Raw genomic sequence first — 57,671 nt, 5'->3', positions numbered from 1 at the left:
AACGCGCGATGAAGGATCGAGGATAAAATCTCATTCCAAAAACTGGATTTTGAAAATAACACTCGAATGTGATATACTTATCTTGTCGCTAAACAAGGCGACGACAATTGAATAGATAGAACTTCTTGAGCGTCTATCTCTTTCGATTCGTTTCTCTTATATGGGGACGTTTCGGATTCGACAGGGGTAGGTCGAGCTTAGGTTGCGAGTCGAGAGGTAACTCGTTAAAAGGCCAACTCGCCTAAATATAACTGGCAAAGAAAACAATTTCGCTTTAGCAGCGTAAGCTAGCTAAAGGATCCTTCCTATCATCTCCCGTGTGCTAGATGAAGGGTCTCAAATTCAGCGGGATACGCGTTTATCCAGCCGTCTGAGGGTGAACGAAGAGATTAATCAGACTAGTTCCTTAAGAAGCCTGTTGGTAGGCCGATGAGTGAGCGAATGATAATATACCAACTACACTCGTAGACGCTTGGGTGCCGATATCTCTGGACGTGGGTTCGATTAGTAACGTAGTCGCCTTATGTGGTAACACATAAGTGAAAATTCGGCTTAATCGGTGAAACCTAAGTCACTTTAATAGTGATAAGGCAATACCGAGCGGTGTGTGGAGCGATCCAACTGCCGTGTATCGACTTATAGGCTGCCATCTTGGTAGTACTAGGATGCAAAATTCTACCTTGTAAAAGGTAAATCTAGATTTTGCATAAGACGCCGAAGGACCTGTTTCGACATCAGGTTCAAGATATAGTCAGTGCCATGACGAAAGCATGGAACAGCACGTCCCACCGTCTCCACCATACATAATATGGTGGTTTTTATTTTGTCTATGTGACGTAAAGCATATAATTTCCGTTTGGAAGCTTTATGCTTTATTTTTTTTTAGGAAATTTTATGCTTGATTCTTCAACTTTCATAGCTAATATATATTACGAATTCATCATTTATATCGACAATTAATTTTCAAAGTGAAATTGTAAATAACTTTGCACTTATTATTGTGGTTCAATTCATTATGGACACGAAAAATATTTATTGGTAATTTTCAATGTTGTGATCCTTGTGCATCGGTATAATTAAACCATCTGGCGCTGTTCGCAAACATTAATGTTGGAAACTCTCTAATTAATAAATGGTGAGAAGTGATCTATTTATTTAGTCTTCATAGAAGGAATCGGTATCGTATCTGTTACGATTTCCGATTCCTTTTGTGTCCTCACCTAAATGCCTTTTCCTTTAGTGAAAAGTCGGTATCCACTGTTACTGTGGCTTTGAAATAAAGTTTGATAATTTATAAAAGGGTTTGATACAATTACATTGATCTATCCGATTGGAACAATCTAACAAACGGCCTGATTGTTAAATAAAATAAGGAGGATTATCCTAGATTATATAGGATAGTCTTTATTTTTACTTTTTTTCCTTGTGAAAAGTAAAGCTTGCGAAACTATGGCAAGTACAGGTAATTCAATTAACGGCCCAATAACTAAAGCCAAAGCAATAAGAGGTTGATCAGGGAATGCTGTCACAGCTATAGCCAAAGACACTGGTGAATTCCTAGCAATAATTGTCATATTTAAGCTAACTGTATCTTCATAGGAAAACTTTAAAAACCTTCCAACAAAGCGTCCTACTACATAGTTAATAACAAAGAATGATAAAACTGGAATAATTAAAATGTAAATGACTTCTAGGTTTTCAAGTAAGTAAGAACCTTGGGAAGCAAACATTGCCATAATAGCTAATGATAAAAAGAAAATTTGGGCATTGCCGAAAAAAAGAATAATCTTGTTGTTTAAATTAGATTTTTTTCTTAATAAGAATCGTGTAAGATGAGCAAGTATAAATGGAATAACTAATACAATTACTATACTTTCTATAAGCGTGGACATGGGTATCGATTCAATAGTTCCAGCAAATATTAACAAATATACTGGCAAAAGTACGACTTGCAAAATTAAATTAATCGGCAAAACAGATGTTGAAAGGGACACATTTCCTTTTGCTATACCAGTAAACGCTAGATACCAATCTGTACAAGGTGTCACCATAAGCATGATAAAACCAATCCATAAAGCAGGATAATCATATAAGAAAACGGAACCTAAACCCCAAGCTATTGTTGGTGTCCAGATAAAATTAATGATCGTGCTGGACCCTAGAAATTTAATATTTGAAAAAGCCCTATTTAATTGTTGTAATGGAATAGTTAAAAACAATCCGTATAGCATTAACAATAGAAAGGGTGTAATGAGATTTTCCGCATATTGTTCAATTACGTTTACCTGTCCTAATATGAGACCTAAACCAACAGCAAATAATATAATAAAGGTTTGTAGTTTATCTAATATCCCCATAAAAATTCAATCCTTCTTAAAACTATATAATCCAATTACTAGTAAGTATAGTATAATTACATTTCTATTGCATTCTTTCCATTCCACAATCGGCGCGATTGTGGAAGATTAGCAGTGAAAAATGATCACACTTTTTTATAAAAGTTGTATAACATCTCACAAAGAGATAACCAGTTTTGATCAATCTTTTTTTCAAAACTGGTTCTTTGAATTACCATAAAAAGTGAGTTTGGGATATTTTTAATCAAACTTTATTTAAGAGCCACAGTTATAAGAGTTGGCTTCCATGTTAAAAAGTTCTTATCTACTGCTAAATAGTTGTACATTGGAGGTAAGAGTATAGAGAAAACAGAGGGCATTATTCAATACGAATTCAATAGCTTTTTAATCATAGATCAAACGCTTATTTTAAATAAATTTCAATATTAAATTCAGGCTGATTCCAATATTGATTCAGTTTGGTATTATAATAAGTTGAATTTACGATTTAAAGTATTCTTTACTCAATGTACTTGCATGATTGACAATCATTGGTATCATCCTTTTCTATGAGTAATTAAAGCAAAAAGGCCTCTAAACGAAGCCCTTTTGCAATAATTGCGAGTTTTGACCTTCCTTATTAAGCCTCTTTCCGTTGCTTATTAGTGTTCTCCTTTGAGGATCCGCAACAGCTGTTGTTTTCAGTCGGTTTGACTTCTTCAATTTCAACGCTGCAGCAAGCTTGATTGGGTTTAGAGAACAACTTTTTAAGACCAGACTTTTTTTCTGCCATGAATATCACCTCCTTAAAAGGATAATTTGATGATGCAAGCGCAACAACTATTTTCTCTTTAAACCTAAAGAATTAAATTAACAATAAGACCTGTACTTATAGCCACAATTAAAATAGCTGAAATAAATGCAACTAAAAATTTCTTCTTAAATAGTTTAGACAACATAACTACTTCTGGAATACTTGCACCTGCACCACCAATAACTAAAGCAATTACAGTACCCATTGACATACCTTTTGAAACAAGTGCTTCTGCAATAGGTAACATTGTTTCAGGTCTAATATACATTGGAATACCAATGACCGAAGCAATCATTACAGAGAAAATGCCGTCACCACTTGCATATTTTGTAATAAACTCTGCCGGAACAAATCCATAAATAAATGCACCAATAAAGACCCCTATGAATAAGTAAGGAAGCATTGGATAAAGAAATGCCCATGCATCATTTAAAGCTTGCTTAACTCTGGACCCTTGTTTATTACTGAAAAAGCCATCACCTTTAACAGTTACACCTTTATACGTCCCTACTAAATTAAGTTTCGAGAATACAAACCCTACTAAAATACTAAAAACACCTAGCACGATAAAATATAATAGTGCAATTTTCCAACCTAAAAGTACCCAAAGCATGAAAATAATAAGCGGATTCATTAATGGTGAAGCAATTAAAAAACTCATTGAAGGTCCAAATGGTACTTTGGCATTTAATAATCCTGCTAGCACAGGTATTGTTGAACAGGAGCAAAATGGTGTAATTGCACCAAATAATGTACCAAGTAAATAATTAACAGCTTTGTTTGGACGACTTAAAAATTTTTTAATTTTTACCTCTGATACTACTTGTTGAATTAAACTCACAATAAAACTCACTACAATAAATAAGGCAAGCAATTCAAAAAATAGCATGAAAAAGGTTTTTATAAATTCTAAAATTGAATCTGTCATAAGTATAACTCCTTCACCTTTAAATAAACTTTTTTTGATATATAAATCAAAAAAAGTTTATTTATATAATAAATAACTAAGATACCTGTTAGAAAATTTTACAACAAGTATCTTCAGATAAGACAACCTGTATTTGTTCTTCATTAATTTTATAATAGTTCCATGTACCATGTTTTTCGGGTATAAGTATATTGGCTTTTACTAATTTCTTTAAGTGATAAGATAGTTTTGATTGCTTTAACTCTAATTTTTCTTCTAAATCACAGACACACAAAGATTTATTTGGACTTTTACTAATTTCATTTATAATTTTTAATCTTATTTTATCAGCTAAAGCATTAAACATATTTTCATAAAAATCAAGTGCCTCATCTTCGCCTAATTCATTTACTTTTTTAATTAATTCCATTATTTCACCTCCAACTAATACATCAATTTTTTTTGATTTATCAACAGTATATTATCCATAAAATTAAATTGCAACCTTTTTAATCAAATTTATTTGCTGAATTCCCCATAACTCCCTTTTAACACGATGTTCCGCATGAGAGTTGTTCGAAAAGGACTATAAAATTGGCTTTGTTTTCAACACTAGGATTTTAGAAAAGCCTGCTGGATTACAGGAACGGTGGGGAAAAGTTAGAAAACGCATCAAATTAAATATGAAGTTAAAAATCCAATAATTAATACATGCATATAAGGATTCTAACCTAAAGAATAGTAGTAGTAGGGAATAAAATAAAATGATTTCTTAAAATTTCATGTTTCTGTAGGTTAATCCATTGAACATATAAGCAAATAGTTATATACTATTTTCATAATAAATAATAATAAGGAGGGATATAGATGCTGCAAAAATCTTTTGAAATAGACAAAGCTGCGAACATTTTAAAACTGCTTGGTGACAAGACACGTCTAACGATGATGAAATTAATGGATAATCACGCTTGTTGTGTATGTGAATTTGTAGAAATATTTCAGTTCAGTCAGCCAGCTGTTAGTCAACACTTGCGTAAGCTTAAAGATTTAGGACTGGTAGTGGAAGAAAGGAAAGGACAATGGATTTTCTACTCGGTAAATAAAAATAATGAGTATTATTCATTCATCAAACCGATTCTGGATCAATTGCCAAGTCAAGAAGATAAACTAAAAGAGTTGGAAGAAAAGGGTACACGAATTACTTGTTGTTAATTGGAGGTAAAAACATTGTCATCAACGCTTATACTCGCAATACTCATATTTGTAGCAACCCTCGTCCTAGTCATTTGGCAACCAAAAGGTTTAAATATTGGTTGGTCTGCAATGGGAGGAGCAGTTATAGCTCTAATTGTAGGAGTCGTAGGGTTTAGTGATGTAATCGAAGTAACACAAATCGTTTGGAACGCCACATTGGCATTCGTAGCAATCATTCTTATTTCTTTAATTTTGGATGAAATTGGATTTTTCGAATGGGCTGCCTTACATATGGCCCGTTTTGCAAAGGGTAATGGAATAAAAATGTTTGTCTATATCAGTATATTAGGTGCGATTGTTGCTGCCTTGTTTGCGAATGATGGTGCAGCGTTAATTCTTACACCAATCGTACTTGCTATGGTACGTAATTTAAATTTTAAAGAAAAAATGATTTTTCCGTTTATTATGGCAAGTGGGTTTATCGCTGATACAACATCATTGCCATTCATTGTAAGTAACTTAGTAAATATTGTGTCTGCAGACTTCTTTGGTATCGGATTTGTTGAATATGCTTCACGAATGATTATTCCAAATTTATTTTCATTAGTTGCAACCATTTCCGTGTTACTGATTTATTTTAGAAAAAGTATTCCAAGGTCGTATGATGTTTCTAAATTAACCGAACCTAGAAATGCTATTAAAGATCATAAAATGTTTCGTCTATCTTGGTATGTCCTTGGCTTATTAGTAATTGGATACTTTACCAGCGAATTTATCAATATACCTGTTTCCGTTATTGCAGGAACCATTGCTATCTTCTTCATAATTATGGGTAGACAAAGTTCTGCAGTAAATACAAAAAAAGCTATTAAGGGTGCGCCGTGGGATATTGTGTTCTTTTCCATCGGAATGTATGTCGTAGTATATGGATTAGGAAATGCGGGACTCACCACTGCTCTAGCAAGTGTCATTCAAACGGTTGCCGAAGAAGGCTTATTTATTGCTACTGTTGGAATGGGGTTCATTGCTGCTTTTCTATCATCCATTATGAATAATATGCCAACAGTAATGATTGACGCCCTAGCAATTGCGGAAACAAATACTACTGGCGTATTAAGAGAAGCACTTGTTTATGCAAACGTTGTTGGATCAGACTTAGGTCCAAAAATCACACCAATTGGTTCTTTGGCAACATTAGTATGGCTTCATGTTCTTTCACAAAAAGGAATTAAGATTTCTTGGGGAACATATTTCAAGACGGGTATTATTTTAACAATACCAATCCTATTTATCACGTTACTAGGTCTATATTTAACATTAACTATATTTTGATAAAGGAGTATTTATATGGCTAAAAAAACTATTTATTTCTTATGCACAGGAAATTCATGTCGAAGTCAAATGGCAGAAGGCTGGGCAAAAAAGTATCTTGGAGATGAGTGGGAAGTAAGAAGTGCAGGTATTGAAGCACATGGACTAAACCCAAATGCTGTTAAAGCAATGAAGGAAGTTGGAATTGATATTTCTGACCAAAAATCGGAAACCATTGACAAAGAATTTTTAGACAACGCAACAATTGCAGTAACCTTATGTGGTGATGCAAAAGATCGTTGCCCAATGACGCCACCGCATGTAAAAAGAGAACATTGGGGCTTTGATGATCCAGCTAAAGCAGAAGGTACAGAAGAGGAAGTGTGGAAAGTATTTCAGCGTGTTCGTGATGAAATTGGTGAACGAATCAAACGTTTTGCTGAAACGGGAGAATATCAAGAAGTTAAGCCATGAGAATATCCTCAAGGCTTAACTATCTGTTAACATATAAGTATATAGTTATATACAAATAATTGGAGGGTATAACGTATGAAAAAAGTAGAAATCTTTGACCCAGCTATGTGCTGTTCAACAGGTGTTTGCGGACCAAGTGTTGACCCAAATTTAACAAGGGTAGCTTCAGCCGTTTATTCACTGGGACAGAAAGATGTAGACATTAAGCGATTTAATTTAGCTAATGAACCTGCTGCTTTTGCTGAAAATGAAACGGTTAATCAGGTTCTTCAAGAAAAAGGAGCAGATGCACTTCCGGTCACACTTTTAGATGGGGAAGTAGTTAAAGTGGGTGAATATCCAACCAATGAAGAATTTGCGGAATGGTTGGAAGTACGTGCAAAGGAATTGACTCAGAAACCTCGTGTACGTGTTTCCGTAAAACTCGACTAAAGGAGATCTTAAAATGTATACACTTTATAATCCGAAACAGCATGTTGAAACACCTTATCTATTTTTCACTGGCAAAGGTGGAGTTGGAAAAACATCTGTAGCATGTGCAACAGCAGTTGCACTTGCTGATCAAGGAAAAAAGGTTTTGCTTGTCAGCACGGATCCTGCTTCTAATTTGCAGGACGTATTTGAAATCGAGTTATCTCGTGAACCTGTTGAAATTCCAAGTGTGAAAAACTTATTTGCCAGTAATATTGATCCAGAAGAAGCTTCAAGAGCATATCGAGAAAAGACAGTTGGCCCATATAGAGATAAACTTCCTGAATCGGTAGTCAATCAGATGGAAGAACAGCTTTCTGGAGCGTGTACCGTAGAAATTGCTGCATTCGATGAATTCTCTCATTTATTAGCAGATGATGGGATATTTAGCGAATACGACCATGTTTTATTTGATACAGCTCCAACGGGCCATACGCTTCGTTTATTATCTCTGCCGACAGCATGGTCTGGTTATTTGGAGGAAGCAACACATGGGGCTTCTTGTTTGGGACCATTATCAGGCCTTGGTGATAAGAAGGCTATGTATCAAAAAGCAGTTGAATCCCTTTCTGATGGTGACAAAACAACACTAATTTTAGTTGCCAGACCAGAGGAATCCACCCTGATTGAAGCGAACCGTGCATCATTAGAACTTGGAGACATTGGCATCCAAAAACAAATGCTTATCATAAATGGGTTATTGCAGTCTTATGAAAAAAATGATGAGGTATCTACTGCTTTTTACGAAGGGCAGCATGAAGCATTGACGAAAACACCAGAGGAATCGAAAAAGATTCAAACCTTCTCATTACCTTTTGTATCGTATTCGTTAACTGGTATTGATCGCCTTCGTCAGATTGTGAGTGATGCTCCTTTAGTTAAATTCAAGGAGGACGATCAGGGTACTGAATTTGCACCACTTTCTGAACTAAAGGATGTAATTGATGATTTTTCATCTAAAAATACTCGTGTTATTTTTACAATGGGTAAAGGTGGAGTTGGAAAAACATCTGTTGCTGCAGCAATTGCAGTTGGATTGACGGAAAAAGGGCATAAAGTTCATTTAACAACAACTGACCCAGCAGCACATCTGGATTATATGTTCCAAAACGGTACTGTTAATGAGAATCTATCCATCAGCAGTATTAACCCAGAAGTAGAAGTGGAAGCCTACAAAAAAGAAGTAATCACTAATGCTGGTGAATTGAATGATGACGAACTTGCCTACTTACAGGAAGACCTTGAGTCTCCATGTACGGAAGAGATTGCGGTGTTCCGTGCTTTTGCCGATGTAGTAGAAAGGTCTGAACAAGAAATTGTTGTTATCGATACTGCACCAACCGGGCATACGTTGCTTTTACTTGATTCATCGGAGGCTTATCACAGGGAAATGAGCCGTTCTACTGGTGAAATTCCAGAAAGTGTGAAAAAGTTATTGCCAAGACTGCGTAACCCAGAAGAGACAGGGGTAGTCGTTGTTACATTGCCAGAAGCAACTCCTGTTTTTGAGGCAACACGCTTGCAGGATGACTTAAAGCGAGCAGAGATAACTCCAAAATGGTGGGTCATCAATCGAAGTTTATATGCAACAGGAACAACAGATAAAGTATTAAAAGCACGTGCAGCATCGGAAAGGCAATGGATTAAGAAAGTACAAGAAGAATTAGCTGATAATAGTGCGTTAATCCCTTGGATGAAGGAAGTAAAAATAGGCTATGACCAATTGAAGGAATTTGTTCAACTTTAAAAAATAAGGGGGAATTATAATGAATATCACAGAAAAGGCTAAAAATAAATTACAGGTTATTTTTCAAGAAAAGGGTGCAGAAGGTATTCGCTTTTATTCGATGGGAGCAGGATGTTGTGGACCGCAATTAGGAATTTCTTTAGATGCGCCTGAAGAAAACGATATTGTTGAAGAAATTGATGGAATTAAAGTGTCCATTGATAAAGATGTTAAAGATACAGTAGAAGGATTAACATTAGATGACGATGAAACACCAAACGGTTCGCAATTTGTGTTACTAGGAATGGATCAGTGCTGCTAAGAATAGACATCAAGATAAGATCTGGAGGATTATAAACATATGAAGATAATTATTATTGGTTCCGTTGCAGCTGGTACATCTGTTGCTGCAAAGGCACGCAGAAACGACGGAAACGCAGAAATTACGTTATATAATGCAGATTATGATATCTCCTATTCTATTTGTGGAATCCCCTACTTTTTAGGAGGGGAAGTAGACGAGTTAGAGACACTAACACCTAGAAGTGCTGCATGGTTTAAAAAACGTTACAACGTGGATATTCAAACACGTCATGAAGTGATAAAGATAGATCCAGATAAGAAAGTAATTACAGTTAAAAATCTAGATACAAGCGAGACGAAAGAAGACAGTTACGATACCTTGGTATTTGCAACTGGTGCGACTCCAATTACTCCACCAATTAAAGGGGTGGAGATGGAGCATGTCTTTCATGTCCGCAATATCCAAAACACAGCATCTATCAACTCGTTTATGGTTTCAAATAACCCGAAAAAGGTCACCATTATTGGTGCTGGCTTCATCAGTCTTGAAATGGCAGAACAATTGACTCATAAAGGATTAGAAGTAACGATTGTTCAGCGCAGTAATCAGATTATGCCACATTTGGATAAAGATATGGCTTTCCGTGTAGAGGAGCATATCCGAGATAACGGAGTAAACTTGTTATTAAACGAAGAAGCAACTGTGATTACGGAGAATACTGTGGAAACGAAAAGTGGCAATGTCATTGATTCCGATATGGTCATTTTAGCCACTGGTGTTAGACCAAATACGAAACTAGCAAGAGATTTAGGCGTGGAATTAGGCACATCTGGAACGATTAAAGTTAATACCAAGATGCAAACGAATCTACCTGATATTTATGCCGTTGGGGACGTAGCAGAAAGTTTTTCGGTTATAACTGGAAAACCTATATACCGTCCGTTAGGCTCTACAGCTAATAAAATGGGACGTATCGCTGGTGATGTTATTACTGGTGGAGATTTGGAACATCGGGGCATTTTAGGGACAGGAATTTTAAGAGTATTTGACTTAGCGGTAGGCTATACCGGGTTAAGTGAAAAAGAGGCTAAGGCAGAAGGTTTTGATCTTGAAGTATTACACAATATTAAACCAGCAAGAGCAGAATATCTGGGTGGTAAAGAATTAGTAATTAAGGCAATTGCCGATAGGAAAACAAGCCAAATTTTAGGTGTGCAAATCGTAGGTGAAGATGGTGTTGATAAGCGAATCGATGTATTTGTAACAGCCATTTCCTTTAAAGCAAAAGCAAAAGACTTGTTCCATCTAGATTTAGCATATGCACCACCATTTAGTACAACGAAAGATCCGGTAATGTATACAGGTATGGCTTTACAAAATGCGATTGATAAGAAAAATAAACTGATTACCCCACAAGAATTAACGGACCGAATCGAGAACGGTGAGCAAATACAAATTATCGATACAAGAGCAACGAAGCAGTATGAGGTATCGAAAGTGGATGGAGCAGTAAATATGCCACTAGCAAAGTTGCGTAAGGAAGCGAAGAATTTGGATCCTAATATCCCTACCGTAACGTACTGTAACAAAGGTGTAACTGGAAATGCTGCGCAAAATGTGTTAATAAATATGGGATTTAAGGATGTATTTAATCTTTCTGGTGGGAATAAGAATTATCAGAGTTTTAATAAAGGGAAACAATAAAATTTATAGAATGTAGATAAATATAATAAAGGGTCTTCAGAATATATAGTGGAATTACTATTTTAATGCCTTTAAAACAATTAATGTTTAAATTGGATTATTTGGTGGAATGTTAAGTTGTGAAAAAATTAAAATGGTCCGAACCAAGAGGGATATTCAAATTATTGTATAGAAGAATTTAAATGTTATCTTGTAACTAATGACTCATATTAATTGAACAAGAAATAGAAAAGTTTGATAATATATTTACTTGACCGTGTACTATGGTACACGGTTTATAATTTTTATGGGGTGAAATAAGGTGATTTATCGAATTAGTGAGTTCGCAAATAAATGTGGAGTTAACAAAGAAACTATTAGATATTACGAACGAAAAAATTTATTACAAGAGCCTTACCGAACGGAAGCTGGTTATCGGATGTATTCAGATGATGAAGTGAAGCGTGTTGGGTTTATTAAGCGAATACAGGAACTTGGTTTTTCTTTAAGTGAGATTTATAAATTACTTGGCGTTGTAGATAAAGATGAAGTTCGTTGTCAAGATATGTTCGAATTTGTTTCTAAAAAACAAGAGGAAGTTCAAAAGCAAATAGAGGATTTAAAACGTATTGAAACTATGTTAGATGACTTAAAACAACGATGTCCAGATGAAAAGCAATTACATTCGTGTCCAATAATAGAAACATTAACATGAGAGATTAACGAAGGGAGCTTTATTATGATTAAATTTAAGGTAAACATTCAAGGAATGACTTGTACGGGTTGTGAAAAACACGTGGCATCAGCACTTGGAAATATAGGTGCTAAAAATATTGAGTCTAGTTTTCGTCGTGGTGAAGTCGTATTTGAATTGCCCGATGATATTGAGGTTGAAAGTGCAAAAAAGGCGATTGATGAAGCAAATTATCAAACTGGAGAAATTGAGGAAGTATCATCTCAAGAAAACGTGGCTTTAAGTAATGAGGACAACTATGACCTTCTTATTATTGGTTCTGGCGCTGCTGCTTTTTCTTCGGCAATTAAAGCTATTGAATATGGTGCAAAAGTTGGAATGATTGAGTGTGGAACGGTTGGGGGAACCTGTGTGAATATTGGCTGTGTTCCATCAAAGACTCTTCTTAGGGCAGGGGAAATCAATCATTTATCAAAAGAAAATCCGTTTATAGGTTTACAAACATCTGCTGGAGAAGTGGATTTAGCTAGTTTAATCACGCAAAAGAATAAATTGGTGAGTGAACTTCGGAATCAAAAATATGTGGATTTAATTGATGAATATGGCTTTGATTTAATTGAAGGTGAAGCAAAATTCGTTGATGCTAGTACGATTGAGGTCAATGGGGCAAAGTTATCTGCAAAACGCTTTTTAATTGCAACAGGTGCATCTCCCTCGTTACCACGAATTTCAGGACTTGAAGAAGTGGACTATTTAACTAGTACAACTCTACTTGAATTAAAGAAAGTACCAAAACGGTTAACGGTGATTGGTTCAGGATACATTGGAATGGAGCTTGGACAACTATTTTATCATCTAGGTTCAGAAATAACACTAATCCAAAGAAGTGAGCGACTTTTAAAAGAATATGATCCTGAGATTTCAGAGACAGTTGAAAAAGCCTTGATTGAACAGGGAATAAAACTTGTCAAAGGGGCAACTTTTGAGCGTGTTGAACAAAGTGGAGAGATAAAAAAGGTTTACGTAACAGTGGATGGCAGTAAAAAAGTCATTGAATCAGATCAGTTACTTGTTGCTACTGGAAGAAAACCAAATACGGATTCTTTAAATTTAAGTGCTGCAGATGTTGAAATTGGAAAAAATAATGAAATCCTGATCAATGATTTTGGTCAAACAAGTAATCAAAAGATTTATGCAGCAGGAGATGTGACGTTAGGACCGCAATTTGTATATGTAGCAGGCTATGAAGGTGGAATTGCTACTGATAATGCTATCGGTGGGTTAAACAAAAATATAGATTTATCAATTGTTCCTGCTGTTACGTTTACGAATCCATCGGTTGCAACGGTTGGTTTAACAGAAGAACAAGCAAAAGGGAAAGGGTATGATGTGAAGACATCTGTATTACCCTTAGATGCTGTTCCAAGAGCAATTGTAAACCGTGAAACCACCGGTGTATTTAAACTAGTAGCAGATGCAAAAACATTGAAAGTATTAGGGGTCCATATTGTATCTGAGAATGCAGGAGATGTCATCTATGCAGCGACATTAGCTGTTAAATTTGGCTTAACGATAGAAGATTTAACAGAAACCCTATCACCATATTTAACAATGGCTGAAGGGCTAAAATTAGCTGCACTTACGTTCGATAAAGATGTATCGAAATTATCTTGTTGTGCAGGCTAAGGCAACCTTTTTACAACTTCTTATTCAAGTAAACCGGCTAATAATTACTAAAGGGTGCAGTAGTTAAGCAAAGTCTACAAAAGGATTCCATAAACTATTTTCCAATCACCTATTATATTAATGCTTTAAGGAATTTCTAAGAGCATTTGTGGTCACAAAAATAATTTAGTACTGTACGTCTTTAAGGCCATGTGGCATTCAAAGAACAAGAATATCAAATCGAGACTCCTAAATGGCTTGGAATAGATGAAATACACATTATCCTTAAACCTCGTCTTCTTGTACTGACTAATATCGAACGGAATCTTATAAAGATGCAGCAAATCTTATTATTTTAAGTGGGCAAACTATCAACGAGAGAGGACAAAAAATAAGGAAGTAAATACTTCCTTATTTTTATGTCTGAAATACAAGTTGCACTAACATATTTTATTATTTCCAAAGATATATAATTTATTCAAAGAAGGCAATCTAAAATTCAATTTAGCTGTTTCCAATCATCATCGTATTGATCCATGTGCATCGGCATAATTAAACCATCTGACGCACTTTTCTTTCTAAGTTCCTCTACGTGTACACCCATAGTCAATAATATAATTCCTTCACGTACATAAGAAAGTAGTTTCATTGCAGCATCATTAAATTCATCAACCGTAATGGAATAGGCCAACGGATCATCCTTATTTTCTCGTAATTCCTCTGTAATTGGATACAAAAGAGTGTCATGAACCTTTAAATAACGATGCTCTAAATGATGTCGTATTTTCGAAATATGTACGATAGCTGGTTCTATATAGTGATGTTCTACCTTTTGCTTTCCAATATCTTTGCATAACCAGTACAGACCGATTAATGGGAGATTAAATGTATCTTTTTCTGTCATCCTATTCTTTAAATCGACTTTTAAGTTGTAGGAGTTTTTCCCTTTTCTAACTTTGTCCTGCCAGATTGTTCGATAAGATACATCTCTTTCCTTGATTCCAATTTCAAAATAATCATTTATAAAAAAGGAAATACGGTCAAATAATGAATATAAACTTCTATAGGCATATTTCAATTTCTCAATTGAAATGCCATATACCGGATAATCTAATGTATTGACAAGGTGAACATCTCTATCCGAAAAATGAGACCCTTGAAATGAAATGGCATCAAAAATCATGAATCTAGCAGATACATATTCTTGTTTTATTTGATTAAACAAACCATGAAATCTTGGTCCCTCATCGATTTTTGTAATAATATTAGGCAGATGAAGGATATCATGTGCAGAGATGGAATAAGGAAAGGCATCGTTTAAAGTATTCAGAAACAATGTATTTTTAATACACCATTTTCGGTAATTGATTTCATCATCGGAATCCCCTAATGAGTATTCTTCAAATTCGTAAGGTTTCTCTAGATATTCTATTGGATACCATTGTTTTAAACTAGCTTTTAAACTTTTATAATGCTCAGTTGCATACTCTTCTATATCATTGAATTCCAATACTTCTTTTAATAATTGATAGGATTCATTAGCAAGAACTGAACGATGACCATTATCATAGTCGAGCGAAGCATAATCCATTAAAAATCCAGCAAAGTTTCCTATAGCCATTGGAAAACCACTACCAACTCCAATTTTTAAATATGATAGTGCCTTAATAATCCTACCGCATGTATTCAATACGTTTGCATAGTTAGTATATGCCATTAATAAATAATTTCCAAGGTGATAAGATTCCTCTGAATCTTCTTTTATTTCGTCTCTTTCCTGATATGAAGTTAAATTTTCTATAGATAATCGAAACAATAATAAACACATTTCAAAGTCTTCTTCGTTATTACTCTTCTCAGAATAAATTAATAAACCTTTATACTTTAGGTGGATATAGTTACTGTAGGAAGTAGCCCCATGGTAAGCTAAAATTCCTTTCTCAAGGCGATTATACTTTCCTGTTTCAACTCGGTTTAAACAATCCTCCGCTATTTTGTGTAAAGTGTCTATATCTCCCTCATCGAAAGCTTTATCGGCAAACATTCCTAAAGTATGCACATCATCGTTAATCATAACTTTCTCCCCCGTTTAGTTAGATAAAATATTTTATTACATTTGCTCATTCTATAATTATAACCTCTTATTAAATTTTGAATAGAAGTTCATGGCTATATATCAACCAATTATGACTACAAAATAACTATTTATGGGATAAATGAATAAACTAATATCTTATTTGGCATAAATTGATAAAAAGGAAATGATTTTTAAAACGAATATTATAGAAGATAACTTACCATGAATCCTCTGTGTGTCAGATGATAAACTGTTGTTCAAGGCTTAGTTATGCTTTGAAAGTTATCATACTCAACATAAAGCAAGCGTCTCAATTTATGAAGCAATAGTTTTATCACATGGATATACTTATACATTTCTATTTTTTAAATTATTAACCACAATAAGGCGGTGTGACATATGGACAATATGGATATTGAACATATCATAAAAAATGCCTCTTTTGAGGAATTACAGGAAGCTACCTCATTCAGAGAAAACCAATTATATTGGATAGATTATATTGTAAGTTCCATTGAAAAAAGAAGGGTGGCGGAAATCTTATTTTCAAAAGGATACACAATTAAAAAGGTTGAGAATGTTTTAGTTTTGGGGGACGGAGAAGCTGCGCTCATAAAGAAGCATTTAGATCAATATGGGATAATCGATAGTCAATCCATTCTAAAAATATTAACAAAGACTTATCGGAGAGCGACTTTAGTAATGGTCATTGAACAAATGATAGATAAGAAGTGTGACAAGGATGTAATAGAAGATGTTATAAGTTTATTAAAAGAATAGTTTTTGAAGTTGTTTTATAACTAAGAATTTAATCAAAAAAGTAATATGTATTGTAATAATATTTAATGATAAAAAACATAATAAGATACATTAGTATCTTTAAATTACTATTACAAACCCTTACGTGGTAAGGAATTGAATAGTTTTTATGATAATTAATTTTATTGATACTATAAATTAAATGTCTATAATATAAAATTAATAAATCTAACAAAAAATTTTATCTTAAAATATAAATATTAAACAGATACTATAAAAATTTGCTGGTGTAATTGGACTTTATTCTTTAAAAAAAAGCTTTATTGAGAAAGAATACAATACAGAAACAAGAGAATCGTCCTATACATTTTTATAAAAAGGTATTGTTTGAAAAATGGTCATGCCAAATAACCCTTCTCCACTAGGATAGAAAGGCAGAATTTATATTTTATATTTTTAAAAAAATTATTATTAGGTAGTTCCCGCATTTTGGATCTTAAAAAAACAGTAATAATAATTTTTTAAAAAGATCCGATATTACTCGGTAATTGCTACGTAAGGATTGTAAAGTAATTTTTCTCTTCTTTCTCTTTTATAGTTACTGTCCCGTTTGATTTTAGAGATAGTACGTTCTTTTTGATTTAATTGCCTTTGGATAGCAAGATAAAATACTTTATTCCTATCATTACCATGAGCTTCGGCCTCATCTTTATAGATTTTTTCTACTTTTTCTTTAAATTCATACCAAGACTTATCTACCTGTGTAAATTGGCTATATATGAAGCTATATGCTGCTTCTAATTCACGGTCTAATATGATAAGGTTGTCGTTATATGATTCTTCCATAATGTAAGATATAAATGGTTTACTATCTTTAATAGCATGTTTTAAATTTAAGGATTGATATGGCAATGTTTTTACTTTAGTAAAATAATCATTTTTCACCTCTTCGAATAAGGTTTTAAGTCTTTGTTCAATTCTAGGAATAACATAAAAGTTTTTAATTGTATTACCAAAATTACCATTTTCCATCAGATTTTGAAAAGAATGGCTTCTATTTTTGAAAAAATCTTTTAAGCCTTCACGATATAATTGTATTCCTACATCACCGAATTCCTTATATATTTTTGCCTTTACCATATGGACCTTCTCTAAAGCTTTTACATCAAAGCTGTCTAAACTACATCCAAAATCTTTTGCGATAGATTTTAAATCCTGCAACGTTGCCAATCTTGTCATATCATAAATGTCACAAATTTGATCTTTTGTAACTAAATCTTTTGCTATACGAATATGAATGATATGATGTTTTTCTTCTTTATGACTCATTCGTTTCTTTCTTTTACCAGTTTTTTCAGCAAATGTATTTAATCTTTCTCTAAGATTTTTAGTATTTTTATTTAGTACTTCTCTGTTCGCTCCAAGTCGCACTTCAAAAAAACCTTTGTTAATTAAATCTAAAAGGTTGGATATCATATCTTCAAAACTAATAAAAAAGTCTAACTTTACATGCTTTGCATTTGTCCGGTTTTGATAAAGGTGTTCAATAGCTAAAGAATGTTCGTGGCCCGGTAGTTTTGCTGTTAGAATATAAAATAGGAATTGTAATTGGCGCTTGTATGATTTTTTAAATTCATCAGATTGAAAGAATTTATACAAGTTTATATAGTAGAAATTATGGTTCTCAGCTGTTGAAATAGTATTGAATTTACTATATAAGTAACCATCTTTACCCCGATAGATCCACTCAACTTTCTCCAGTCTTCCTAATGCTTCCTTTATTAGTCGCGGAGTCATAATATTAGCTGCTTCAATTTGTTCTAATGTTACATTAATTCGTTTGTCTAAATCTGTATTTGCCGCTAAAAATGGGATTAGACGAAGAGAAACAGATGAAAGACTCTTTAATATTTTTTGTTGTTTTAGCATTTCTCTACTTAACATTGTCATTACTTAACCCTCCAAAACTTGTGCAAAAAGAAAAGAACCCCAAATCTAAGTACGCCTTTGAACTAACAAAGACCTAACATAGATTTGGGGTTCTCCCTTTTTTATTATGAAATTTTGATTTAATCTTATAAAGTTTAGTATAGTTATTATATAGTAAACAATATAGAAATAGCAAGATGGATACTAAAAATAAAATTAATACTTTACATTATAACTACATTTACCATCTAAAGCAAATATATAAAAACAGTATCAACACTAATATAATGAGAAATCCCATCCTTATTTTAATTGATCTGCTAAAATCAAAATAAGGACGGGATTCTATAAAGAAATACAACCTAAACATCTTTATCACGCTAGTATAGAATGTTGGGTTATTCTAATCTTAGTATAACCAACTTTTTGTTATTTAAGTCATATTTGAGAAACTTAGCTTTATTGAGCAAAGAATAATATTCGCTCTTTCTTGAACTATTATTTGGACTATCGAAATTTTTATGGGTATACGCTCTTATTGAGGCTAATAAATGAAAGTTCAAGAAGATGTTATCAGAATTGGGAAATCTCAGTTCTTTTTTAAAATCATTCAAGTAATTGCTTGAATATGTAATGGAAAAAAGTTATGATATATTCAAATGAATATTTGAATGAGGTGATGATTTGAATAAAAAGGATACTTGTGAAGTTTTTTGTTATGACGAGGAAAAGGTTAATAGAATACAGGGTGATTTACAAACAGTAGATATTTCTGGTATTTCTCAAATGTTAAAAGCAATTGCCGATGAAAATAGAGCAAAAATCACCTATGCTCTGTGTCAAGATGATGAGCTATGTGTTTGTGATATAGCAAATATCTTAGGAGTTACGGTTGCTAATGCTTCTCATCATTTACGAACACTTTATAAGCAAAGGATTGTCAAATATCGGAAGGAAGGAAAGCTCTCCTTTTATTCGTTAAACGATAAACATATCAAACAAATTATGATGATTGCATTAACACACAAGAAAGAGGTGGAGGTAAATGTCTGAACAAGCAGAACAATCAGAATCAGAAATGACTTCCTACCGAGTACAAGGCTTTTCATGTGCAAATTGTGCAGGAAAATTTGAAAGAAATGTTAAGAAACTACCCAATGTTCAAGACGCAAGAGTTAATTTCGGCGCATCTAAAATATCCGTGTATGGTGATGCAACTGTTGAAGAATTAGAGAAAGCAGGAGCTTTTGAAAATCTTAAAGTAATGCCTGAAAAACCAAAACGGCAAGCACCAATTGTTGTTCATCAGGATAAAAATGTGTACCGGGTTGAAGGATTTTCGTGTGCTAATTGTGCGGGTAAATTCGAAAAGAATGTAAAAAAATTATCAGGGGTTCAGGATGCAAAAGTAAATTTTGGTGCGTCTAAAATCGAGGTATATGGCGATACAAACATTGAAGAATTAGAAAAAGCCGGTGCTTTTGAAAATCTTAAAGTGACTCAAGATAAACCATTAAGGGAAGAGAAACAAGAGGTTAAAGAAGAAAAAGAGCCATTTTATAAAAAACACAGCACGTTACTATATGCTACTTTATTAATCGTTTTTGGTTATATTTCTCAGTTTGTTAATGGAGAGGAAAATATTATTACTTCCCTATTGTTTGCAGCAGCGATAGTAATTGGCGGATATTCACTCTTTAAAGTCGGGTTTCAAAACTTGCTACATTTTGAATTTGACATGAAAACCCTTATGACAGTGGCAATTATTGGAGCAGCTATTATTGGGGAATGGGCAGAAGGTGCAATTGTTGTTATTCTTTTTGCAATTAGTGAAGCTCTAGAAAGATTCTCTATGGATCGAGCAAGACAATCGATTCGATCTCTAATGGATATTGCTCCTAAAAAGGCGCTTGTTAGAAGAAATGGGCAAGAAATGATGATTCATGTTGATGATATTGCTGTTGGCGATATTATGATTGTGAAACCCGGTCAAAAGCTTGCTATGGATGGTGTAGTAGTAAATGGTTACTCTGCTGTTAATCAAGCGGCTATTACAGGCGAGTCAGTCCCTGTCGAGAAAACGATGGATGATGAAGTTTTTGCAGGAACATTAAATGAAGAGGGAATACTTGAGGTTAAAGTAACAAAGCTGGTTGAAGATACAACAATCTCCAAAATCATTCACCTTGTTGAAGAGGCTCAAGGGGAACGTGCGCCATCTCAAGCGTTTGTAGATAAATTCGCAAAATATTATACACCTATTATTATGATTATCGCAGGACTGGTTGCTGTTGTGCCACCATTATTATTTGGTGGGAGCTGGGGAACATGGGTTTACCAAGGGCTAGCTGTTCTTGTCGTTGGTTGCCCTTGTGCATTAGTTATTTCAACCCCAATTTCTATTGTCTCAGCAATTGGAAATGCAGCTAAAAAAGGTGTGCTTATCAAAGGCGGAATTTATCTAGAAGAAATGGGCGCCTTAAAAGCGATTGCCTTTGATAAAACGGGTACATTAACAAAAGGGATTCCAGTTGTAACAGATTTTAACGTATTGAATAATCAGGTAAATGCAGAAGAAATGTTATCTATCATTACTGCATTAGAATATCGTTCCGGGCATCCATTAGCTTCAGCCGTTATGAAAAAAGCAGAAGAGGAGAACATTACCTACACTCATATAATCGTGGATGATTTCTCTTCTATCACAGGAAAAGGAATTAAGGGGACTATCAGCGGCACGACTTATTACATTGGAAATCCGAAATTATTTGAGAATCTATCAGTCGATTTTAATAACGAGCAAGATCAACTTATTAAGACCCTTCAAAATCAAGGGAAAACTGCAATGGTTGTTGGAACTGAAAAAGAAATCCTTGCTGTCATTGCAGTAGCTGATGAAGTACGTGAATCCAGCAAGGAAATTATTCATAAGTTACATCAACTTGGAATCAAAAAAACCATCATGCTTACAGGTGACAACAAAGGTACAGCCAATGCAATTGGAGGTCATGTTGGGGTAACGGATATCCAAGCAGAACTATTGCCACAAGACAAATTAGAATTTATTAAACAATTGAGATCTAAATATGGCAACGTAGCGATGGTTGGAGATGGTGTCAATGATGCCCCTGCGTTAGCTGCCTCTACTGTTGGAATCGCAATGGGTGGAGCTGGTACAGATACTGCCCTTGAAACAGCAGATGTAGCTTTAATGGGAGACGATTTAAGAAAACTTCCATTTTCTGTGAAACTAAGCCGAAAAGCACTGACTATAATTAAGCAAAATATCACATTCGCATTAGCTATTAAATTCATTGCCTTATTATTGGTTATCCCCGGTTGGCTAACACTTTGGATTGCCATCCTTTCAGATATGGGAGCAACTCTTTTAGTCGCTTTAAATGGTTTAAGGTTAATGCGGGTAAAAGAAAATTAATATATAAATATGTGTGTGTAAAATTAAGGGCTTTTCTTGCCATTGAAAAGCCCTATCCAGAAGTATTGGAGATGAAATAATGATTGCAACGGCACTTACAGCAGCTGCAGTTTATGTAGCAACAGGGATTGACTATCTTATTATTTTAATCCTTTTGTTTTCGCAAATAAAAAAAGGGCAAGCAAAACATATATGGATTGGACAATACATAGGTACAGCAATTATTATAGCTGCAAGTCTATTGGTTGCCCTCGGTATTACATGGTTAATTCCTGAGCAATGGGTTTTAGGTCTCCTTGGGCTTATTCCCCTTTATTTGGGTATTAAGATTTGGATCAAGGGTGAGGAAGATGAAGATGATAGCAATATATTATCTTTATTTTCCTCCAATCGGTTTAATCAATTATATTTAACAGTTATATTTATTGTGCTGTCTTCCAGTGCAGATGACTTTTCTATTTATATACCTTATTTCACAGCATTAAACGCGGTTGAAATTCTTATTGCTAGTATTGTCTTTTTCATTATGGTTGGGGTTTTATGTTATGTCAGCTATCGCTTAGCTTCCTTGGATTTTGTATCAGAAAAAGTTGAGAAATATGAACGTTGGATTGTTCCAATTGTTTTTATAGGGCTAGGGATTTATATTATGTTTGAAAATGGCACATTAAATGCATTATTCTCATTCCAATTTTAACAAACCGGGTGCGTTGATCCAAGAAGGATTCACGCACCCTTGTTGTTGAAGTTATTATGCTACAGGGTAGTGCAATAGTGGCGTAATACGATTGAATCAAGATTTCACTTTAGCACTTATTATTTTTATTGCTACATTAATTTTCGTTATTTGGCAGCCTAAAGGATTAAATATCGGTTGGTCTGCCTGTGCTGGAGCAATCATTGCTCTTTTAGTAGGAGTTGTTGGATTTAGTGATGTCTTAGAAGTAATAGACATTACTTGGAACGCAACATTATCGTTTGTTGCAATCATCCTTATTTCATTAATATTAGATCAAATTGGTTTGTTTGAGTGGGCCGCTCTACATATGGCGAGGATTGCAAAAGGAAATGGAATTAAAATGTTTGTCTATGTGAGTATTTTAGGTGCGATTGTTGCTGCATTATTCGCCAATGATGGTGCTGCATTAATATTAACACCAATTGTACTTGCAATGGTTCGTCATTTGAAATTCAAGGAAAAAATGGTCTTTCCGTTTATTATTGCTAGTGGTTTTATTGCTGATACAACATCATTACCCTTTATCTAAGTAACTTGGTAAATATTGTTTCTGCTGATTTTTTTGGAATTGGATTCCTCGAATATGCTGTGAGGATGGTTATTCCAAACATTTTTTCACTAATTGCAACGATTACCGTCTTACTCATTTATTTCAGAAAAAGTATCCCTAAAACATACGATTTGTCTAAACTAAGAAAACCAGTAGAAGCGATCAAGGACCAAAAATTGTTCCGTTTGTCTTGGTTTGTTTTAACGGTATTATTAATTGGTTACTTTACTAGTGAATTCATTCATATTCCTGTTTCCATTGTGGCAGGTATTGTTGCGATACTTTTTATTCTGATGGCTAGAAGAAGCGAAGTAGTTGATACAAAATCAGCAATTAAAGGAGCGCCTTGGAATATTGTTTTTTTCTCAATAGGAATGTATGTCGTTGTTTATGGATTAGGGAATGCAGGACTTACTTCTGTCTTGGCAGGTGTTATTCAAGAAGTGGCTGAAGAAGGATTGTTAATTGCTACCGTTTCTATGGGCTTTATAGCAGCTATTCTATCTGCAATTATGAATAATATGCCAACTGTTATGATTGATGCTTTGGCAATTGCAGAAACAAATACATCAGGTGTAATACGAGAGGCACTTGTTTATGCGAATATTATAGGATCTGATTTAGGACCAAAAATCACTCCAATTGGGTCACTCGCCACATTGGTATGGCTTCACGTTTTATCCCAAAAAGGGGTGAAAATATCCTGGGGAACATATTTTAAAACTGGGGTTGTTTTAACGATACCCATCCTATTGATAACATTAATTGGACTTTATATTTCATTACTATTTTTCTAAAGGAGAATGAGCTATGACAAAAAAATAATCTACTTTCTATGTACTGGGAATTCGTGCCGAAGCCAAATGGCAGAGGGTTGGGCAAAAAAATACTTAAACCATGAGGAATGGGAAGTTAAAAGTGGTGGAATTGAAGCACACGGACTGAACCCGAATGCAGTTAAAGCAATGAAAGAAGCAGGAATTGACATATCAAATCAAACATCGGATATTATCGATTCTGAAATACTAAACAACGCAGCTTTAACTGTTACCCTTTGTGGTGATGCAAAAGATAAATGTCCTGTTACACCACCTAAAGTCAAAAGGGAACACTGGGGATTTGATGATCCTGCAAGAGCAGAAGGAACGGAAGAAGAAAAATGGGCAGTTTTCCAGCGTGTTCGTGATGAAATTGGCAATCGAATCAAACACTTTGCTGAGACAGGGGAATAAAAAAACACCAAGAAATCCTCTTGGTGTTTTCTCTTGTAATATATAAGTCTTTACTAATAAATATTGTGAATAATTCATTTAAACTAACGGAAGTTTGATGAAATAAGTGTTAGGATTACCTTCAATAGACAATCAATTAGACATTGGTCGTATATTGAAGGTTCTTTGATTTGCAAAATACAATCATTTCATGCATGAGTTAAAGTTTTATGTTAAACGGGTTAAACAGTAACATCGATTATCATGATTAAAAAGGAATGATCACAATTACAGTCGCTCCTTTATAAAGAGATTACGATTAAATTAATCCTTATGATAATTTTTTAATGCTAATTTGGTGGCATAATACACAACGATACCGATAGATGCAAGGTTAAGTATCCATCCAAGTAACCCATAACCCATCATATTCATCATCCCCATTATACGGGATCACCTCTTTAATCTATAAATTATACATCATATCACGGAATTCAGTATCGTTTTGCATCATACCATTGTCGCCATGACAGTTATTAAACATTTCTTCCTGCTGTTCTGATGATAAATTAGGATGCATTTCTTCAATATGCGGTTGCATTTCCTCAAAGTTGAAGATGCCATTTCCATTTGATTCGGCCGCAACAAAAGTTGCACTTCCTAATAGAACCGCTCCAGTTAATAACCCTACTACTAATTTTTTCATATAAAACATCTCCTTTCTTAACTACATCATACCTTTCATATATGGAGAATTTGTGGTGAACTTATGTGGAAGTTGTGAAGATTATCATTTTCATTTTAATTGATGATACTATATGAAAGAGGTGGTTTAACATGACTAAAATTCTTATTGTTGACGATGAAGATATGATTCTTGAAGTGTTAGAAGCTTATTTTGAAAAAGAGGGATGGGAAACCATTCTTGCCTCTAATGGAATAGAAGCATTAAAAAAAATAAAAGAAAATAATCCGGATATTATTATTTTAGATCTTATGCTACCAGATATATCAGGTGAAGAGATATGTAGATTAACGAGAAATGAAAGTGATGTTCCTATCATTATGTTAACAGCAAAATCGACAGAAGACGATTTAATTAACGGAATCGTTATTGGGGCGGATGACTATGTTACAAAGCCTTTTAGTCCAAGAGAAGTCGTAATAAGGGCTAAGGCTATTTTACGTAGGTTAAAAAGAATAAATAGTGGAAACCATTTATCGTTCAATGAAGGAAAGCTAACAATAGATCTTTTAAAGAAGGAAATTACATTGAATAATCAGATCATCCCACTAACTCCTATTGAGTATAAGCTTTTAATAGCTATGGCAAGCTACCCCGGGCGAGTTTACAGTCGTTTGGATTTACTGGAAAAGATTCAGGATGATGGAACTTATTTTGAAGGATATGAACGAAGTGTTGATACGCATATAAAAAACCTTCGGAAAAAGATTGAAACAGATTCTCGTCACCCAGAATATATTTTAACTGTTTTTGGGATGGGATATAGGTTTGGAGGAACATCTGATGCGTCGATTGACACTTCGTTCTAAAATCCTGTTTTACCTATTAGTTGTGTCACTTTGTGGTATTTTTCTTACTAGTTTCTCTATATTATGGGGGTTTGAAGATCAATTCAACGAATATTTACAAAATAATAGAGAGCAAAGCAGTAAACTTATAGAAAATGAAGCAATTAATTCTTATAAAGAAACAGGGGAACTTATTGATAACCAACTAACAAATTTAATGCATCAACAAGCTATGACGGATAATTTATTTTATAGAATTTCTGATGAAGACGGACAAATAATAGCTGATACAACGATGATGCTTGGAATGATGGATAGCATGGGGATGCATTCGGAAACCGATATGAAAACGGAATACCAGACACATTCTTATGATTTAACATTTGATGAAAGACATATAGGCAATATGGAAGTTTATTACCCAGAGGAAATGATAGGGGAAGACATTGCTTTTTTAAATACAATTAAATCGAATATTTATCTTGCTATTATTGTTACAGTTGTTTTAGCGTTCGTGTTTAGCCTATTGTTTTCTAAGCGCCTAACAACTGGGTTTCGAAAATTATCAAAAGCTATTCAAGAATTACAAGACCATAAATGGCGAACGCGTGTACCAGTTAAGGAATTGTCAAATGAAATGAAGCCACTTGGTGAATCGTTTAACCGACTTGCTGAATCATTATCAAAAGAAGAGGTGCTTCGTAAACAGTTTACTGCTGATTTTGCTCACGAAATACGAACCCCACTTGCGACACTAAGAAGTCAAATGGAAGCTTTTCAGGATGGGATATTTGAGCCAACGCCAAAAAGGTTGCAGCAAAGTCATGATGAATTGATGCGTTTAGTGCGCCTTGTCGGTGAATTAGAAGAGTTACTTGCCGCTGAAAATCCACAAATAAAGTTGAACAAAACTAATATAGAAGCAGGTGAAATATTACGTTTAATGGAAGGACAATTTTTGTCAGTATTTCAGGATAAAGGTGTTATATTAAACATTCAAAAACCTAAAAGAGAATATTGGTTTAAAGCGGATCGTGATCGTGTTGCACAGATTTTGACGAATATAATAAATAACGCTCTTCAATATACCCCAAAAGGAAAAAAGGTATCGATAAAGCTAGAGGGTTCTACTGATTATATAGGTTTCCTTGTGAAAGATGAAGGGATTGGAATTGCTGAGGAAGACATTCCTTATCTTTATGAAAGGTTTTATCGTGGGGATAAATCCAGAGATAGGAAATCAGGTGGAATAGGTATTGGATTGTCCATTGTGAAGGCATTAGTAGATGCACATCAAGGGAAAATTCAGATAGATAGTAGATTAAATATTGGAACGAAGGTTTCTATTCTTTTTCCAAAGCATTGAAGGAATGTATGTTTAATGTGATTTATTTGAAGTATTTACCAAACTATAAGACCCTAGTAACGCTCTAAGTTGAAAACTTGGAGCGTTTTTCGCTAAGTAAATATTATTATCTTAACTAAGCATAAGGAATATCTAAACTCATTAATAATGAAATTACAGTTTTATGCAGTTAACTCTTTTATGTTTATTTTTAAATACATAAACCTCCTATGGGTATATCATAATGCATGTTAACAGTGAATACAATAAAAGTGTGGACAAACTAAGATTGGGGTTGAAATAATGTCAATTTCATTATTTTTTATACTTTTGTTGTGTGCCACCCAAGTTATAACAACCATTATATATGTAGCGTATTACCGAAATTGGGTAACTAAAATGAATGGAATGTTGATTTCCATGTCATTAGGGATGTCGGCAGGAATTCTAATGGGAACTATTTTAGGAGTCATCTATCATGGTGATTTATTTAAATCAACCATTTACGCTATATTGATTGGATTGGTTGTTGGTTTTTTAGCAGGATTACCTATAGGTCTTCCTGCTGTCATTGATGGCATACTTTCTGGACTAATGGGGGGGATGATGGGAGCCATGCTTGGAGATATGGTAGCAATGACTAGGCCGAATGCAATCATTAATATTATAGCTGTGATGATAACAATGATTTTGTTACTTGTTTTATATACAGCAGAAGAATCCATACGTAAACAAGCCAACCAACAAATTCTTTCCTTTTTTAAATATCCATTCTTAATGATTTTTACCATTGCAATATTGTTTTTGGTATTGAATTACATTGGTCCACTCGATTTTCCCTTTTTAGATAAAAGTGGGCATTAATAACAGATTTTCATTAAACAGCATATATTAAAGGGAATTTATTTAATGAAAGGTGAGTTATATGTCAACTTTACCATCCGTAGACCTTGGCTTAATGGCAGAACATTTGTCTACACACGAGGGAATGATTAATAAATTAAAAGTCTATCATATTAACACTACAAATTCAGATTTGAAAAGTATTATTGCTCTCCAGATAAATGTAATGATGTCGCATGTTAGGGTAATGTTATCTTTAATTAATCCTGATAATAATGAGTATGTTGAAGTTCCGGATTTAGATATGTATGATGTAAGCAACCGAAGAGTAGAAGGTACAGGGGTTAATAAATACAACGATAAATGGATTGCATTAGAAGCACGTGCTGGAGCCAAATTGATGTCAAATGAAAATTATACTTCTGCTTTATTAATGAAAGATAGAAATGTTAGAAATGCGCATGTGGAAATGGCTTTGCAACAGTTAGAAATTCAAAAAAGATATTCTGATTTTATCAACCGTATGGGTTGGTCATTTGTCCCCAAAGCAGACACTGAGGAACAAATAAAAACCTATCAACATTTTCAACACTTGTTAAATAATTAAATATAGAAAAAGTCTTAATCATAACTTTAAACTAATAAAAACGGTGACGCAAGTTCACCGTTTTTATATTTAAGATGCCATTGTTCGGCAAATGTCTGCACATTTAAAACAGGACTCTGCACACTTTTGGCAGTGATGAGCATGGTTATGTTGTTCACACGTTTTTCCACATGCTTCACAAACTTCAGCACAAAGCTTACAAATCTGCTTAGCAAAAGGGCTATCCGATTGCATTGCTTTTGCTGCTAATGCGCAAATGTCTGCACATTCTCTATTATAGCGGATACAGTCAGCCATCATTTTTACATTCTCTTCTTTTAAACAAGCATCATAACACCCATTACAAGCTTCCATACATTCTAAACAAGCTTTAATACACTCTTCATAAGACACGGCCATCTGAAAATTCCCCTTTGCTTCAAGATTAAATACAAATTTTACTATTCCCTTGACATTGTATTTTATCCAACAAGGCTGCTTCAATATTAGTGTGAATTTTTATTTTCCATATTATTATCAGGTATTAATCTAATTCAGTTCGTTTACAGTCAGTGGTAACGAGGATAAAAGGGAGCCAAAAAATTTCTAAATAGTAAAATTAAGCAAAAAAGAATCGAGTGCTTTATCTTTGATAACACTCGATTCTAATGGGAATATTATAAAACTATATAATTTTTTTCTATTACCCTTTATTTTGTATTTTTTAATTTAAAAGATATCACGGGGAAATACGACTAGATTAATTGCATTGTTGTTATACAAGTATTATCACCTTCAAAAGTGGAAATCTCAGATTGAGTTGTCTTTCCATCGTATTGAATCGTCACGTTGTATGTTTTGTCACGTGGTAACCAAAAATCAATAAATCCATTCTTTAATGATGTCATGGTTTCATCCACAACTACATTACCTTCTTCATCTTCAATATAAACATCAAATTCTTTTTCCACTAATTCCCCTTGGCAGCCAGTTAAACTATGATTGGTACAAGGGTGTGTTGTCTCAACAAATGGTGCGATGGAAACAAAAAATTCATCTTCGGGAAGATCGTAGGTGGTTTCTTTATCACCGCTATCAGTGACAATAAGCTCTTCTGAAGTAATAGAAGCAGACACATCATCGGAATCCCCGACACTGTAATCTTGGACCATTTTCTTGATGTCTTGTGGTTCTTTTTCATTTGATGTACTTTCGCTTTCACTACAAGCAGCAACTATTAAAATAAGTAATAATCCAAAAACTGCCAATAATCCTTTTTTCATATATTGTTCGACTCCTCTTTCATCCAATTTGTTAAATGTTAATATATACTACCATGTAAAACGAGTGATATTCTACTTGTAACAAAATCTACAAGACAAATTATAATGCTTAAATATGCATTATTCGTGCAGATGTAATAGATAAATTATGGAAAATATATTTTAAAATCCATAAAAACCAAACCATCCAGCTAAGAAGGAAGTTAATTTCGTCAACCAATCAAAGAATAGTGCTACTCCCATGAAAATCATAATGTATCCACCAATTTTAATTAACTTTAGGCTATGTTTTTTAATCCATTTAATTTTACCAATAAACAATGCTAATAATAGAAAGGGAATCGAAAAACCTAAAACATAACTAATCATCATAATCATACCAACATCAGGATTTGTTGCAGCTAATGATAACACAATAGCTAGTATTGGACCGGTACAAGGAGTCCATCCCAAGGAGAATGCCATTCCAATGATGAAAGAACCAACATAACCACCGGGACGATTTTTGAATGTGATTTTTTTGTTTTTCATTAGAAATTTAAAATTAAAAATTCCGACAATCACTAGTCCAAAGAAAATGATTAAAATAGCACCAATTTGTCTAATCGCATCTTGGTAGGTTAATAAGAATTCCGATATATAAGAGGTGGTAAAACCAATCATAATAAAAATGCTTGAGAACCCTAGTAAAAATAGAACGGTATGTAAAAGAGCCTTTTTATTCATTTTTTTATTTTCTTCATTTATCTCACTTACGCTCATTCCGGTAATATAAGATAAAAATGCCGGATATAATGGTAATACACACGGTGAGATAAAAGAAAGGAAACCAGCACCAAAAGCTAGAAATATATTTATTTCATTCAAAGATTTTATCCCCCTTTTTAAAAAAATTGCGGTCTATTGTTTTGGTAATATTTCTTTAAAGTAACTCTCCAAACTTTCTAATGATAAGGCCCCATTTACAATTCTCTGAATTTTTCCATCCGGATTAATGAATATGGAACTTGGAATTGGTCCTATTTTGTATAAATCCCTGACTTCTCCTGTTTTATCATGGGGAATTGGAAAAGTTAGATCATATTTATCAATAAATCGATCTACAACCAATTCCGTATTATCTAAACTAACTGCAATTATTTCAATTCCTTTTTCTTTATATACGGGATAAAGTTCTTGCATGTAAGGCATTTCTTCCTCACATGGTTTACACCAAGTACCCCAAAAGTTTAGCATAATTCCTTTTCCTTTAAAATCACTTAGTCGTATAGATTCTAATTCATTATTTTTATTAATTTGTTTTAATTCAAAGTCAGGTGCTTCATCTCCGACTTGATAAATGGTTTTATCCGCTTGTATATTGGACACTAATGCAAATATAATAGCTCCAACCATTACAATTAATATAGAAGTTCTAAAAATTAATCGATTTTTCCTTTTATTTTTCTTCTTCTTTTTCGTTTCCTCCAAACTCATAAGTATGTATCACTCCTTATAGAAATATAGTATAACGGTGGTATTATAAAGACACTCTCTGTTAGATTACGTTACAAGTTTGCAGAAATTAAGCAGATTCTTTGTACTATTTATGAACAGAAATTTACCTACAGAAAAATAAAAGGCTAAGCAATACCATACATGCTTAGCCAATTTATTTCTATTAATCGATTTTTAATAATTGAGCGTTTATTGCACAAATAATGGTACTAAGTGACATAACTGCAGCTCCAACGGCAGGGGTTATGACAAACCCAACATTGTACAATACACCTGCAGCTAAAGGAATAGCAATGATGTTATACCCAGCAGCCCATCCTAAATTTTGAACCATTTTCCTGCGACTTGCCTTAGACAATTTAATGATATTTAAAATGTCTACTGGATTACTGTTAACTAGTATAACATCAGCTGTTTCAATCGCAACGTCTGTACCCGCACCAATAGCAATTCCCAAATCAGCTTCTGCTAAAGCGGGGGCATCATTAATTCCATCTCCAATCATCGCCACTTTTTTTCCGTTTTGTTTTAAATATTTCACATTATTTGATTTCTCATGGGGAAGTACTTCAGCGATGACTTTGGAAATACCCAGTTTTTCTCCTACATAATTTGCTACACGTGTGTTGTCACCAGTCATCATAACCGTCTCTATACCACGGTCATTTAATTCTTTAATAACTTTATAAGAAGATTCACGGATGATATCAGCTAGGGCTATCATTCCTTGTAAGACATTATCTTTAAGGACAAATATGACTGTTTTCCCCTGTAAAGCCAGTTGGTCATAAGTTTTTTCATCAAAAGAAATTTTATTTGCTTTCATAGCACCGGGACTAATAACAGCAATTTCTGCATCACCGATTTTAGCTACTAACCCTTTCCCAGTTAAATTCTGATAATCCTTAACATCAAAGGGTTTCAAATTACGATTATTTCCTTCTTTCACAATTCCTTTAGCAATTGGATGGTCTGATTGTGTTTCAACAGAATATGCTAATTTCAATAATTCTTCTTCACTAATACCCTCGCTTGGATGGATATCTGTAACACCAAAATTACCTTCCGTAAGTGTCCCTGTTTTGTCAAACACCACGCGGTCCACTTTAAATGCACTTTCAAATGCTACTCTATTCCGAATTAACAAGCCATTTTTAGCTGCAATGGAAGTAGATCTAGATGTTACTAGTGGTGTTGCCAAACCAAGGGCATGTGGACAAGCAATAATTAAAACGGTAACCATTCGTTCCAAAGCAAAGTCTAAATCCCCGTTAGTCCACCAAACTGCAAAGGTTATAATCCCTACTACAAGAGCAACATAGAATAACCATTTAGCAGCAATATCCGCAAAGCCTTGGGCCTTTGATTTCGATTTTTCTGCATCGCTTACCAATTTAATAACTTGGGATAGGTAGGTGTCATTTCCTGTTTTACTTACCTTAATTTTTAATACACCATCACCATTGACGGAACCACCTATCGCTTCCATTCCGGGCGCTTTTTCAACAGGGACAGATTCTCCAGTAAGCATCGACTCATCGACGGTAGATTCTCCTTCGTAAATTTCACCATCAATTGGAATCTTTTCACCCGATTTAACTAAAATTTGGTCACCCGGTTGTAAATCTTCGACTGTTACCTCAACAATATTTCCGGATTTGTCCAGTTTATGGGCCTCTTTTGGCATTAACTTGATTAGCTCTTCCAATGCCTTTGAAGCACCCATAAGGGATTTCATTTCTATCCAATGTCCTAACAACATAATTACAATAAGAGTAGCTAGTTCAAAGAAGAAATCACTGCCTTTTATAAAGAATGCTGTCAGTGTGCTATATACATAAGCGGCGATGATAGCTAAAGAAATTAACATCATCATTGCAGGAGATTTCTCCTTTAACTCATCCCATGCACCAAGTAAAAATGGTTTTCCACCATAGAAAAAGACAATTGTGGAAAGCAAGAAAAGTAAGAGGGTATCACCTGTGAAATTTACCTCATATCCAAACAGCATTTGAATCATTGGGGATAAGTATAAAATAGGAATTGATAAAACCAGGGATATCCAAAAACGTTTCTTAAAATCTTCTACCATATGTTCGTGATGTCCGCCGTGTCCACCATGATGCCCACTATGTCCATGACTGTGATCGTGATTTTTTTGTTCTCCATGTCCATGTTTGTGATAACCATGCATATCTTCATGTTCATGATTATGATGTTGATGGCTAAGATGTTTTTGTTCCTCATGTTGTTTATGATTATGATGGTCATGTTCTCTATGCTTATTGTGATTGTGTGGATTCCCTTCATTTCCTTTGTTCTTCATTATTACTCCTCCTTTGGTACGGATATTTAGATGAATTTCCTATTATTTTCTGTATTTTTCATCTCTCTATCCATACTATACCATACTATACCCCTGTATAGTATTAATAAGGCTTTGATTTTTGTAAAAGTTTTGTGTCAAAACAAAAGGTCTTTTTTTACATTTGTATTAAAGACCTTTTTTTATACCTATAATGAAGGCTTGTTTATCCATTTGTATCCAATACCCCAAACAGTTATTAAATAATCATCGATTGGAAATCCAGATTGCCGAATTTTATCTCGCATGTTCCGTACATGGGAATCAACTGTTCTTCCTTCTGTGTGTGAATCGTATCCCCAAATTAATTCAATTAATTGTTCTCTAGTAAACACTTGGTTTGGTTTTCTTATAAAATAACCTAGCATGGTAAATTCCTTTGGTGTTAACTTTAATGTATTATTTTTATATGATAACTCAAACTCATCTTCATTCCATAAGAGACCATTTACTTCAATCTTCTTCGCAAGTTTCATTCTACGTAATACCGCTTCTATTCTTGCTAATAGCTCATCTTCGTCAAAGGGTTTCGTTACATAATCATCTGCACCTAATTTTAACCCTTTTACAATATCCTCTTTCTGTTCACGAGCAGTTACCATGATGATAGGGATGTCCGAATCCTTTCTAATTTCTTGGCATAACTCCCAGCCGTTCATTTCAGGCATCATAATATCTATAAGTACTATGTCAAAAGTTTCTTCTTTTAAAAACGATAATGCTTCTTTAGCACTAATAGCTTTTTTACATATATAACTATGTGGTCTCAAATATAACGCTAATAAATCTAGCATTCGTTTTTCATCATCTACTAATAGAGCTTTAACCATTATATTCACCTCTTGTTAAATGAACAATAACTCTTGTACCCTTTCCAAGTTCACTTTCGATTTCAATCGTACCTCCGTGAGATTCTATAATTTCTTTTGCAATAGCTAATCCTAATCCCGTTCCACCGCTTTCTCTGGAACGCGACTTTTCTACACGGTATAACCGTTCAAATAGATAAGGTAACTCCTCTTTTGGAATTCCTTCTCCTTCATCTGAAATAGTTATAGTAATTTCTCTATCATACTGGGTTACCTCTAATGATATAGACTTTCCTTCGGGTGTATGTTTTCTGGCATTATCCAGTATATTTAATAAAACCTGTTGGATCCTATCGGGATCAATATTACCTATGATATCTACTGGGCATGAAGCAAAAAGTGTAATATTTTTTTCTTCCAGTACTGGAGAAATTCGTTCTTCAATCGTTTGGATTAGTTGTCTAAAATTAACATTTTTTCGATTAATTACAAACCTATTTTCATCCATTCTTGCAAGGTCAAATAGATTTTTAACTAGAACCGTCAAATGCTCTGTTTCTTCCCGTATAATATCCAGATATTCTTTTCTTTCTTCATCTGTTATGTCTTGCTTATTTATAATATCCGCATATCCTTTTATATAGGTTAATGGCGTTCTAAGTTCGTGAGAGATACTTGCCAAAAATTCATTTCTGTCATTTTTTAATCGTTCTAGATCACTAGATAGCCTCATGATAGAACCAGCTAATTCTCCTAGTTCATCTTTTCGTTCCTTATGTAATTCCACTTTATTTTTTCCCTTGCTTAGTTGTTCTGTGGCTTCTTTCATTTTCATTAATGGTAACGTAATAAAACGAGAAAGAATAAAGACGGTAAAAATTGTTAGAACAATGGTGATTAATCCAACTATGACAAATTGATCACTCAAATGATTAACCATATTTTTTACAATATTGGTATTAGCAAACATAAAGACATGCCCTTGATGTTCTTCATCAATAGTGATGGGGCTATCAACCGCTATATATTGTTTTTCTGACCAACGCTGTTCTACTACTTTTCCTACACTGGGTATATCCTTATAATCCGTATGAACAATTACTTCAAACATTTCCTTTTCAACAGGATCGGAATTAATGATGATGTTACCATTGGCATCGGTAATAATAACAGCAAATTCCGATTCTGACTCCATGATAGCAACATGCTCCAACGTTGATGAATCAAAGTTATTTTCCAAGACAGCACTATGTGTATTGGCACGAGCTAATAAACTATCCATCACTTCATCAATACGTTCATTTGCTATATTTGTATATAGAATAAAATAAACAAAAACCTCGATAATTAACATGAACACAAAGAATAATAGTCCAATTTTTAAGGATAATTTATTAAACATAATTGACCTCTTTTACCAGTAAGTTAAAGTATCCAAAATACCTATAATAAGAATGATAACTCCTGCAAGTTTCTGCACTAGTGACCCTATTTTTCTGCTTCTCTTTAATATAATGCCACTTGCCCCAAAATACCAAATAAGAAAAATAATTAATAAAAGTGGAAGTGAGGTTCCAATTCCAAATACAGAAGGTAATACAAATCCATATGATGTTTCTAATACAACTGGCATTAAGGTTAGTATAAATAATACAAACATAGTAGGGCAAAATGCTAACGTAAAACTCGCACCCATTAAAAAGCTTCCTAGATAACTATCTTTAAATTTAGTGGGTATTTTAAACGTTTTTCCTGTTTTTCTCCAGCTAAATAACCCTATCATAAATAAACCAACCAGTATAAGTAAAGGCCCAATTGCTTTTCTTAGAATCGGAAACATTTGTGTTAGAGTACTGTGTATTTCCTTCCCAAGTAACCAGACTACTAAACCGATTATTGAAAAAACAACTACCTTACCTAAAACAAATAGAAATACGTGTAACCAAGGGACTTTTTCGACTAATGATCTGTTACCGTAAATAGTCATTGCACTGATATTGCCTGTTAGCTGACAAGGAGCAACGGCGCCAATTAATCCAAGAAAAAATGCAAATAACAGTGGAATGTGTTCATATCCATATGCAATTTGCTGAAGTGGTCCATTTAGCATAATGCCTATTTCATTAAAAAGTTCGAACATATCAACTCACTCACTTTGAATTTAATAGTTTTATCCATTAACTAACATATAAAAAATATGTCCATTTTTTGTGCAGATTTCAGCAAAAATTAATCTAGGGTAATAACAACAATGAGGATAAAGGATCTCTTAATATTGTTTAGGATAAAATTTTGTCCACTTTTTATTACTTTACATACATTAGGGGGGTATAGTATTATATAGTGAAAGGATGATGTTTGCATCAAAATTCTGTTTAATTTGTATATAGATATATTTTATCCATTGTTACCAGAAACATTGAAAATAGGGGAGATAAGAATATGGAGAATAAAATAAAAATCGCTGTGAATGGGGGAATAGGGTTCGGTTCCAAACTCAATTCCAAACAACTTATGACAATTTCAAAATACATGAGTGAGGAAGATGAACTGGAGTTAACTACCTTTCAACAACTCTATATAGAGATTCCAGAGGATAATAAAGACGAAGTAATTAAAGAATTCGAAAGTGTCGGTTTAAAATGTTATCCAGTTGGAAATTACGTAAAGAGCTTGAGAACCTGTAATTTTTGCAAAGGGGAAGAAAGGGAAGGGATGCCAGTGGCAAAAGAAATAAATCGCCGTATAGCAGGAAAACCTGTACCATTTACCCTAAAAGTTGCTTATACAGGTTGTATCATTGGTTGTGGTGAACCAATGTTAAGTGACATAGGTGTAATGAAGTATAAAGATCATTATAATTTATATGTTGGTGGTAAAGCGAAAGGAAAAGATGCTGAGGTAGGTTCTTTACTGAAAGAAAATTTAACACCAGAAGAATTATACGATACAGTGGAAAAAATAATTGCTGTATATGCTGAAATGGGGAAAAAACGGGAGACATTCCATAAATTTTTAAAACGGATAGGTAAAGAACAATTAAAAAGCTAATAATAGACCTTGGATAACAATTTACCATTAGTGGCTATGTAAGAAAATAACTAACATCAAAAAGTGTAAAATATTAAAAGATGTTTTCAAAAGTTAAGTTTCCCCATTGACAAATATACTGTACGGGGGTATAGTAATTGTATAAAAGAAAAGGAAGTGATTCATTTGGAAGAGAGATTCTTACATGATCACCCAAGTAAACCAAGAACGAAAGATGAAATACAGAAAACGATTAATCGTTTGAAACGAATTGAGGGTCAAGTTCGTGGGATACAGAAAATGGTTGAAGATGATCGATATTGTGTAGATATTTTAGTACAAATTAGTGCCATTCAATCAGCACTAAAAAATGTAGGATTTTCTATCACAGAAAGACACATTAACCATTGTGTTAGTGATGCTATTAAACAAGGTGAAGGAAAGGAAACTATTGAGGAATTAATGACTGTCATGAAGCAATTTTCCAAGTAAGGAGGGAATTATTATGAGTGAAACAAATCATACAACACTTGGTGTAACAGGGATGACCTGTGCAGCTTGTTCTAATCGTGTTGAAAAGGTTTTGAATAAAATGGATGGGGTTAAGGCTCAGGTTAATTTAACAACTGAAAAGGCAACGATAGATTATGACCCGGAGAAAACATCTGTTGATGATATAACGAAAAAAATAGAGAATGTTGGGTATGGTGTTCTAACGGAGAAAGCGGACCTAGATGTCTTTGGGATGACTTGTGCGGCTTGCTCTACCCGTATTGAAAAAGTATTGAACAAACAAGATGGAGTAAAACTTGCAACTGTTAACCTAACGACAGAAAGTGCATCGATTGAATATAATCCGGGGTTAATTGATGTAAAATCATTGATTGATAAAATCAAAAATACTGGCTATGATGCTAAACCCAAGGCAGAGGCTAAAGAGAAGCAATCTTATAAAGAAAAACAACTAAAAGATATGAAGACCAAATTAATCGTTTCAGCTATCCTTACTTCACCTTTATTAGTTACGATGCTTGTACATTTATTAGGCATGGGTATACCAGATATCTTCATGAATCCTTGGTTCCAGTTTGCTTTAGCAACACCAGTTCAATTTATTATCGGCTGGCAGTTTTATGTTGGGGCTTATAAGAACTTAAAAAATGGTGGAGCAAACATGGATGTACTTGTTGCTTTAGGTACAAGTGCTGCTTATTTTTATAGTTTATATGAAGCATTCATGACAATTGGAAATCCAGAATATATGCCGCATTTATATTTTGAAACAAGTGCTGTAATAATCACATTAATTTTATTCGGTAAATATTTAGAAGCTAGAGCCAAAAGTCAAACAACAAATGCTTTATCTAAACTACTCAATTTGCAAGCAAAAGAAGCTCGTATAATTCGAGATGGTAAAGAAATAATGATTCCTGCCAGCGATGTAGTTGTTGGTGATCATTTAATTGTAAAACCGGGGGAGAAAATACCTGTAGATGGTATTGTTATCAAGGGAAGAACTTCTGTTGATGAATCTATGCTTACAGGTGAATCAATTCCGATTGAAAAAGATTTAGGAGAACAATTAATTGGTTCTACTATTAATAAAAATGGTTCCATTGAAATGGAAGCAACAAAAGTAGGAAAAGATACAGCATTAGCATCTATTGTTAAGGTTGTTGAAGAAGCTCAAGGATCAAAGGCTCCAATACAACGATTAGCTGACGTTATTTCAGGTTATTTCGTTCCGATAGTCGTCGGTATTGCTATCTTAACCTTTATTATATGGATTACTTTAGTACAACCCGGACAAATGGAATCTGCTTTAGTTGCGTCGATTGCTGTACTTGTTATCGCTTGTCCATGTGCTTTAGGACTCGCAACCCCAACGTCCATTATGGTTGGAACAGGAAAGGCTGCAGAAAGTGGGATTTTATTCAAAGGTGGAGAACACCTAGAGGGTACACATAAATTAGAAGCAATTGTACTTGATAAGACAGGTACAATTACAAAAGGGAAACCGGAAGTAACTGACTTTTCAGGTGATGAGGAAGCATTACAATTATTAGCTAGTGCGGAAAAAGGGTCCGAACATCCACTTGCAGAAGCAATTGTTGCATACGCTACAGAGAATAATATCGACTTTTTGGATGTAGAACATTTCGAGGCAGTACCGGGTCATGGTATTGAAGCAACAATTTCTGGAAAAAACATTCTTGTTGGTAATAGAAAGCTAATGAAAGATCATCAAGTGGATATAGCAGGTTATGAAGAAAAATTGGTGCAATATGAAATAGATGGTAAAACAGCAATGTTAATTGCCATTGATGGTGAGTACCGGGGAACAGTTGCTGTTGCAGATACTATAAAAGAAACGGCTCCAGAAGCTATTAAGCAATTGCAAGATTTAGGAATAGAAGTGTTTATGCTAACAGGTGATAATGAACGAACAGCCAAAGCAATAGCAAAACAAGTTGGAATTGATCAGGTAATCGCTGAAGTATTACCTGAAGAAAAAGCAGCTAAAGTAAAAGAAATCCAAGAACAAGGTAAGAAAGTTGCAATGGTTGGAGATGGTGTGAATGATGCACCTGCACTTGTTATAGCGGATATTGGTATTGCCATTGGAACTGGTACAGAAGTGGCTATTGAAGCTGCTGACGTAACGATTCTTGGCGGTGAGCTATTGCTTATACCGAAGGCAATTAAAATCAGTCATGCAACCATTCGAAATATCCGTCAAAATCTTTTCTGGGCTTTCGGCTACAATACGGCTGGAATACCAGTTGCGGCTATTGGATTACTTGCGCCTTGGATTGCTGGTGCAGCAATGGCATTAAGTTCTGTAAGTGTAGTTACTAACTCACTCCGTCTAAAACGAGTGAAGTTATAAAAACATCCTTTAGAGGAGGTGAAAACAGTATGGAAAAGAAATCAATAGATGTACAAGGTATGACTTGTGGTCATTGCAAAATGTCAGTTGAAGGTGCATTGAAAAAATTAGATGGTGTATCCTCTGCTGAAGTTAATTTAGAAGCTGGCAAAGTAGATGTTACTTTTGATGAATCGAAAGTAAATGTTGATGCCATGAAAGAAGCTATTGAAGAACAAGGCTACGATGTGGGAGCTTAATAAACATAGTAAAAAGCTGATTTTCTATTTGGAAATCAGCTTTTTTTATGCAACATAAATAAAATGATATAGTACTTAACACACGATAATTGCTTTTCAGTGTAAAATTAAGTTATATAGATAACTAAATTTTCAAAGTGTAGGTTGTATTCTAAATGAAAATATCGATATTAAGGTAAAATGTAGTATTTAAAGAGCATTTTGATAATGATTGTTACCAACATTAAGGTAAAATGTGAATGGTTCATCTTAGATTCAAAATGATTCTTAGTATCTAAAAATCTGCATATATTCTGCAAGTCTCTTGGTTAAAATAAAGCAATAGCAATTCAATTAGGAGGGAATGTTTAAATGATAAGTAAAAAATTTGTAATTGGGATATTAACTTTATTTACAGTGCTTTTCTTAGCTGCATGTACAGGTGCGAATGAAGAAGAAAACACAGAAACTGAATCAAGCACTGAAGAAAATATGGACACGGAATCCAATAATGATGAAATGGATATGGAGGAATCTGATACCAACGAAGATATGGAAGGCATGGAGCATTCTGGTATGAACCATTCTAGCTCTGGCGAAGTTCCCGAAGGCCTACAAGAAGAGGAAAACCCAACTTATGAGGTGGGCAGCCAAGCAATAATTGAATCCGACCATATGCTGGGGATGAATGGTGCTGAGGCAACGGTTATTGGCGCATATGATACAACGGTATATACTGTTTCCTACACGCCAACGACTGGTGGAGAACCAGTAGAAAATCATAAATGGGTTATTCATGAAGAAGTTAAAGAAGCAGGAGATGAACCTTTTGAACCGGGAACTGAAGTTACTCTTAATGCAGATCACATGAAGGGCATGGACGGTGCAACTGCAGTAATCGATTCAGCGGAAGAAACAACCGTATATATGGTTGATTTTGTTGCTACCGATTCTGGAGAAGAGGTGAAAAACCACAAATGGGTAACGGAAAGTGAATTGTCACCAGTAGAGTAATTATTAAATTAGGGACCTATCCACAAACTGGGTAGGTTCTTTTTGTAGTAGTTGAACTATAAGAGGGATTTATTATTATTGACATATTTTAGAAATGATTCAGTTGTATTAGGTTTCGTGATCTATACTTTTATGCTAAATTATTGTTTTATCGTTCGTTACATTCTTTTGTGTACCCCCATTAATACGGCAACGTCATCTTTCGAAATTCACCAACCGATTACCTATATTAGAACAGCAATAAATACTTGCTAGTGGATCAGTTTAAGTTCTTCAAATATATACGAAATCATTCATATTCTACTAATTCATCATAAAATTTTTCAGGTGGATTACTAGGAAAAATTCTTTTGGCATACTCCAGTCCACCGTCAATCGCCACCGTTTTGCATGAACATTGTTGAAAATCATATATCTGTTTTGATTCAATAATATCTCCGCAACATTTACAACGAATTCTATTTCTTTTTAACCTTTTATTCATGCTACTGTCTCCTTCTATATAAACCCACAGAATTCTATATGATTATAATCTATGTAGTTATAAAATGACAATGATTTCATTGCGCTATGCTTTAGAACAGCAAAGAAGTCATTAAGAGTATGTAATTAATTATTTTTATCAAAAAAAGGCTGTCCTAAGAGTCATTACGTTCTGTCTGGACAGCCAAAAAAATTTAATATAATTTAGAGAGGTAAATTATCATCGAATTCTTCCTCAAGTGGAAGATGTAGTTCGATATCATCTTTATTTTCTTTATGAATTTCATTCCCATTGATTTTAAACATCCAACTAAATTCATTTATATTTCTTTCCTCATTTCTTAAATCATCTAATAGTAGTACCAATATATTTGTGACTGCTAAACTAAAGTAGACAGTTTTCGCTAGATAAGAAGAAACACTTATTTACCCAAATATACCAGTAAAATATTAGATACTTCCATTGTATGATGTTTATGGCTTACCAAAAACACATCAATGGAGGGAACAGTAAAGGTGGATAAGTGGAAAATGTACATGGAGATACAACAGTTGTTAAAACAAGGCTTTAGTAAAACAAAGGTGGCGGAAAAGTTAGGAGTTTCGAGATCTACCGTCTATCGAAACCTAAAGAAGTCTCCTTCGGAGATGGTGGAATGGGTAGAATCCTTGAAAACTAGGAAGAAGAAGTTAGATCCATATAAGAAGTTAATTCTTTCTTGGTTAAGGGAACATCCTGACATGTCATCGGCACAAGTGCAAGATTGGCTCCAAGAGAAGTATGAAGGCTTGAATGTGGGGGAAAGTACCGTTCGAGCATTCGTTAGAGAATTAAGAGAAGTATATCAAATAGAAAAAGAAACATCACCCAGAGATTATGAAGCAATTCCTGATTTACCTTTTGGAGAACAGATCCAGGTTGACTTTGGTCATACCAAACAAAAAACTTCTGATAATAAAGAAGTAAAGCTCAACTTTATTGCTTTTGTTTTGGCTAATTCCAGATATAAATACAAAGAATGGTTAGATAGGCCTTTTACCACACAAGATGTTGTTCGAGCGCATGAACATGCATTTAAATGGTTCGGGGGAATACCGAGAGAACTTGTATATGACCAAGATAGTTTAATAGTCGTAAGTGAAAATAGTGGAGATTTAATTTTAACAAAGGAATTTCAACAATATAAAGAAACTAGGAAGCTCACTCTTCATGTTTGTAGAAAAGCTGACCCTGAAAGTAAAGGGAAAATAGAAAATGTGGTAGGTTTCATCAAACATAATTTCGCTAAGCATCGAGTTTTTCATGATATCGATTCCTGGAATGAGCAGGGTTGGCGATGGTTAAATCGGACAGGTAATTATAAAATACACAACACAACAAAAAAAAGACCAGTCGAAGTGTTCTCCTTAGAAAAGCAACACTTAAGACCAGTCACACAAGATATAGATCTTATAAACAATTATGAAAATAGTATAACAAGAAGTGTCCATAAGGACAATACTATTCGGTATTTATCTAACAGGTATTCTCTTCCACTTGGCACTTTTAACAAGTATGAAAATGTTTGTATAAAAGAGACAGAGGATAAGCATCTATTGGTCTATATTTCTCAAACAGGCGAAATCATTGCGAAACATAGGATTCCAGAAGGGAAAGGGCGGTTAGTGAAAGATAGACAACATTCCCGTGACCGTACGAAAGGTATAGGGGCCTTTATCAATACCGTTTCCAACCAGTTCATTGATACAAAGATGGCCTATGACTATCTAGATGTACTAAGAGAAAAATATCCAAGATATATTAGAGATCAATTACAAATGATATTAAAAGAAACGCAGAAGAATACGGAGAGCATTTTATCAGCTGCACTAGAAGAATGTATCAAAAGAAACTTATACAGTGCAACAGAGTTTAGCGATATCGTTTCCTATGTGAAACGACAACGACGAGTTCATGGTACAGTAACCGACAACGATGAGACTGGGACACCTTTGCATAAAGTCTCTGGATGGGTTATGGAGACGGAAGCACAGAAAAGAAAAGTGGATACTTATACAGAAATATTGGCAGGTGATTCAAATTGAGTCAGTTAAATCAGCTACAGGACATGATGAGAAACCTTCGATTAGCTGAAACAGCTAATCACCTTCCAACATTAATAAGAGCAGCTGAGGAAAAGGATTCATCCTTTACTCAGTTCCTCCTAGATGTAGCAACCTATGAGCAACATCGCAGAGAAGCGAAACAGTTAGAAAAACGATTAAAATGGGCAACATTTCCGTTCTATAGCACTCTGGATGAATTTAATTTAGAAGAGCAAAAATCATTAAGTAATAAGAAACTAAACCAGCTTAAGGACCTCACATGGGTGGAGCAATTATACAATATTATTCTTCTGGGACCGCCAGGTGTAGGTAAGACTCACCTATCCATCGGATTAGGAATGGAGGCTTTAAACCAAGGGTACAAAGTGATATTTACAACCATGGGGGATCTTATAAATGTCTTAAAAACAGAAGAAATTACTAGGAAATCAAAAACACGAATGAAAAGAATTAAAGAAGCAGATTTAGTTATTATCGATGACCTCATGTTTATGGCAATGGACAAACAAGAAGCAAATATGTTCTTTCATTTAATCAATGACCTCTACAACCAATCATCCATTATTTTGACATCAAATAAGGGTCCGAAGGAATGGGGAGAACTATTAGGAGATCAAGCAATTACAACAGCAATATTGGATCGCATCTTACACCGAGTGGAGATCATTCACTTGAATGAAGACAGTTGGCGAATGAAGCATAGATCGACTATATTTGGACAACCAAGTGTTTCAAATTAATAAGCAAAAATTGTGTCATTCTACTTGACGGTCACAATATTTTTGACCTTTCTTACGTTTCGGTCATTACTATTCTTGTTTAATAGTTTAAATATACCATTGAAATACTTGATTACCTTATTAATTATTTCTCTAAATTCCTCTATGCTATTTGCAAAATATATTAGGAATGGTAAGTCAAATATAAGGTCATTCTCAATTAATTCATTTTCTTTGTTACTTCTTATATTTGCCAATCTTAACCAATGTTTTTTAAATAGAATGATTCTATTAAAAATATGCTCATAATTTTGCACTGATTTAATAAAGTTAATTTCTACTATATCTCTTTTATAATTAACTAATCCATCGTGAATTATATTTAAACAATCCTTATATTTAATATTAAAATGTGGAATCGAGAATAGGACTTCATCTTCAGTCTGATTATGGTCTTGGTATATTATCAACTCAAATTGTTGGAGTACATAACCTTGATAAAAATATTTGAAAATCCATCGGTGAAAATTAATAAGGTCCTCTGTCCATGCAATATAACTATTTGATTCATTTTCGAAGTATTCGTAGTTAAACGGTTCGTCAATTGGACAATCGTACCAAGTTACATCTACACAATTATAATTATTTTTTTCCTCTTCCATAGTAAAAACAGCTCTAAATGATAGCATTTATTAAACCTCCTAAGATAATTTTAAGTATTATACTCTATTAAAAAAGCTATTCGAATAGCTAACTATAATTTTTTTATTTTAATTTAAAAATAAGGTCTAAATGTACTCTAAATCGTATATTTAAACCTTATTTTCATGTGTGAATAAATACAAAAATACCTTACTTTAATCCAAATAAGGCCCAAAACAGACCGTTTATGCCCGTAAAACGACCTGATATGGAAAAGGTGAATAGTTAAATGTTCTATATGGCAATAATAACTATTAATCTATTAAATTTATGGGGTGTAATAGAATGATAGAAATAAATTTAGATTCTAGAAGTGATTTATACAGTATTGAACCAATTGGTTTGCAAACTGAGTTAGTTGAAAGCCTGAGCAGTTATTTAATTAGGGTAGCATATGAACACAACCTCTCTGTTGGTCATTTATTCAATAAGATGATTTTTCCTGAAATGAATAAGAGTTATTTAGAACGGGCTTCAGCTTATGGAGGGAACCGCTTTTATGAAAAGGCAAAAACTGTAAATGGATACATGGAAATTGCTGTTGAACTTGCATGGACAGTTGAGAAGTTAACATCCAGAGATGACCTAATTAATTTAACCTTGTACAACCTAAAAGAATTCATTCCATTGAGAAATTTACTGAAGGATACACTCACTTGGTGTCCTGACTGTATTAGAACTTGGGAGAAGGATGGAGAGGTTATATATTATCCGCTGATATGGCATTTAAAACCTGTAGAGATTTGCAAAAAACATAGTCGTTTTTTAGTTGATAGATGTCCTATATGTAAAAAGAAAGTTGATATCATACGCAGGCAAATGGTTCCCGGCTATTGTCCAAATTGTTCCTCTATATTAGCCCAAGAAAGTGAAAGCAAAAGGATCAATCTAGAAAAATTCAGGTGGGAACTTTATGTTTATGAAAATGTGAAGGATATTTTATCAATAAATCATAACAAGATAGATGTTCAAAGTTTTAAGCATACATTTATAAACAAATTGAAAGTAATAAATGAAGAACGTTTTTCAAATAATGTTGCGGGTTTTTCAAGTCACCTAAGTATCCCAAAAAGCACTCTCCGATATTGGCTATATGGTCAAAACTTTCCTTCTTTAGATAACATACTAAAAATATGTTTTAAATTAAATAAAGAAATTTTAGATTTCCTCTTAGAATCTCAAAAACTAGATGTTAATATATTTCAAATTAATGACAAGCGGGTCATTAATAATAAAACAAAACAAACTCGAAAACCACTTAATTATGATGTAATTGAGAAAAAACTGATTGAACATTTAAGTACAGATACTCCAATATCGATGAATTCAGTTGCAAAAGTAATTGGTCGGGATAAGAGGGTATTGTACAGAAATTTTCCGGATCTTTGTAAACAAATATCGAGGAGATATTACGACTATATAAAAGAAAAGTCAGAGCTAAGAATTAAAAGGTTAAAAGAACAAATTAATCTAGCCTTTAATGAGTTGGAAAATGAAGGATTATATCCTAGTCGTAGAAAAATTGAAGACAAGATTAATAAAAATGGGGTTTTAAAAGAAAAGGTTTTACAAGATTATTGGAAATTTTTATTAGTACAAAGTGGTTATGAGTATAAGAATAGGAGGACATATTTAAATGATGAGTTCAAGTGAGTTTGATGAATGGGCAGCAAGAATGGACTTAACGGAAGAGGCAAAGAAGGAAATTCAACGGATAAGACAGTCCCCTCCAGCAAGACGGGTTGGGGGAGGTAGAAATAACGTTAGTGGAAGGTATAGTAGTAAAAAGATGGGGGTTACCATTCAATTTGAGAGCCATAAGGTTGAATTACCAACTATCTATATGATGGAATTTAATGATGATGTTTTGGAGTATTATGATCAACCACCCAAAATAAAATTGAATTATTTTCAAAGTAAGAAAGATAAAAATAGAAAAATGGCTTATTGGTATACAGCAGATTTTTTTGTAATCGAAAAGGAAAGAGCCTATTGGGTAGAGTGCAAGACAGAAGAACATCTTATTAAAAAGTCTCAGGAAAAACCAGATAGATATTTTAGAAATAATGGAAGATGGGAATTCGCACTCGGAAAAAATTATGCAATACAGTTTGGTTTGGATTTTCTTGTACGTTCGTCATCTGAGATTAATTGGATACTTCAACGTAACCTTGAATTTCTGGAAGATTATATTACCAATGGGCATAAACCCGAAGATCAAATTATTGCAAAGATTAAGGAGGCAATAATATCTGCGCCCGGTATAACCATACTAGAGCTTATTCAAAATGCAGAGGAACGGTTTACCTCTGATGATATATATGACTTAATAGCAAATAACATCATCTATATTGATTTGTACAACGATTTAATAACCGAACCAGAGAGTGTAAAGGTATATCTAAATAAACAACAGCATAAGGGTTTTTCGATAATTGAAAAATCAAGTAGAAAAAGAATTTCACCTAAGATGATTGAAATAAAAAACGGGAATAGTATTTTATGGGGAGATAGTGCTTGGACTATCTTAAATTACGACAGTGGCAATAAAAAAGTGTTTCTATATTCAAAAAGTACAAATGAACATGCTGAATTACCAATCCACTTGTTTGAATCATATATATCAGAAGGTTATATAAAGGCTGTGGAAAGTAATAACAATAAAGAAAGTATTAAATTAAACAAGATGATTGCCGAAGCTAGTGAAAAGGACTTAGAAGAGGCAAATAAGAAATATGAAATTGTTACAAAGTATCTAAACGGAGAAAATGTTCATTTAAATGTTACTAGAAGAAGTCTCAGAAATTGGGTAAAAAAATACAATGATGCAGAAGAATTATATGGAAATGGTTTTGTCGGACTTCTTCCCAGAACAAAAAAAAAAGGAAATAAAAATTCGAAATTGCCACCGGAAACAGAAAAAATAATGAGTGGTGTAATTGATCAAAGTTATAAAAACATTAAGTCTAAAACAGCGAAACAAGTTTATCGTGAATTGTTAGTTAAATGTGAAGAACTTAATATTGATCCACCATCATACCAAACATTGTGTACTGCGATTAATAATCTTTCTAAATATGAAGTAGCAGAATCTAGAAAGGGAAGAAGAGCAGCATATAAGTTTGAGGAATTTTATACTGAATTAGAATTTACTACTCCAAAGCATGGGGAGCGTGTTTTCGAACTGGCGCATATTGATCATACTGAGCTGGATATTGAATTAAAACTTACTAGTCATAAGACCATGCGGCCGTGGCTTACCGTGATGATTGATGCCTTTTCTAGAAGGGTACTTGCCTTTTATTTAACATTTGAACCACCTTCATATCGCAGTTGTATGATGATTGTTAGAGAATGTGTAAAGAATTATAACCGACTTCCTAACTTCCTTGTTCTGGATGGGGGAAAAGAATTTCATAGTGTATATTTTGAGTCTTTACTGGCCTTTTATGGTGTTCACAAGAAGCAGAGACCTGCTGCAAAATCAAGATATGGAAATGATGTGGAAAGATTATTCGGAATAGCTAATAAACTGTTTATTCATAACCTTGCTGGAAACACGCAATTAACAAAAAATGTAAGACAAGTTACTAAATCAGTAAATCCGAAAAACCATGCAATTTGGACACTAGAAACTTTAAATGAATCCCTTGAGAACTGGTTTAATAGAGTTTATGACAATAAAATAAATCCATCACTTCATCAAAGTCCAAAAGAGGCATATGAAGAATCAATTAATGTTTCTGGAAGTCGTCCGAAAACCTATATTTCTTATGATGATACTTTTATTTTAATGACATTACCATCTCCAAAAGGGAAAACTAGAAAAGTACATCCGGGTAAAGGTATTAAATTATCATATTCATATTATTGGTGTGACCAATTCAGAAATCCAAAAATTGAAAATTTCCAAGTTGAAGTAAAATATGATCCTTTCAATATTGGAATTGCATATGCATATGTAGGAGATCAATGGGTAGAATGCCAATCTGAAGGTTACAAATATTTATATGGTAAAAGTGAAAAACAAATGAAAATTATTACAGAAGAAATCAGGCAAAAGAATAAATTATATTCACAAAACAATACAGTGACAGCAAAAATGATTGCACAATATATTATTGAATCTGAATTAAAAGAAGAGGAATTAGTATACGAAAATTTATCTTCAACTAATCCAGAATTAAAGGTTTATGGAAGCAACGATAGTTCAAATGATGAAAATGTGAATGACAGTAATTCTAATGAAACAGATGATATTTATGATGATGACGATCTTGAGATATTTGGGGAGTTGATATAGGTGACAAAAGGAAAAAGATTACTTGAACAATACCCTTCATCAAAATCTAAGAATAAACGAGAAGATTCATTAAATGGAATTACAAATGAGCAAAAGTATGGGCTTGGAAAGGAAAGAAGAACCTTATATAAATATGAGGGATTTTATAAAGAACTAGAATTTACTAATTTGAAACATGCTGAAGGTATTTTCGAATTAGTATACATTGACCATACTAAATTAGATATAGAAGTAGATATTGATGGTAGGCATTCTAAGCAACTTTGGTTAACACTAATGATTGATGATTATTCAAGAAGGGTTCTTGCTTTTTATCTAACCTTTGAAGAACCCTCTTACAATAGTTGTATGATGGTTATTAGGAAGTGTGTAAAAAAATATAACCGACTTCCAAAAACTTTAGTATTAGATGGTGGAAAGGAATTTAATAGTGTTGATTTTGAAGTTTTTCTTGAAACTTATGGAATTCATATGCAACAAAGACCACCTGCAAAGGCGGGGTCTAATAATGTGGTAGAAAGATTATTTGGATTAACAAATAAATGCCTTATCCATAACCTTATGGGAAACACAAGAAATGTACAGCAGGTTAATAATTCTGTGAACCCTAAAAACCATGTAGTATGGACACTTGAGACCTTAAATAAACGACTTGAAAATTGGATTAATTATGTATATGACAATTATATAAATCCATCACTTCAACAAAGTCCCAAAGAAGCATTTCTTAATTCTTTTGAGGTATCTGGACATCCGAATATCTATATTCCTTATGACGAAACATTTATTTTGATGACACTACCTTCTCCAAAAGGTAAAACTAGAAAAGTTCATCCAAGACGGGGGATTAAATTAAACTATTTATATTATTGGTGCAAACAATTTAACAATCCAATGCTTGAGTATACTAAGGTTGAGGTTAAATTTGATCCGCTCAATACTGGAATATTATATGCGTATGTTAATAATCAATGGATTCGATGCCAACTTAGTGTTACAAGTATTTAAATGGTAAGACGGAGAATGGACAAAATTATAAGCTGTAAGGCCTGACTTAAAGATTATTAATAATGAAGAAACACCTAATTAAATAAAGTAACTATGGGGGATTCAATTGTTCAGAGACCGTATATGATGATCGTGGGACTGAGAGGAGTTAGTTTAGGTGACAAAAAAACAAAGATTATTTGAAGAAGAGCTTTTAACAAAATCTAAGAAAGAACGAGAAAAATTTTTTAATGATTTTACTGTTAGTCATACAAAAATGAAACAAGTTTCAGATGAATTAAAAAATGAAATTTATAAAGGATCACAAAACATCATTATGGTTGTTGGCCCATCAGGAGTTGGGAAATCCAGACTTTTTTCTGCAACGACGTTATCTGTTCTTAAAGATATGAAAGAAGAAACTGAGAAAGATAGAAGCATTATCCCTATCTCTGGCATTGAGCTTCCAAATCCAGATTTAGGTAAGTTCAATTGGAAAGATTTCTATTATAGAGTTCTTTCATCATTAAAGGATCCATTAATTGACTATAAGATTGATGTTACTGATATTGAAAAGAAAAATAGGAAAAATAAGAAAAGTAACAGTAACAACCCCCTTAATGCAAATACTGCGCCAGAGCTACGTAGATCAATAGAGAGTGCATTTTTTAACAGGAAAACAAAAGCACTTCTAATTGATGAAGCTCAGCACTTTTTTAAAATTAATTCAGAAAAAAGGGGTAACAGTGAACAGAACCAAAGGCAATTTAATTCTATTAAATCATTAGCAAACATGAGTACCACAAAAATTGTTTTATTTGGAACTTATGATTTAAATGCTGTTTTCAATTTAGATGGTCAGTTATCTAGAAGGGTTAAGGAAATTCACTTTCCGAGGTATGATTATACCAATGCGGAAGATAGAAGGTACTTCCAAGCTTTATTATTGACCTTTCAGAAATTGCTACCTGTGGAGAAGGAACCCGATTTAAAGAAGTACTCGGAATATATATATGAGAATTCCATTGGGTGTGCTGGTATTCTGAAGAATTGGTTACAAAGATGCCTTTCAGATGCTATAGAAAAAGAAGAGAAAACTATTACCTATCAAAATTTGAAAAGAAATGCTTTACAAACAAAAAAGCTTTTAACACTAGCAAAAGAGGCAATTACTGGAGAGTACTATTTCAGTGATAATAAAAAAGACAAAAATGAGCTTCAAACCTTGCTGGGAATTAAAAATGAGAAAGATAATGAAAAACCAAAAAGAAAAAATAATCCTAAGCCGGGAATTAGAAAACCAGAAAGGGATACTGTAGGATTGGCCTAAGCTTAGGGGATATAAAATATTAAAGAAAAATTGAGTAGGTATTTCCTGCTCAATTTTTTATTTCTTAGATTTACTTGTTAACGCATTATCATACATCAGGAGGAATCAGTAATGAATTTATATTTAAGCAGTTTAACAGATGAACAAAGAATAGTAGATTATTTTTTATCCACCAGAACAGAGTTATATAATATTGAACCGATTGGAATTGGCACACCTTATGTAGAAAGTCTATCAAGTTATATTTCTAGAATCGCGGAAAATCATAATTTAGCTGTATCACCATTGCTGAGTAAAGTAATTGCACCTATGCTAAATATAGATTATTTAAAAGATCAACTTAGACAAGGAATAATTAAGGATACCTCACATTTTATTAATGAGAATAGTCCCGTTACTTTGGAATATTGTAATGCATTGGAATTATTAACAAGTAGAGATGATCTACGTAATCTGACAATGTTAAATTGGCAAGGGATTTTTTCAACAAAACTCTTTTGTAGATATAGAAAGTGGTGTCCAATATGCTTAAATAAAATGAAATCCGATTCAAAGATTATATATGAACCGCTAATTTGGTATATTTCTGATATAAAAAAATGCGAAGTACATGAAGTAGTACTACACGACCAGTGTCCAAATTGTAAAAGAAATTTACCGTATTTGCATAAGGAACTAATGGTTGGATATTGTCAATATTGTGGATCGTGGTTGGGAGGTGAATTGGTATTTAATAAAGAAATTTTAACCGAGGAAGATATATTTATTTTCCAAAATTATAAGGAATTGCTTGCAAATTCATCAAAGCAATCAATTTACCCAACAAGAGTTTTTATTTCAAACTTTTTAAATAGATTAATGAAGAAATTAGATATTAAAAGTGTAGCAAAGTTGGCAAATATTTTAGAGTTAAATTCAGCAACGGTCAATTCATGGGTAAAAGGAAGAAGACATCCTTCAAGTGAAAGTCTTTTAAAAATTGGTCGAAAAATAGGTTTAACTATTTATGAGATGCTTTATGACAATAATAAAAAGGTAGTGCTTGAAATAAAAAAAGATAGCTTTACACCACAGAAACCTATCCCAATAAGTGAGATTGAAAATTGTCTAAGGAAAGAGGTCAATTCAAATGAGCCAAAAAGTCTAAATAAAATATCCAAAGAGTATGGTTTTTATGTACCCACCGCAAAAGGGAATTTTCCTAAATTATGTGAAGAGATAACAGAAAGCTATAATTATTATAGAGAACAACAGGTAAGAAAAAGAAGAATCGAAATTGAAAAAATGTTAACAGATTGTTTAAGTCTGGATACCCCCATAAGTTTAAATCAGTTTTCAAGAGATTATGGTATAACTTTAATAACTGCAAAAAGAGTTGCCCCAAATTTATGCAAAAAGGTCGTTAAACGATATGAAGAGTATATTAGTGAATTAAAAAGGAAGAGGGTTCAAATTATAAAAAGAGATATTAAAGAAATTGTAAATATTTTACATCAAAAAGGAATTTATCCTAGTTCAAATAAGGTACTAGAAAATCTCGAAAATAAGCATTTATTTAGAAAAGAATGGGTAAAACAGGCTTGGAAGGAGGCTTTGGAAAGTTTAGGATATAATTGAATATTTAATTCTACAATTGTTAATCTAAAATTGAGTGTAAAAGGGTACTGAAATTAAGTAAACCATATAGTTTCCTAAAATAGAAATGTAAAGCATATAATTTCCTAAAATAAAATTGTAAAGCATAAAGCTTCCTAAAAGTAGAAAAAAGAGGTTATTACTCGATTGTATTTGAATGGTAGTAGTCTTTTGGGTTAATAAGTCTTTTAAAAAGAGCTGAGATACCTTGTGGCTCTAGGGTTGGAAGTTATATGCTTTATTTCTAGGAAATTATATGCTTTACGTCACAGTCTAAATGTGACGTAAAGCATAAGTGCAACTAAGGCATTCGCCAAGATTTTGTGGCGAATGCCAAGTTTTCTAATATTTTAGGAAAAGATATGCTTTATTAAGGCATGGTGTACTTCTTATTACACTAGCCTAGATACTATGCAACAAAGAAGTTGGCGTATCCTTGGTCAATATGATCGTAAAATTCAAAGGCATCCTAACATATAGCTATAAGAACCTTCTCTAATTTAGAAATATTTTCTATAAAATTCCTCTCTCAATTTTCCGCTCAACTGAGCATAGATACGAGTAGTTTCACTCTTTTCATGTCCAAGTAAACTTTGTATCACATCTAGTGGAGCTCCATTATTAAGTAAATGAGTTGCATAACTATGTCGCAATTGATGAGGATGTATGGTTTTATCCCGCTTTAACGGGCAGTAATACCCCTACCTCTAGTCTTGAGTATACCTGTAGGAGTAGTTGCGGGGATAAACTGCCCGTAAAAGTCCGATTGGTTCAACTAACAATCAGTGGGGATGAAGAAAACCCCACTGATTGAAGTTTCACTTTATCTAGACCAGCCCGCTTCGATATCCGCTTAATGATATACCTCATCTAGGCAATGCTCATTCGATGAGGAACTCGCTCCGTTACAAATATGGCTTGGTCTTGATCAGTCCGCTTTTGAAGGTAACGCTTTAACCAAATATCACACCTAATATTAAAATACACTTCTCGCTCCTTATCTCCTTTCCCTCTTACAATCGCAGACTGATTCCCCCAATTAATACAATTCTTATTTAAAGAAACAATCTCCCCAATTCTACATCCTATCGAAAACATAAATTCAAACAAGGCTTTCTCCATTGGAGTCTGGCAACCTTCCCTTAAATGTTCAATTTCTCTCTCTGTTAAGAACTTTGGGATTCGTTTACCCACTTTGGGTTCTTTGATTTTAGCAGCTGGGTTAGATGTTATATGCCCTTCTTCATGTAACCAACGGAAAAATGAGCGGATAAAATGGACACGATGAGCAAGACTTGAGGGTTTTAATCTTTCGCTAGTAGACGCTAAGTAATCTTTAATTCCTTGAGTCGCAATAGATTGAGGATTGATATCTTGGAAGTAACGAACTAAGAGATTTGCTTGTAGACAGTAGGCGTTTAAGGTATGGGGTGAAAATCCTTCAATTCGTTTCTCGGCCTTGTATATTTCCCAGGCTTTCGTTAGTTGCACTACTTGATCCCTCCAATATATTTATCTTCTTTTGATGAATTATTTCCTTATTTGTGGAAAATAAAAACAATAATTCTGTATTTTCTGGTAAAATATATTTATAAATAACTGTTAGTTTGTGAAATGTTGATCTTAAACTAACGGGCAGGATAGTTGTGCGAAATGTTCCTAGCTTAAATGGAGGATGGTCACATTTCTCTGGTAAAGGCTAGGCAATTCCATGTGGAATTGAAGGATTATATCGAAGAATCAAATGAAGAGGTAACGCTCGGAAGGGTTCTCTCTTAGTCGATTAGCACTGAATTCAGTAAGGATGATAGTGTTAAGAGCTCGGTGAAAAGGCGTAAGAATTTACCGTACCAGTGAAGTTTAGCTGACGAAAGCCTACCCGCGATGGTGGTGTAAATCATGATGCTTGAGTTGAATGAATATGGTGAGTATGCGAATAAACCTAAAAGAAAAAGGTTAAGCTGACAAACTTCTGAATGTACGGGTCTAGAACTGCAATACATAGAAATGTGTATATCACCAAAAATGTGAGGTTAACTGTGGGTGAGTAAGACTAACTTATATGAAAATCCACGGTACGTTATAGGCGTATGAAAGTTAACAGGCTTACAGGAAGCACCTAAGTTCATTCTATAATAGATATAATTCAACGTTGTAAGCTGATAACATGGAAGACTTACTTCTGATGAAATGGTAATAAGGAAAGCCATAATGATATTAGTTATGGTATAACTTTTTTTGTATCAGTGAAAGTGGTGGCACGTTACCAATGAAGTGTCTAATCAACACAGAGGGATAGCCACTAGACTAATGAAGAATCATTCAACCATGTAAGACAGATCTTTATCGGTTAATAAGGTTCTCGTGAGACTAAAAGAGGTTTAACTCCGAAAGGGGTAGCTGACTTATTGAAACGGAAGAAACTGAGGCATAACGAGTATTACAATCTACAAGGGTGTTTCGATTCCCTTTATGCTCGTAGTACCAATGGTGATAAGTTTTATGGATTAATAGAATTGATGAGTTCTAATGAAAACATACGTCTTGCCTATCGAAATATTAAAAGAAACACTGGAAGTAAAACGGCAGGCACAGATAAATTAACAATTAAAGATATTAGTCATTTGTCAGTGGAAGATGTAATAGTAAAGGTTCAGCAGATGTTTCAATCGTATGAACCACAAAAAGTCAGACGTGTCTTGATTCCAAAAGTGAATGGTAAGACTCGACCTCTAGGAATTCCAACCATTTGGGATAGGATTTTTCAACAGTGCATTCTGCAAGTATTAGAACCGATTTGTGAAGCTAAGTTTCATAAGCATAGTTATGGATTCAGACCGAATAGAAATACCCATCATGCAAAAGCAAGATTTGAATTTTTAATTAATCAATCTGGGCTTCACCATTGTATTGATGTAGATATTAAAGGTTTCTTTGATAATGTTAATCATAGTAAACTCTTAAAACAAATTTGGTCTTTAGGCATAAGGGATAGGTCGTTAATCGCCATTATTTCAAAACTATTAAAAGCTGAAATTCACGGTGAAGGTGTACCATCTAAAGGAACACCGCAAGGTGGCATTCTATCTCCACTACTTTCAAATATCGTTTTAAATGAACTTGATTGGTGGATAAGTAATCAATGGGAAACTTTCACAACTGAGTTTCAATACAAAACAAATGGGATTAAATATCAAGCACTAAAGAAGTCTAAACTAAAAGAGTGTTATATTGTCCGCTATGCGGACGACTTCAAGGTGCTTTGTCGCACACGTTCACAAGCAATCAGAATGAACTGCGCAATTAAAGATTTTCTGATGACTAGACTGCACCTCGAAACTAGTGAAGAAAAGTCTAAGGTAATAAACCTAAAGAAAAATTCTTCCGAATTTTTAGGGTTTTCCATTAAGGCAGTTAGAAAGGGCAAAACGAGATTTGGCTATGTAGCCAAGTCAAATATGTCTAAGAAAGCAAAGCTAAATGCTTCCAACAAAATAAAAGAAGCAATCAAAGCTGTTCAAAAACATCCTAGTAATCAAACCGTTTGGAATTTTAATACTATCGTTATGGGGATACAAAATTACTATTCAGCAGCCACTAGAATTACGATAAATCTTAATGAGTTAAACTCTTATCTACGAAAAACGATGTATAATCGCCTAAAGATTCTTAGAACAGACGCAGAATTTCATGAAATGACTAAGACATTACAA

The 57,671-nt window shown here is 33.7% G+C and carries 50 protein-coding genes, 1 other RNA gene and 3 pseudogenes (1 of these 54 running past the window's edge); 34 read left to right on the top strand and 20 right to left on the bottom strand.

Features of this window, described 5'->3' with window-relative positions; all coding sequences use genetic code 11:
* Positions 1-26: the 3' portion of an SsrA-binding protein SmpB gene (smpB, locus tag RZN25_08335; protein ID MEQ6376824.1), read on the top strand. The gene continues 439 nt to the left of window position 1, outside the view; only the last 26 of its 465 coding nucleotides appear in the window; the start codon falls outside the window, past its left edge; it ends in the stop codon at positions 24-26.
* Positions 27-170: 144 nt separating this feature from the next.
* Positions 171-507: a transfer-messenger RNA gene (ssrA, locus tag RZN25_08330) on the top strand.
* A gap of 881 nt (positions 508-1,388) precedes the next feature.
* Here the strand turns inward: ssrA and RZN25_08325 are convergent.
* The 4 genes from RZN25_08325 to RZN25_08310 form a co-directional block, all read right to left on the bottom strand.
* Entirely contained in the window at positions 1,389-2,357 is a 969-nt protein-coding gene (locus RZN25_08325; protein ID MEQ6376823.1) for a bile acid:sodium symporter, read from the bottom strand.
* A gap of 619 nt (positions 2,358-2,976) precedes the next feature.
* Positions 2,977-3,129, bottom strand: coding sequence for a hypothetical protein (locus RZN25_08320; protein ID MEQ6376822.1), 153 nt, complete (start codon positions 3,127-3,129; stop codon positions 2,977-2,979).
* Between the two features lie 64 nt (positions 3,130-3,193).
* A complete protein-coding gene (locus RZN25_08315; GenBank protein ID MEQ6376821.1) occupies positions 3,194-4,078 on the bottom strand; it encodes a permease in 885 nt (294 codons plus the stop codon).
* Between the two features lie 88 nt (positions 4,079-4,166).
* On the bottom strand, positions 4,167-4,487 hold the full coding sequence (locus RZN25_08310; GenBank protein MEQ6376820.1) for a metalloregulator ArsR/SmtB family transcription factor: 321 nt from the start codon (positions 4,485-4,487) through the stop codon (positions 4,167-4,169).
* Positions 4,488-4,924: 437 nt separating this feature from the next.
* On the opposite strand from RZN25_08310, the gene RZN25_08305 reads away from it, so the two are divergent.
* From RZN25_08305 to merA, 9 genes are all read left to right on the top strand, one after another.
* Positions 4,925-5,269 carry a metalloregulator ArsR/SmtB family transcription factor gene (locus RZN25_08305; GenBank protein MEQ6376819.1) on the top strand — a complete coding sequence of 115 codons (345 nt, stop codon included), beginning with the start codon at positions 4,925-4,927 and terminating at the stop codon, positions 5,267-5,269.
* Between the two features lie 15 nt (positions 5,270-5,284).
* Entirely contained in the window at positions 5,285-6,583 is a 1,299-nt protein-coding gene (locus RZN25_08300) for an arsenic transporter (GenBank protein MEQ6376818.1), read from the top strand.
* 15 nt (positions 6,584-6,598) lie between these two features.
* Entirely contained in the window at positions 6,599-7,036 is a 438-nt protein-coding gene (arsC, locus tag RZN25_08295) for an arsenate reductase (thioredoxin) (GenBank protein ID MEQ6376817.1), read from the top strand.
* A gap of 75 nt (positions 7,037-7,111) precedes the next feature.
* Positions 7,112-7,468 carry an arsenite efflux transporter metallochaperone ArsD gene (gene arsD, locus RZN25_08290; protein MEQ6376816.1) on the top strand — a complete coding sequence of 119 codons (357 nt, stop codon included), beginning with the start codon at positions 7,112-7,114 and terminating at the stop codon, positions 7,466-7,468.
* Between the two features lie 13 nt (positions 7,469-7,481).
* Positions 7,482-9,254, top strand: a complete 1,773-nt coding sequence (gene arsA / locus RZN25_08285) for an arsenical pump-driving ATPase (protein ID MEQ6376815.1) — start codon at positions 7,482-7,484, stop codon at positions 9,252-9,254.
* A 19-nt stretch (positions 9,255-9,273) separates the two neighbouring features.
* A complete protein-coding gene (locus RZN25_08280; protein ID MEQ6376814.1) occupies positions 9,274-9,555 on the top strand; it encodes an adhesin in 282 nt (93 codons plus the stop codon).
* Positions 9,556-9,594: 39 nt separating this feature from the next.
* On the top strand, positions 9,595-11,241 hold the full coding sequence (locus RZN25_08275) for an FAD-dependent oxidoreductase (protein MEQ6376813.1): 1,647 nt from the start codon (positions 9,595-9,597) through the stop codon (positions 11,239-11,241).
* A 301-nt stretch (positions 11,242-11,542) separates the two neighbouring features.
* Complete coding sequence (merR, locus tag RZN25_08270) at positions 11,543-11,935, top strand: Hg(II)-responsive transcriptional regulator (protein MEQ6376812.1); 393 nt, start codon at positions 11,543-11,545, stop codon at positions 11,933-11,935.
* A 24-nt stretch (positions 11,936-11,959) separates the two neighbouring features.
* The gene (merA, locus tag RZN25_08265; GenBank protein ID MEQ6376811.1) at positions 11,960-13,600 is read left to right on the top strand and encodes a mercury(II) reductase; all 1,641 of its coding nucleotides are present in this window, start codon (positions 11,960-11,962) and stop codon (positions 13,598-13,600) included.
* Between the two features lie 478 nt (positions 13,601-14,078).
* Here the strand turns inward: merA and RZN25_08260 are convergent, their stop codons facing one another.
* On the bottom strand, positions 14,079-15,653 hold the full coding sequence (locus tag RZN25_08260; protein ID MEQ6376810.1) for an LA2681 family HEPN domain-containing protein: 1,575 nt from the start codon (positions 15,651-15,653) through the stop codon (positions 14,079-14,081).
* A 402-nt stretch (positions 15,654-16,055) separates the two neighbouring features.
* Here RZN25_08260 and RZN25_08255 point away from each other — a divergent pair, with 402 nt between their 5' ends.
* A complete protein-coding gene (locus RZN25_08255; protein MEQ6376809.1) occupies positions 16,056-16,436 on the top strand; it encodes a hypothetical protein in 381 nt (126 codons plus the stop codon).
* 516 nt (positions 16,437-16,952) lie between these two features.
* Here RZN25_08255 and RZN25_08250 read toward each other — a convergent pair.
* The gene (locus tag RZN25_08250) at positions 16,953-18,365 is read right to left on the bottom strand and encodes a hypothetical protein (GenBank protein MEQ6376808.1); all 1,413 of its coding nucleotides are present in this window, start codon (positions 18,363-18,365) and stop codon (positions 16,953-16,955) included.
* A 663-nt stretch (positions 18,366-19,028) separates the two neighbouring features.
* On the opposite strand from RZN25_08250, the gene RZN25_08245 reads away from it, so the two are divergent.
* The 5 genes and pseudogenes from RZN25_08245 to arsC (RZN25_08225) all read left to right on the top strand — a co-directional run bounded on the left by RZN25_08245 (position 19,029) and on the right by arsC (RZN25_08225) (position 24,301).
* On the top strand, positions 19,029-19,397 hold the full coding sequence (locus RZN25_08245) for a metalloregulator ArsR/SmtB family transcription factor (GenBank protein MEQ6376807.1): 369 nt from the start codon (positions 19,029-19,031) through the stop codon (positions 19,395-19,397).
* Positions 19,390-21,780: a heavy metal translocating P-type ATPase gene (locus RZN25_08240; protein MEQ6376806.1), complete on the top strand. Its 2,391-nt coding sequence runs from the start codon at positions 19,390-19,392 to the stop codon at positions 21,778-21,780. The genes RZN25_08245 and RZN25_08240 overlap by 8 nt, the downstream gene beginning before the upstream one ends.
* A gap of 79 nt (positions 21,781-21,859) precedes the next feature.
* Positions 21,860-22,477 (top strand): CadD family cadmium resistance transporter, encoded by a 618-nt coding sequence (locus RZN25_08235; GenBank protein MEQ6376805.1) that lies wholly within the window; start codon positions 21,860-21,862, stop codon positions 22,475-22,477.
* 91 nt (positions 22,478-22,568) lie between these two features.
* A pseudogene (locus RZN25_08230) lies at positions 22,569-23,866 on the top strand (arsenic transporter).
* 6 nt (positions 23,867-23,872) lie between these two features.
* On the top strand, positions 23,873-24,301 hold the full coding sequence (gene arsC, locus RZN25_08225; GenBank protein MEQ6376804.1) for an arsenate reductase (thioredoxin): 429 nt from the start codon (positions 23,873-23,875) through the stop codon (positions 24,299-24,301).
* Positions 24,302-24,746: 445 nt separating this feature from the next.
* On the opposite strand, the gene RZN25_08220 is transcribed toward arsC (RZN25_08225), so the two are convergent.
* Positions 24,747-24,986: a hypothetical protein gene (locus tag RZN25_08220; protein ID MEQ6376803.1), complete on the bottom strand. Its 240-nt coding sequence runs from the start codon at positions 24,984-24,986 to the stop codon at positions 24,747-24,749.
* Between the two features lie 131 nt (positions 24,987-25,117).
* On the opposite strand from RZN25_08220, the gene RZN25_08215 reads away from it, so the two are divergent.
* The 4 genes from RZN25_08215 (at position 25,118) to RZN25_08200 (ending at position 28,608) form a co-directional block, all read left to right on the top strand.
* Positions 25,118-25,834, top strand: a complete 717-nt coding sequence (locus RZN25_08215; GenBank protein MEQ6376802.1) for a response regulator transcription factor — start codon at positions 25,118-25,120, stop codon at positions 25,832-25,834.
* Entirely contained in the window at positions 25,809-27,179 is a 1,371-nt protein-coding gene (locus RZN25_08210) for an ATP-binding protein (GenBank protein MEQ6376801.1), read from the top strand. The genes RZN25_08215 and RZN25_08210 overlap by 26 nt, the downstream gene beginning before the upstream one ends.
* A gap of 282 nt (positions 27,180-27,461) precedes the next feature.
* Complete coding sequence (locus RZN25_08205) at positions 27,462-28,022, top strand: hypothetical protein (GenBank protein MEQ6376800.1); 561 nt, start codon at positions 27,462-27,464, stop codon at positions 28,020-28,022.
* A 61-nt stretch (positions 28,023-28,083) separates the two neighbouring features.
* The gene (locus RZN25_08200) at positions 28,084-28,608 is read left to right on the top strand and encodes a spore coat protein (protein ID MEQ6376799.1); all 525 of its coding nucleotides are present in this window, start codon (positions 28,084-28,086) and stop codon (positions 28,606-28,608) included.
* Between the two features lie 69 nt (positions 28,609-28,677).
* Here the strand turns inward: RZN25_08200 and RZN25_08195 are convergent, their stop codons facing one another.
* From RZN25_08195 to RZN25_08160, 8 genes are all read right to left on the bottom strand, one after another.
* Positions 28,678-29,007, bottom strand: a complete 330-nt coding sequence (locus RZN25_08195; protein ID MEQ6376798.1) for a four-helix bundle copper-binding protein — start codon at positions 29,005-29,007, stop codon at positions 28,678-28,680.
* Positions 29,008-29,342: 335 nt separating this feature from the next.
* A complete protein-coding gene (locus RZN25_08190; GenBank protein MEQ6376797.1) occupies positions 29,343-29,870 on the bottom strand; it encodes a CueP family metal-binding protein in 528 nt (175 codons plus the stop codon).
* Positions 29,871-30,032: 162 nt separating this feature from the next.
* Positions 30,033-30,737, bottom strand: coding sequence for a cytochrome c biogenesis protein CcdA (locus RZN25_08185; GenBank protein MEQ6376796.1), 705 nt, complete (start codon positions 30,735-30,737; stop codon positions 30,033-30,035).
* 33 nt (positions 30,738-30,770) lie between these two features.
* On the bottom strand, positions 30,771-31,346 hold the full coding sequence (gene resA / locus RZN25_08180) for a thiol-disulfide oxidoreductase ResA (protein MEQ6376795.1): 576 nt from the start codon (positions 31,344-31,346) through the stop codon (positions 30,771-30,773).
* Between the two features lie 184 nt (positions 31,347-31,530).
* The gene (locus RZN25_08175; protein ID MEQ6376794.1) at positions 31,531-33,693 is read right to left on the bottom strand and encodes a copper-translocating P-type ATPase; all 2,163 of its coding nucleotides are present in this window, start codon (positions 33,691-33,693) and stop codon (positions 31,531-31,533) included.
* Positions 33,694-33,881: 188 nt separating this feature from the next.
* Positions 33,882-34,562, bottom strand: a complete 681-nt coding sequence (locus RZN25_08170; protein MEQ6376793.1) for a response regulator transcription factor — start codon at positions 34,560-34,562, stop codon at positions 33,882-33,884.
* Entirely contained in the window at positions 34,555-35,943 is a 1,389-nt protein-coding gene (locus RZN25_08165) for an ATP-binding protein (protein MEQ6376792.1), read from the bottom strand. Before RZN25_08165 ends, RZN25_08170 begins: the two co-directional genes overlap by 8 nt.
* A gap of 12 nt (positions 35,944-35,955) precedes the next feature.
* Positions 35,956-36,681, bottom strand: coding sequence for a sulfite exporter TauE/SafE family protein (locus RZN25_08160; GenBank protein MEQ6376791.1), 726 nt, complete (start codon positions 36,679-36,681; stop codon positions 35,956-35,958).
* A gap of 302 nt (positions 36,682-36,983) precedes the next feature.
* On the opposite strand from RZN25_08160, the gene RZN25_08155 reads away from it, so the two are divergent.
* The 5 genes from RZN25_08155 to RZN25_08135 all read left to right on the top strand — a co-directional run bounded on the left by RZN25_08155 (position 36,984) and on the right by RZN25_08135 (position 41,693).
* Positions 36,984-37,592, top strand: coding sequence for a nitrite reductase (locus tag RZN25_08155; GenBank protein ID MEQ6376790.1), 609 nt, complete (start codon positions 36,984-36,986; stop codon positions 37,590-37,592).
* 165 nt (positions 37,593-37,757) lie between these two features.
* Positions 37,758-38,063, top strand: coding sequence for a metal-sensing transcriptional repressor (locus tag RZN25_08150; protein MEQ6376789.1), 306 nt, complete (start codon positions 37,758-37,760; stop codon positions 38,061-38,063).
* A gap of 13 nt (positions 38,064-38,076) precedes the next feature.
* The gene (locus RZN25_08145) at positions 38,077-40,461 is read left to right on the top strand and encodes a heavy metal translocating P-type ATPase (protein MEQ6376788.1); all 2,385 of its coding nucleotides are present in this window, start codon (positions 38,077-38,079) and stop codon (positions 40,459-40,461) included.
* Between the two features lie 29 nt (positions 40,462-40,490).
* Positions 40,491-40,700, top strand: a complete 210-nt coding sequence (copZ, locus tag RZN25_08140; protein ID MEQ6376787.1) for a copper chaperone CopZ — start codon at positions 40,491-40,493, stop codon at positions 40,698-40,700.
* Between the two features lie 351 nt (positions 40,701-41,051).
* Entirely contained in the window at positions 41,052-41,693 is a 642-nt protein-coding gene (locus tag RZN25_08135; GenBank protein ID MEQ6376786.1) for a YdhK family protein, read from the top strand.
* Positions 41,694-41,982: 289 nt separating this feature from the next.
* On the opposite strand, the gene RZN25_08130 is transcribed toward RZN25_08135, so the two are convergent.
* Positions 41,983-42,177: a hypothetical protein gene (locus RZN25_08130; protein MEQ6376785.1), complete on the bottom strand. Its 195-nt coding sequence runs from the start codon at positions 42,175-42,177 to the stop codon at positions 41,983-41,985.
* Positions 42,178-42,380: 203 nt separating this feature from the next.
* Positions 42,381-42,542 (bottom strand): hypothetical protein, encoded by a 162-nt coding sequence (locus tag RZN25_08125; protein MEQ6376784.1) that lies wholly within the window; start codon positions 42,540-42,542, stop codon positions 42,381-42,383.
* 150 nt (positions 42,543-42,692) lie between these two features.
* Here RZN25_08125 and istA point away from each other — a divergent pair, with 150 nt between their 5' ends.
* On the top strand, positions 42,693-44,261 hold the full coding sequence (gene istA / locus RZN25_08120; GenBank protein MEQ6376783.1) for an IS21 family transposase: 1,569 nt from the start codon (positions 42,693-42,695) through the stop codon (positions 44,259-44,261).
* Positions 44,258-45,022: an IS21-like element helper ATPase IstB gene (istB, locus tag RZN25_08115; protein ID MEQ6376782.1), complete on the top strand. Its 765-nt coding sequence runs from the start codon at positions 44,258-44,260 to the stop codon at positions 45,020-45,022. Before istA ends, istB begins: the two co-directional genes overlap by 4 nt.
* 20 nt (positions 45,023-45,042) lie before the next feature.
* Here the strand turns inward: istB and RZN25_08110 are convergent, their stop codons facing one another.
* Positions 45,043-45,690 carry a hypothetical protein gene (locus RZN25_08110; GenBank protein MEQ6376781.1) on the bottom strand — a complete coding sequence of 216 codons (648 nt, stop codon included), beginning with the start codon at positions 45,688-45,690 and terminating at the stop codon, positions 45,043-45,045.
* Between the two features lie 298 nt (positions 45,691-45,988).
* On the opposite strand from RZN25_08110, the gene RZN25_08105 reads away from it, so the two are divergent.
* From RZN25_08105 to RZN25_08085, 5 genes are all read left to right on the top strand, one after another.
* A complete protein-coding gene (locus RZN25_08105) occupies positions 45,989-47,356 on the top strand; it encodes a TniQ family protein (protein MEQ6376780.1) in 1,368 nt (455 codons plus the stop codon).
* Positions 47,340-50,006, top strand: coding sequence for a DDE-type integrase/transposase/recombinase (locus RZN25_08100; GenBank protein MEQ6376779.1), 2,667 nt, complete (start codon positions 47,340-47,342; stop codon positions 50,004-50,006). The genes RZN25_08105 and RZN25_08100 overlap by 17 nt, the downstream gene beginning before the upstream one ends.
* On the top strand, positions 50,007-51,014 hold the full coding sequence (locus RZN25_08095) for a transposase family protein (GenBank protein ID MEQ6376778.1): 1,008 nt from the start codon (positions 50,007-50,009) through the stop codon (positions 51,012-51,014).
* A gap of 157 nt (positions 51,015-51,171) precedes the next feature.
* Complete coding sequence (locus RZN25_08090) at positions 51,172-52,323, top strand: AAA family ATPase (GenBank protein ID MEQ6376777.1); 1,152 nt, start codon at positions 51,172-51,174, stop codon at positions 52,321-52,323.
* A 111-nt stretch (positions 52,324-52,434) separates the two neighbouring features.
* On the top strand, positions 52,435-53,940 hold the full coding sequence (locus RZN25_08085) for a helix-turn-helix domain-containing protein (GenBank protein ID MEQ6376776.1): 1,506 nt from the start codon (positions 52,435-52,437) through the stop codon (positions 53,938-53,940).
* A gap of 518 nt (positions 53,941-54,458) precedes the next feature.
* Here the strand turns inward: RZN25_08085 and RZN25_08080 are convergent.
* Positions 54,459-54,632 (bottom strand): annotated as a pseudogene (locus tag RZN25_08080) (tyrosine-type recombinase/integrase).
* Positions 54,633-54,831: 199 nt separating this feature from the next.
* Positions 54,832-55,449, bottom strand: a pseudogene (locus RZN25_08075) (tyrosine-type recombinase/integrase).
* A gap of 917 nt (positions 55,450-56,366) precedes the next feature.
* Here RZN25_08075 and ltrA point away from each other — a divergent pair.
* A partial coding sequence (gene ltrA, locus RZN25_08070) for a group II intron reverse transcriptase/maturase (protein MEQ6376775.1) occupies positions 56,367-57,671 on the top strand: 1,305 nt, incomplete at its 3' end.

This window comes from Bacillaceae bacterium S4-13-56, assembly GCA_040191315.1.
Taxonomy (GTDB): Bacteria; Bacillota; Bacilli; order Bacillales; family JAWJLM01; genus JAWJLM01.
This window is presented reverse-complemented; position numbering and strand designations above follow the sequence as displayed.

Coding starts and splice junctions, on each gene's coding strand:
- arsD (MEQ6376816.1), top strand. CDS start 7,112: ATGAAAAAAGTAGAAATCTTTGACCCAGCTATGTGCTGTTCAACAGGT.
- RZN25_08315 (MEQ6376821.1), bottom strand. CDS start 4,078: ATGACAGATTCAATTTTAGAATTTATAAAAACCTTTTTCATGCTATTT.
- RZN25_08235 (MEQ6376805.1), top strand. CDS start 21,860: ATGATTGCAACGGCACTTACAGCAGCTGCAGTTTATGTAGCAACAGGG.
- RZN25_08105 (MEQ6376780.1), top strand. CDS start 45,989: ATGATAGAAATAAATTTAGATTCTAGAAGTGATTTATACAGTATTGAA.
- RZN25_08325 (MEQ6376823.1), bottom strand. CDS start 2,357: ATGGGGATATTAGATAAACTACAAACCTTTATTATATTATTTGCTGTT.
- RZN25_08240 (MEQ6376806.1), top strand. CDS start 19,390: ATGTCTGAACAAGCAGAACAATCAGAATCAGAAATGACTTCCTACCGA.
- RZN25_08175 (MEQ6376794.1), bottom strand. CDS start 33,693: ATGAAGAACAAAGGAAATGAAGGGAATCCACACAATCACAATAAGCAT.
- RZN25_08215 (MEQ6376802.1), top strand. CDS start 25,118: ATGACTAAAATTCTTATTGTTGACGATGAAGATATGATTCTTGAAGTG.
- RZN25_08190 (MEQ6376797.1), bottom strand. CDS start 29,870: ATGAAAAAAGGATTATTGGCAGTTTTTGGATTATTACTTATTTTAATA.
- RZN25_08255 (MEQ6376809.1), top strand. CDS start 16,056: ATGGACAATATGGATATTGAACATATCATAAAAAATGCCTCTTTTGAG.
- RZN25_08170 (MEQ6376793.1), bottom strand. CDS start 34,562: ATGGTTAAAGCTCTATTAGTAGATGATGAAAAACGAATGCTAGATTTA.
- RZN25_08195 (MEQ6376798.1), bottom strand. CDS start 29,007: ATGGCCGTGTCTTATGAAGAGTGTATTAAAGCTTGTTTAGAATGTATG.
- arsC (MEQ6376804.1), top strand. CDS start 23,873: ATGAGCTATGACAAAAAAATAATCTACTTTCTATGTACTGGGAATTCG.
- RZN25_08260 (MEQ6376810.1), bottom strand. CDS start 15,653: ATGATTAACGATGATGTGCATACTTTAGGAATGTTTGCCGATAAAGCT.
- RZN25_08155 (MEQ6376790.1), top strand. CDS start 36,984: ATGGAGAATAAAATAAAAATCGCTGTGAATGGGGGAATAGGGTTCGGT.
- RZN25_08165 (MEQ6376792.1), bottom strand. CDS start 35,943: ATGTTTAATAAATTATCCTTAAAAATTGGACTATTATTCTTTGTGTTC.
- RZN25_08130 (MEQ6376785.1), bottom strand. CDS start 42,177: ATGAATAAAAGGTTAAAAAGAAATAGAATTCGTTGTAAATGTTGCGGA.
- merA (MEQ6376811.1), top strand. CDS start 11,960: ATGATTAAATTTAAGGTAAACATTCAAGGAATGACTTGTACGGGTTGT.
- copZ (MEQ6376787.1), top strand. CDS start 40,491: ATGGAAAAGAAATCAATAGATGTACAAGGTATGACTTGTGGTCATTGC.
- RZN25_08160 (MEQ6376791.1), bottom strand. CDS start 36,681: ATGTTCGAACTTTTTAATGAAATAGGCATTATGCTAAATGGACCACTT.
- resA (MEQ6376795.1), bottom strand. CDS start 31,346: ATGAGTTTGGAGGAAACGAAAAAGAAGAAGAAAAATAAAAGGAAAAAT.
- RZN25_08135 (MEQ6376786.1), top strand. CDS start 41,052: ATGATAAGTAAAAAATTTGTAATTGGGATATTAACTTTATTTACAGTG.
- RZN25_08275 (MEQ6376813.1), top strand. CDS start 9,595: ATGAAGATAATTATTATTGGTTCCGTTGCAGCTGGTACATCTGTTGCT.
- RZN25_08305 (MEQ6376819.1), top strand. CDS start 4,925: ATGCTGCAAAAATCTTTTGAAATAGACAAAGCTGCGAACATTTTAAAA.
- RZN25_08210 (MEQ6376801.1), top strand. CDS start 25,809: ATGCGTCGATTGACACTTCGTTCTAAAATCCTGTTTTACCTATTAGTT.
- RZN25_08145 (MEQ6376788.1), top strand. CDS start 38,077: ATGAGTGAAACAAATCATACAACACTTGGTGTAACAGGGATGACCTGT.
- RZN25_08110 (MEQ6376781.1), bottom strand. CDS start 45,690: ATGCTATCATTTAGAGCTGTTTTTACTATGGAAGAGGAAAAAAATAAT.
- RZN25_08320 (MEQ6376822.1), bottom strand. CDS start 3,129: ATGGCAGAAAAAAAGTCTGGTCTTAAAAAGTTGTTCTCTAAACCCAAT.
- RZN25_08200 (MEQ6376799.1), top strand. CDS start 28,084: ATGTCAACTTTACCATCCGTAGACCTTGGCTTAATGGCAGAACATTTG.
- arsC (MEQ6376817.1), top strand. CDS start 6,599: ATGGCTAAAAAAACTATTTATTTCTTATGCACAGGAAATTCATGTCGA.
- RZN25_08220 (MEQ6376803.1), bottom strand. CDS start 24,986: ATGAAAAAATTAGTAGTAGGGTTATTAACTGGAGCGGTTCTATTAGGA.
- RZN25_08100 (MEQ6376779.1), top strand. CDS start 47,340: ATGATGAGTTCAAGTGAGTTTGATGAATGGGCAGCAAGAATGGACTTA.
- RZN25_08310 (MEQ6376820.1), bottom strand. CDS start 4,487: ATGGAATTAATTAAAAAAGTAAATGAATTAGGCGAAGATGAGGCACTT.
- RZN25_08205 (MEQ6376800.1), top strand. CDS start 27,462: ATGTCAATTTCATTATTTTTTATACTTTTGTTGTGTGCCACCCAAGTT.
- arsA (MEQ6376815.1), top strand. CDS start 7,482: ATGTATACACTTTATAATCCGAAACAGCATGTTGAAACACCTTATCTA.
- RZN25_08250 (MEQ6376808.1), bottom strand. CDS start 18,365: ATGACAATGTTAAGTAGAGAAATGCTAAAACAACAAAAAATATTAAAG.
- RZN25_08280 (MEQ6376814.1), top strand. CDS start 9,274: ATGAATATCACAGAAAAGGCTAAAAATAAATTACAGGTTATTTTTCAA.
- RZN25_08085 (MEQ6376776.1), top strand. CDS start 52,435: ATGAATTTATATTTAAGCAGTTTAACAGATGAACAAAGAATAGTAGAT.